Annotated in this window: 61 protein-coding genes and 1 tRNA gene (2 of these 62 only partly in view); 32 read left to right on the top strand and 30 right to left on the bottom strand. The window is 63.4% G+C overall.

Translation table 11 applies throughout. The features are described from left to right. A protein-coding gene (gene aat, locus J1C56_RS01450) for a leucyl/phenylalanyl-tRNA--protein transferase (RefSeq protein WP_214385313.1) crosses the window boundary here: on the top strand, positions 1-506 show its 3' portion. The gene continues 112 nt to the left of window position 1, outside the view; only the last 506 of its 618 coding nucleotides appear in the window; its start codon lies off the left edge, out of view; the stop codon is at positions 504-506. A gap of 9 nt (positions 507-515) precedes the next feature. On the opposite strand, the gene J1C56_RS01445 is transcribed toward aat, so the two are convergent. The 3 genes from J1C56_RS01445 to J1C56_RS01435 all read right to left on the bottom strand — a co-directional run bounded on the left by J1C56_RS01445 (position 516) and on the right by J1C56_RS01435 (position 2,084). Next, positions 516-893, bottom strand: coding sequence for a hypothetical protein (locus J1C56_RS01445; RefSeq protein ID WP_214385312.1), 378 nt, complete (start codon positions 891-893; stop codon positions 516-518). A 69-nt stretch (positions 894-962) separates the two neighbouring features. Continuing rightward, positions 963-1,388 (bottom strand): DUF2155 domain-containing protein, encoded by a 426-nt coding sequence (locus J1C56_RS32725; protein ID WP_420797363.1) that lies wholly within the window; start codon positions 1,386-1,388, stop codon positions 963-965. Between the two features lie 297 nt (positions 1,389-1,685). Further along, on the bottom strand, positions 1,686-2,084 hold the full coding sequence (locus J1C56_RS01435) for an NADH:ubiquinone oxidoreductase subunit NDUFA12 (protein WP_214385310.1): 399 nt from the start codon (positions 2,082-2,084) through the stop codon (positions 1,686-1,688). Positions 2,085-2,240: 156 nt separating this feature from the next. Here J1C56_RS01435 and J1C56_RS01430 point away from each other — a divergent pair, with 156 nt between their 5' ends. From J1C56_RS01430 to panC, 3 genes are all read left to right on the top strand, one after another. Continuing rightward, the gene (locus J1C56_RS01430; RefSeq protein ID WP_214385308.1) at positions 2,241-2,723 is read left to right on the top strand and encodes a hypothetical protein; all 483 of its coding nucleotides are present in this window, start codon (positions 2,241-2,243) and stop codon (positions 2,721-2,723) included. A 133-nt stretch (positions 2,724-2,856) separates the two neighbouring features. Further along, positions 2,857-3,693, top strand: coding sequence for a 3-methyl-2-oxobutanoate hydroxymethyltransferase (gene panB, locus J1C56_RS01425; RefSeq protein WP_214385306.1), 837 nt, complete (start codon positions 2,857-2,859; stop codon positions 3,691-3,693). Continuing rightward, complete coding sequence (panC, locus tag J1C56_RS01420) at positions 3,690-4,535, top strand: pantoate--beta-alanine ligase (RefSeq protein ID WP_214385304.1); 846 nt, start codon at positions 3,690-3,692, stop codon at positions 4,533-4,535. Before panB ends, panC begins: the two co-directional genes overlap by 4 nt. Before the next feature lie 142 nt (positions 4,536-4,677). On the opposite strand, the gene J1C56_RS01415 is transcribed toward panC, so the two are convergent. From J1C56_RS01415 to J1C56_RS01395, 5 genes are all read right to left on the bottom strand, one after another. Then, complete coding sequence (locus J1C56_RS01415) at positions 4,678-5,169, bottom strand: GNAT family N-acetyltransferase (RefSeq protein WP_214385302.1); 492 nt, start codon at positions 5,167-5,169, stop codon at positions 4,678-4,680. A gap of 4 nt (positions 5,170-5,173) precedes the next feature. Next, a complete protein-coding gene (gatB, locus tag J1C56_RS01410; protein WP_214385300.1) occupies positions 5,174-6,676 on the bottom strand; it encodes an Asp-tRNA(Asn)/Glu-tRNA(Gln) amidotransferase subunit GatB in 1,503 nt (500 codons plus the stop codon). A gap of 160 nt (positions 6,677-6,836) precedes the next feature. Beyond that, positions 6,837-8,168 carry a sensor histidine kinase gene (locus tag J1C56_RS01405; RefSeq protein WP_214385298.1) on the bottom strand — a complete coding sequence of 444 codons (1,332 nt, stop codon included), beginning with the start codon at positions 8,166-8,168 and terminating at the stop codon, positions 6,837-6,839. Further along, on the bottom strand, positions 8,165-8,896 hold the full coding sequence (locus tag J1C56_RS01400) for a response regulator (RefSeq protein WP_214385296.1): 732 nt from the start codon (positions 8,894-8,896) through the stop codon (positions 8,165-8,167). Before J1C56_RS01400 ends, J1C56_RS01405 begins: the two co-directional genes overlap by 4 nt. A gap of 76 nt (positions 8,897-8,972) precedes the next feature. Continuing rightward, complete coding sequence (locus J1C56_RS01395; protein WP_214385294.1) at positions 8,973-9,821, bottom strand: MipA/OmpV family protein; 849 nt, start codon at positions 9,819-9,821, stop codon at positions 8,973-8,975. Positions 9,822-10,215: 394 nt separating this feature from the next. On the opposite strand from J1C56_RS01395, the gene J1C56_RS01390 reads away from it, so the two are divergent. Beyond that, complete coding sequence (locus J1C56_RS01390) at positions 10,216-10,473, top strand: YjhX family toxin (RefSeq protein ID WP_214385292.1); 258 nt, start codon at positions 10,216-10,218, stop codon at positions 10,471-10,473. A gap of 51 nt (positions 10,474-10,524) precedes the next feature. On the opposite strand, the gene J1C56_RS01385 is transcribed toward J1C56_RS01390, so the two are convergent. Both J1C56_RS01385 and J1C56_RS01380 read right to left on the bottom strand, forming a co-directional pair. Beyond that, positions 10,525-10,956: a CBS domain-containing protein gene (locus J1C56_RS01385; RefSeq protein ID WP_214385290.1), complete on the bottom strand. Its 432-nt coding sequence runs from the start codon at positions 10,954-10,956 to the stop codon at positions 10,525-10,527. Positions 10,957-11,058: 102 nt separating this feature from the next. Further along, positions 11,059-11,793 (bottom strand): rhomboid family intramembrane serine protease, encoded by a 735-nt coding sequence (locus J1C56_RS01380; RefSeq protein ID WP_214385288.1) that lies wholly within the window; start codon positions 11,791-11,793, stop codon positions 11,059-11,061. A 380-nt stretch (positions 11,794-12,173) separates the two neighbouring features. On the opposite strand from J1C56_RS01380, the gene J1C56_RS01375 reads away from it, so the two are divergent. Together J1C56_RS01375 and J1C56_RS01370 are read left to right on the top strand one after the other, a co-directional pair. Continuing rightward, entirely contained in the window at positions 12,174-12,812 is a 639-nt protein-coding gene (locus J1C56_RS01375) for a PAS domain-containing protein (protein WP_214385286.1), read from the top strand. Between the two features lie 116 nt (positions 12,813-12,928). After that, positions 12,929-13,546, top strand: coding sequence for a PilZ domain-containing protein (locus J1C56_RS01370; RefSeq protein ID WP_214385284.1), 618 nt, complete (start codon positions 12,929-12,931; stop codon positions 13,544-13,546). 264 nt (positions 13,547-13,810) lie between these two features. Here the strand turns inward: J1C56_RS01370 and J1C56_RS01365 are convergent, their stop codons facing one another. Next, positions 13,811-13,978: a hypothetical protein gene (locus tag J1C56_RS01365; RefSeq protein WP_214385282.1), complete on the bottom strand. Its 168-nt coding sequence runs from the start codon at positions 13,976-13,978 to the stop codon at positions 13,811-13,813. Positions 13,979-14,210: 232 nt separating this feature from the next. Here J1C56_RS01365 and J1C56_RS01360 point away from each other — a divergent pair, with 232 nt between their 5' ends. Then, entirely contained in the window at positions 14,211-14,816 is a 606-nt protein-coding gene (locus tag J1C56_RS01360) for a transglutaminase-like cysteine peptidase (RefSeq protein ID WP_214385280.1), read from the top strand. Positions 14,817-15,064: 248 nt separating this feature from the next. Here the strand turns inward: J1C56_RS01360 and J1C56_RS01355 are convergent, their stop codons facing one another. Then, positions 15,065-15,598, bottom strand: a complete 534-nt coding sequence (locus J1C56_RS01355) for a gamma carbonic anhydrase family protein (protein ID WP_214385278.1) — start codon at positions 15,596-15,598, stop codon at positions 15,065-15,067. 208 nt (positions 15,599-15,806) lie between these two features. Between J1C56_RS01355 and J1C56_RS01350 the strand changes: the two genes are divergently transcribed. Beyond that, positions 15,807-16,532, top strand: a complete 726-nt coding sequence (locus J1C56_RS01350) for a hypothetical protein (RefSeq protein WP_214385276.1) — start codon at positions 15,807-15,809, stop codon at positions 16,530-16,532. A 45-nt stretch (positions 16,533-16,577) separates the two neighbouring features. Here the strand turns inward: J1C56_RS01350 and J1C56_RS01345 are convergent, their stop codons facing one another. Both J1C56_RS01345 and cysE read right to left on the bottom strand, forming a co-directional pair. Next, positions 16,578-16,781 (bottom strand): DUF3126 family protein, encoded by a 204-nt coding sequence (locus tag J1C56_RS01345; protein ID WP_055970710.1) that lies wholly within the window; start codon positions 16,779-16,781, stop codon positions 16,578-16,580. Positions 16,782-16,910: 129 nt separating this feature from the next. Continuing rightward, positions 16,911-17,759: a serine O-acetyltransferase gene (gene cysE, locus J1C56_RS01340; RefSeq protein ID WP_214385274.1), complete on the bottom strand. Its 849-nt coding sequence runs from the start codon at positions 17,757-17,759 to the stop codon at positions 16,911-16,913. 130 nt (positions 17,760-17,889) lie between these two features. Between cysE and J1C56_RS01335 the strand changes: the two genes are divergently transcribed. Both J1C56_RS01335 and J1C56_RS01330 read left to right on the top strand, forming a co-directional pair. Then, positions 17,890-18,672, top strand: a complete 783-nt coding sequence (locus J1C56_RS01335) for an enoyl-CoA hydratase-related protein (protein ID WP_214385272.1) — start codon at positions 17,890-17,892, stop codon at positions 18,670-18,672. Between the two features lies 1 nt (position 18,673). Continuing rightward, the gene (locus J1C56_RS01330; protein WP_214385270.1) at positions 18,674-19,261 is read left to right on the top strand and encodes an HD domain-containing protein; all 588 of its coding nucleotides are present in this window, start codon (positions 18,674-18,676) and stop codon (positions 19,259-19,261) included. 6 nt (positions 19,262-19,267) lie between these two features. Here the strand turns inward: J1C56_RS01330 and J1C56_RS01325 are convergent, their stop codons facing one another. The 4 genes from J1C56_RS01325 to J1C56_RS01310 form a co-directional block, all read right to left on the bottom strand. Next, positions 19,268-19,768, bottom strand: coding sequence for a GNAT family N-acetyltransferase (locus J1C56_RS01325; RefSeq protein ID WP_214385268.1), 501 nt, complete (start codon positions 19,766-19,768; stop codon positions 19,268-19,270). A gap of 5 nt (positions 19,769-19,773) precedes the next feature. Beyond that, a complete protein-coding gene (locus J1C56_RS01320) occupies positions 19,774-20,550 on the bottom strand; it encodes an alpha/beta fold hydrolase (protein ID WP_246591057.1) in 777 nt (258 codons plus the stop codon). 33 nt (positions 20,551-20,583) lie between these two features. After that, on the bottom strand, positions 20,584-21,102 hold the full coding sequence (locus tag J1C56_RS01315) for a DUF192 domain-containing protein (protein WP_214385266.1): 519 nt from the start codon (positions 21,100-21,102) through the stop codon (positions 20,584-20,586). A gap of 146 nt (positions 21,103-21,248) precedes the next feature. Beyond that, complete coding sequence (locus J1C56_RS01310; RefSeq protein ID WP_214385264.1) at positions 21,249-21,845, bottom strand: cold-shock protein; 597 nt, start codon at positions 21,843-21,845, stop codon at positions 21,249-21,251. Between the two features lie 218 nt (positions 21,846-22,063). On the opposite strand from J1C56_RS01310, the gene gloA reads away from it, so the two are divergent. Further along, positions 22,064-22,504: a lactoylglutathione lyase gene (gene gloA / locus J1C56_RS01305; protein WP_214385261.1), complete on the top strand. Its 441-nt coding sequence runs from the start codon at positions 22,064-22,066 to the stop codon at positions 22,502-22,504. A gap of 59 nt (positions 22,505-22,563) precedes the next feature. Here gloA and J1C56_RS01300 read toward each other — a convergent pair whose 3' ends face one another. After that, positions 22,564-23,103, bottom strand: a complete 540-nt coding sequence (locus tag J1C56_RS01300) for a DUF1697 domain-containing protein (RefSeq protein ID WP_214385259.1) — start codon at positions 23,101-23,103, stop codon at positions 22,564-22,566. Further along, complete coding sequence (ilvA, locus tag J1C56_RS01295; protein WP_214385257.1) at positions 23,100-24,356, bottom strand: threonine ammonia-lyase IlvA; 1,257 nt, start codon at positions 24,354-24,356, stop codon at positions 23,100-23,102. The genes J1C56_RS01300 and ilvA overlap by 4 nt, the downstream gene beginning before the upstream one ends. A gap of 153 nt (positions 24,357-24,509) precedes the next feature. On the opposite strand from ilvA, the gene J1C56_RS01290 reads away from it, so the two are divergent. Next, positions 24,510-25,967 carry a TrkH family potassium uptake protein gene (locus J1C56_RS01290; protein WP_214385255.1) on the top strand — a complete coding sequence of 486 codons (1,458 nt, stop codon included), beginning with the start codon at positions 24,510-24,512 and terminating at the stop codon, positions 25,965-25,967. 181 nt (positions 25,968-26,148) lie between these two features. After that, positions 26,149-27,225: an alpha/beta hydrolase gene (locus J1C56_RS01285; protein ID WP_214385253.1), complete on the top strand. Its 1,077-nt coding sequence runs from the start codon at positions 26,149-26,151 to the stop codon at positions 27,223-27,225. 59 nt (positions 27,226-27,284) lie between these two features. On the opposite strand, the gene ade is transcribed toward J1C56_RS01285, so the two are convergent. After that, positions 27,285-29,096, bottom strand: a complete 1,812-nt coding sequence (ade, locus tag J1C56_RS01280; RefSeq protein WP_214385251.1) for an adenine deaminase — start codon at positions 29,094-29,096, stop codon at positions 27,285-27,287. Between the two features lie 121 nt (positions 29,097-29,217). Here ade and J1C56_RS01275 point away from each other — a divergent pair, with 121 nt between their 5' ends. From J1C56_RS01275 to J1C56_RS01245, 7 genes are all read left to right on the top strand, one after another. Beyond that, positions 29,218-31,062 carry a sensor histidine kinase gene (locus tag J1C56_RS01275; RefSeq protein ID WP_214385249.1) on the top strand — a complete coding sequence of 615 codons (1,845 nt, stop codon included), beginning with the start codon at positions 29,218-29,220 and terminating at the stop codon, positions 31,060-31,062. Beyond that, positions 31,059-32,420 carry a sigma-54-dependent transcriptional regulator gene (locus tag J1C56_RS01270; RefSeq protein ID WP_214385247.1) on the top strand — a complete coding sequence of 454 codons (1,362 nt, stop codon included), beginning with the start codon at positions 31,059-31,061 and terminating at the stop codon, positions 32,418-32,420. The genes J1C56_RS01275 and J1C56_RS01270 overlap by 4 nt, the downstream gene beginning before the upstream one ends. 212 nt (positions 32,421-32,632) lie before the next feature. Beyond that, positions 32,633-33,610, top strand: coding sequence for a tripartite tricarboxylate transporter substrate-binding protein (locus J1C56_RS01265; protein ID WP_214385245.1), 978 nt, complete (start codon positions 32,633-32,635; stop codon positions 33,608-33,610). A 245-nt stretch (positions 33,611-33,855) separates the two neighbouring features. After that, on the top strand, positions 33,856-34,317 hold the full coding sequence (locus tag J1C56_RS01260; RefSeq protein ID WP_214385243.1) for a tripartite tricarboxylate transporter TctB family protein: 462 nt from the start codon (positions 33,856-33,858) through the stop codon (positions 34,315-34,317). A gap of 10 nt (positions 34,318-34,327) precedes the next feature. Then, positions 34,328-35,839 carry a tripartite tricarboxylate transporter permease gene (locus J1C56_RS01255; RefSeq protein ID WP_214385241.1) on the top strand — a complete coding sequence of 504 codons (1,512 nt, stop codon included), beginning with the start codon at positions 34,328-34,330 and terminating at the stop codon, positions 35,837-35,839. A 107-nt stretch (positions 35,840-35,946) separates the two neighbouring features. Next, the gene (locus J1C56_RS01250) at positions 35,947-36,798 is read left to right on the top strand and encodes an alpha/beta fold hydrolase (RefSeq protein WP_214385239.1); all 852 of its coding nucleotides are present in this window, start codon (positions 35,947-35,949) and stop codon (positions 36,796-36,798) included. 187 nt (positions 36,799-36,985) lie between these two features. Further along, positions 36,986-37,195, top strand: a complete 210-nt coding sequence (locus J1C56_RS01245) for a hypothetical protein (protein ID WP_214385237.1) — start codon at positions 36,986-36,988, stop codon at positions 37,193-37,195. A 126-nt stretch (positions 37,196-37,321) separates the two neighbouring features. On the opposite strand, the gene J1C56_RS01240 is transcribed toward J1C56_RS01245, so the two are convergent. Beyond that, entirely contained in the window at positions 37,322-37,672 is a 351-nt protein-coding gene (locus tag J1C56_RS01240) for a hypothetical protein (RefSeq protein WP_214385235.1), read from the bottom strand. A gap of 181 nt (positions 37,673-37,853) precedes the next feature. Between J1C56_RS01240 and J1C56_RS01235 the strand changes: the two genes are divergently transcribed. The 4 genes from J1C56_RS01235 to J1C56_RS01220 all read left to right on the top strand — a co-directional run bounded on the left by J1C56_RS01235 (position 37,854) and on the right by J1C56_RS01220 (position 39,290). After that, positions 37,854-37,938: transfer RNA gene (locus J1C56_RS01235), tRNA-Leu, on the top strand. 372 nt (positions 37,939-38,310) lie between these two features. Continuing rightward, entirely contained in the window at positions 38,311-38,592 is a 282-nt protein-coding gene (locus tag J1C56_RS01230; protein WP_214385233.1) for a DUF982 domain-containing protein, read from the top strand. Further along, positions 38,592-38,831, top strand: a complete 240-nt coding sequence (locus tag J1C56_RS01225; protein WP_214385231.1) for a DUF2188 domain-containing protein — start codon at positions 38,592-38,594, stop codon at positions 38,829-38,831. The genes J1C56_RS01230 and J1C56_RS01225 overlap by 1 nt, the downstream gene beginning before the upstream one ends. 105 nt (positions 38,832-38,936) lie before the next feature. Then, positions 38,937-39,290, top strand: coding sequence for an SH3 domain-containing protein (locus J1C56_RS01220; RefSeq protein ID WP_214385229.1), 354 nt, complete (start codon positions 38,937-38,939; stop codon positions 39,288-39,290). On the opposite strand, the gene J1C56_RS01215 is transcribed toward J1C56_RS01220, so the two are convergent. Both J1C56_RS01215 and wrbA read right to left on the bottom strand, forming a co-directional pair. After that, positions 39,287-40,273, bottom strand: a complete 987-nt coding sequence (locus tag J1C56_RS01215; protein WP_214385227.1) for an alpha/beta fold hydrolase — start codon at positions 40,271-40,273, stop codon at positions 39,287-39,289. The genes J1C56_RS01220 and J1C56_RS01215 overlap by 4 nt on opposite strands. A gap of 120 nt (positions 40,274-40,393) precedes the next feature. Further along, positions 40,394-41,023, bottom strand: a complete 630-nt coding sequence (gene wrbA / locus J1C56_RS01210; protein ID WP_214385225.1) for an NAD(P)H:quinone oxidoreductase type IV — start codon at positions 41,021-41,023, stop codon at positions 40,394-40,396. 190 nt (positions 41,024-41,213) lie between these two features. Here wrbA and J1C56_RS01205 point away from each other — a divergent pair, with 190 nt between their 5' ends. The 5 genes from J1C56_RS01205 to J1C56_RS01185 all read left to right on the top strand — a co-directional run bounded on the left by J1C56_RS01205 (position 41,214) and on the right by J1C56_RS01185 (position 48,647). Next, complete coding sequence (locus J1C56_RS01205) at positions 41,214-41,954, top strand: competence/damage-inducible protein A (RefSeq protein ID WP_214385223.1); 741 nt, start codon at positions 41,214-41,216, stop codon at positions 41,952-41,954. 153 nt (positions 41,955-42,107) lie between these two features. Then, complete coding sequence (locus J1C56_RS01200) at positions 42,108-42,947, top strand: universal stress protein (protein ID WP_214385221.1); 840 nt, start codon at positions 42,108-42,110, stop codon at positions 42,945-42,947. A gap of 127 nt (positions 42,948-43,074) precedes the next feature. Further along, complete coding sequence (gene gpt, locus J1C56_RS01195) at positions 43,075-43,572, top strand: xanthine phosphoribosyltransferase (RefSeq protein WP_184769017.1); 498 nt, start codon at positions 43,075-43,077, stop codon at positions 43,570-43,572. A gap of 152 nt (positions 43,573-43,724) precedes the next feature. Further along, a complete protein-coding gene (locus tag J1C56_RS01190; RefSeq protein WP_192565732.1) occupies positions 43,725-44,216 on the top strand; it encodes an NUDIX hydrolase in 492 nt (163 codons plus the stop codon). A gap of 642 nt (positions 44,217-44,858) precedes the next feature. Continuing rightward, positions 44,859-48,647 (top strand): vitamin B12-dependent ribonucleotide reductase, encoded by a 3,789-nt coding sequence (locus J1C56_RS01185; RefSeq protein WP_214385219.1) that lies wholly within the window; start codon positions 44,859-44,861, stop codon positions 48,645-48,647. 196 nt (positions 48,648-48,843) lie between these two features. Here J1C56_RS01185 and J1C56_RS01180 read toward each other — a convergent pair whose 3' ends face one another. From J1C56_RS01180 to minC, 6 genes are all read right to left on the bottom strand, one after another. Next, the gene (locus tag J1C56_RS01180; RefSeq protein WP_214385217.1) at positions 48,844-49,191 is read right to left on the bottom strand and encodes a RidA family protein; all 348 of its coding nucleotides are present in this window, start codon (positions 49,189-49,191) and stop codon (positions 48,844-48,846) included. A 618-nt stretch (positions 49,192-49,809) separates the two neighbouring features. Continuing rightward, positions 49,810-50,259, bottom strand: coding sequence for a hypothetical protein (locus J1C56_RS01175; protein WP_214385213.1), 450 nt, complete (start codon positions 50,257-50,259; stop codon positions 49,810-49,812). A 250-nt stretch (positions 50,260-50,509) separates the two neighbouring features. After that, entirely contained in the window at positions 50,510-50,971 is a 462-nt protein-coding gene (locus J1C56_RS01170) for an acyl-CoA thioesterase (RefSeq protein ID WP_214386621.1), read from the bottom strand. 258 nt (positions 50,972-51,229) lie between these two features. Then, the gene (gene minE, locus J1C56_RS01165) at positions 51,230-51,499 is read right to left on the bottom strand and encodes a cell division topological specificity factor MinE (RefSeq protein ID WP_214385211.1); all 270 of its coding nucleotides are present in this window, start codon (positions 51,497-51,499) and stop codon (positions 51,230-51,232) included. Beyond that, on the bottom strand, positions 51,496-52,311 hold the full coding sequence (minD, locus tag J1C56_RS01160; protein WP_214385209.1) for a septum site-determining protein MinD: 816 nt from the start codon (positions 52,309-52,311) through the stop codon (positions 51,496-51,498). The genes minE and minD overlap by 4 nt, the downstream gene beginning before the upstream one ends. 17 nt (positions 52,312-52,328) lie before the next feature. Continuing rightward, complete coding sequence (gene minC / locus J1C56_RS01155) at positions 52,329-53,033, bottom strand: septum site-determining protein MinC (protein ID WP_214385207.1); 705 nt, start codon at positions 53,031-53,033, stop codon at positions 52,329-52,331. Between the two features lie 292 nt (positions 53,034-53,325). Between minC and J1C56_RS01150 the strand changes: the two genes are divergently transcribed. Both J1C56_RS01150 and J1C56_RS01145 read left to right on the top strand, forming a co-directional pair. After that, positions 53,326-54,024 carry a lysoplasmalogenase gene (locus J1C56_RS01150; RefSeq protein WP_214385205.1) on the top strand — a complete coding sequence of 233 codons (699 nt, stop codon included), beginning with the start codon at positions 53,326-53,328 and terminating at the stop codon, positions 54,022-54,024. Further along, on the top strand, positions 54,011-54,265 hold the start of the coding sequence (locus tag J1C56_RS01145) for a coniferyl aldehyde dehydrogenase (protein ID WP_214385203.1). 1,170 nt of this gene lie beyond the right edge of the window; the window shows 255 of its 1,425 coding nt (coding positions 1-255); the start codon lies at positions 54,011-54,013; its stop codon lies off the right edge, out of view. The genes J1C56_RS01150 and J1C56_RS01145 overlap by 14 nt, the downstream gene beginning before the upstream one ends.

Here is a 54,265-nt window from a genome sequence, read left to right as displayed (position 1 = left end):
GGGTCCGGCCAGAGACGCGCGGCATCATCCCCTTCAACGCCTTCCATGTCCCGCACAGCCTTGCCAAGAAGATACGGCAGGGCCAATTCGAAATCCGTTTCGACAGCGACTTCGAGGCGGTCATAGATGCCTGCGCGGAACGGCGCGCCGGGCGCTTGTCGACGTGGATCAACGCGCCGATCCGCGAGGCCTACACCCACCTTCACCGCATCGGCAACGCCCACTCGGTCGAGGCCTGGCGCGATGGAGAGCTGGTCGGCGGGCTCTACGGCGTCTCGCTCGGCCGTGCCTTCTTCGGCGAAAGCATGTTTTCGCGCGAAACCGACGCCTCCAAGGTCTGTCTCGTCCACCTCGTCGAGCGGCTCAGGCAGCGTGGCTTCCTGCTGCTCGACACGCAGTTCACCACCGATCACCTGAAGCGCTTCGGCGCCGTCGACGTGCCACGCGACAAATACGAGAAGATGCTGGCCAAGGCGCTTGGCGGTGAAGCCACCTTCATGCCCTGACGGGCAACGCTAGCTTTTGGCCTTCTTGGCCTCCGGCTTGGTCGGCGTATGGGCGTGGAACATCATCTTCCAGCCCTGCAGCCGATGCACGTAGCCGGTGCTGACAAGTGCTGAATAGGGTTCGCCATTTTCCCGGATTGCCTTGGCCTCGTAGGTCAGCACGACAATGTCGCTGCCCGGCTCGACCATGCCTTGCAGCTTCATCTCCAGGTTCCGCCAGCGATTCGGTTTCTTGGCTGTCGCGGCAAGGTCGGCATTACTCATCACGCCAGCCATGTCAGGAAAGGCGACAAGACATTCCCTGTCGGCGTTTTCGGCGAAGAAATCCTGGTTGCCGGTCCAGAATGCCCGCTCGAGCTCGAGAAGTTCGTCACGATTTGCAGCCACGGCAATGTCCTCCGCTGGCGTTTCTTACGACGACAAACGCCAGGAATCGGAAGCAGTTCCGAAAAAGGATCAGTTGGTCTTGGCAGCTTCCGGCGCCGGAACGTCCGACTTCTGCTTGCAGGCCTTCAGCCAGACGTCATAGACGGCGTGCTCGACGGCGTTGAGGCCGGGGCTTTCGGCAAACATCCAGCCGGTGAAGATGCGCCGGATCTTGCGGTCGAGCGTGATCTCGTCGACCTCGACGAAGGAATCCGTCTTCGGTTCTTCGTTCTCCGGCCTGGAGTAGCAGACGCGCGGCGTCACCTGCAGCGCACCGAACTGTACGGTCTCGTCGACATAGACGTCGAAAGTAATGATACGCCCGGTGATCTTGTCGATGCCGGCGAACTCGGCGACCGGGTTCTTGATCCGCTGGGGCGGTGCCGCAACCTTCGGCGCAGCCTGTGCTTCGCCGGGAGCCGGCTGTGCCTCGCCGGGCAAGGGCTGGACATCGATGGCCGGGAGATCGTCACCCTGCTCGACCTGTTGATCGGGCGGCAGCTGCTCGATGCTGTCTTGGGCCAGCGCCTGGCCAAGCCCTGCGCACAGCACAACCGTGGCAAGCAGGGCTTTCGCCTTCGATCGTCCGCTCGACGGATTCCGGCCAGGAAATGTCATTCAGTCGTTACCGCCGTTGCGCCCGGAGTGTGTCCCACTCGCTGATTCCCACGCGCCAAGGCTAATCGCCTGACGCCAATGGGCAAGGAGTTAGCCGCCAATTGTGGCGACAAATGTCCGCGCCGTTGAGCTGTTTTATGCGCCGGGCGTCCAGGCGTCGTAGTCGCCGGTGACCTGCGGGCGATGCGTGTTGCCCAGTACCGACCCCTTCGGGCGGTAAGCGCCGCCGGTGCCGGTCAGGTTCGGCTGATGTGCCTTCTGCCAGTCGCGCGGAATGTAGTTGTCGCTCGGCGGTGCCACGTCGACGCGATGATGCATCCAGCCATGCCAGCCGGGAGGAATCAGCGAGGCTTCGGAATAACCCTTGTAGATCACCCAGCGGCGGGTGCGGCCTTCCGAGTCCTTGCCACCCTCATAGTAGGTGTTGCCGAATTCGTCCTGGCCGACCTTGGTGCCTTTGCGCCAGGTGTGGAAACGCGTGCCAAGGGTCTGGCCGTTCCACCAGGTAAAAAACTGGACAAGGAAATTCTTCATCGGATCCTCGCGACGGGCGCGTAAAAGTCTCCTGCTTATGGCGTCAGGCTGGCCCGAAGGCAAGAGTTTAGACGCCCCATCTTGCCGCCTGCGACGATTGGCAGACGATCAATCAACACCTACTGTTCGCCGTCAGCGTCAAATCGGACCGCAACCATGCCCTTCATGCAATTCCTTGAAATGCTGAGCATGCTGGTGACGATCTTCGGCTTGCCGCTCGCCATCTTTTTCTTCGTCTTCGAGCAGCGCAAGGAACGGGTCAACGAGGAGGAGGAAATCTACCAGATGCTCTCCGACGGCTACACCGACTTCCTCAAGCTGTCGCTCGGCCATTCGGACCTCAGGCTCCAGTCACAGGATGCGACCGTCAATCTCACCGGCGAGCAGCGCGACCGCCTGCTGGCGATGTTTGCCATCCTGATCGCCCTGTTCGAGCGCGCCTATCTCGTTGCCTATGAGCCCGACATGCCCGAGCGCAAGCGCCGCCGCTGGGCATCGTGGGAGGATTTCATGCGCGAATGGTGCCGGCGCGCGGATTTTCGCAACGCCCTGCCCGAGCTTCTGCCCGGCGAAGACCCGGAATTCGCCGTCTATATCCGCCGCCTTGCACAGGAAGAGGCACAGCCACGCTCGTCCTGATGGACGATGCTATCTCGCACCTGCTCACGCCTTCATCTCGCACTTGCAAAATGCTTAGCCGATCCGTAATGGAATCCGGCCCGCTTGGGCTCTCGGACCGGCTTAGGCCGGAACCGTCGAGGGAGGAAAAGACATGGCTTCTGACGCGCCTGCCGCTGCCGGACGCATCACGCCCGCTGCTCTCTTGGCCCGCAAGGGCAAGGAGCCCATCGTCTGTCTCACTGCCTACACCTATCCGATCGCCCGGCTGCTCGACCCGCATGTCGACCTTCTGCTCGTCGGTGACAGCGTGGCGATGGTGCTGCACGGCCATCCGAACACCTTGGGTGCGACGATGGACATGATGGTCGCCCACGGCCAGGCGGTGATGCGCGGCTCGTCCCGTGCCTGCGTCGTCGTCGACATGCCTGCCGGCAGCTATGAGGACACCGTCGAAAACGCCGTCGCCTGCGCGCAGCGCATCATGCGCGAAACCGGCTGCGATGCGGTCAAGCTCGAGGGTGGCGTTGCCATTGCTGCCCAAATCGCGGCCATCGTTGCCGCCGGCATCCCCGTCATGGGCCATATCGGGCTGTTGCCGCAGTCGGTGGAAAAGGAAGGCGGCTACAAAATCAAGGGCCGCTCCGAAGCCAACGCCGAGGCGCTCTATGCCGACGCCAGGGCCGTCGAAGCCGCCGGCGCGTTTTCGGTCGTCATCGAGGGCACCGTCGAGCCCGTCGCTGCCGAGATCACCCGGCGCATCACGATTCCCACCGTTGGCATCGGTGCCAGCCCCGCTTGCGACGGCCAGGTTCTCGTCACCGACGACGCCATCGGATTGACCGTCGACCGCGTGCCCAAATTCGTCAAGGAATATGCGCACTTGCGCGACATCGTCGCGGATGCCGCCGCGGCCTACGCCAAAGACGTGCGCAGCCGCGCCTTCCCCGGCCCCGAGCACCTGTTTTCCCTGACCAAGGACAAGGCATGACCGTTGTCGTCGAAACCATCGCCGCTCTCCGTGCCCAGGTGCGGACATGGCGTGCCGAAGGCCTGAAGGTCGCGCTGGTGCCGACAATGGGCGCGCTGCATGACGGCCATGTCTCGCTGATGCGCGCAGCGCTCGAGCGGGCCGACCGCTGCGTCGTCTCGATCTTCGTCAATCCGCGCCAGTTCGCGCCGACGGAAGATCTCGACAAATATCCGCGCCAGCTGGCGCTTGACCTCGACAGGCTGGAAAAGGCTGGTGTCCACCTCGCCTTCACGCCCGGCGTCGATGAGGTTTACCCGCAAGGCTTTGCCACCTCGATTTCCGTCGGTGGCCCATCCGCCGGGCTTGAGACCGATTTCCGCCCGGCCTTCTTCGACGGTGTTGCCACCGTCGTCGGCAAGCTGTTCATCCAGTCAGAACCCGACCTCGCCGTCTTCGGCGAGAAGGATTACCAGCAGCTGTGCGTCGTCAAGAAGCTGTGCCGCGACCTCGACTTGCCTGTCGAGGTGCTGGGTTCGCCGACGATCCGCGATGCCGAGGGCCTCGCCATGTCGTCGCGCAACGCCTATCTCAGCGCTGAAGAGCTTGAGATCGCCCGGCAGCTGAACAAGCTGCTGCGCAAAGCAGCTTCGCAGCTGCAGTCAGGCGCTGACGAACAGGCGACCATGGCTGCGGCGCGCATGGCTATTCTCGACGCCGGCTTCGATGTCGTCGACTATGTCGAGGCGCGGGAAAGCGTGACGCTGGCGCCTTGGCAAAAGGACCGTAACGGCCGCGTGCTCGTTGCGGCCCGCCTCGGCAAGACGCGACTCATCGACAATGTCGAGATAGCGGCCAGCTAAGCGCTTTTACCCTCCCCCTTGTGGGGAGGGTCGCGGAGCGGAAGCTGCCACGCAGCTTTGCACACCGTACATCGACGAGAATTCCCCCACCCCGCTCCGCTTCGCGGATCGACCCTCCCCGCAAGGGGGAGGGTAAGGGGCCTCAGCCCAGCTTCTTTTCGAAGATCAGCGCCGGAATGCCGGACTGCTCCGCGCCGCAATTCGCGGTCTCGCCGGCGCGCACGAAGCCGCTGGCGGCATAAAAGGCCAGCGCCTGCGCATTGGCCTCTTCAACTTCGACACGCATTGTCCGTGCTTCGGGAAAACTCTGTTCGACCTCGTCGAGCAGCATCCGGCCGATCCCCGCGCGCTGGTTCCCCGGGCGAACGTAGAGCTGGTGCATCACCAGCACCTTGCCGTCGCTGGTTGCGGCGGCAAAGGCCATGCCGGCAATCTTCTTGCCGTCGTCGGCAACGAGGAACTCGGAACTCGGCCGTGCAAGCCGCGCCTTGAGCGAGGCCAGCGAGTGCCATTCGGCGGTGATCTCGTCGACCCGTTCGACGCCATAGATGGCGTCGTATGTCGCATGCCACGTCTCGGCGAGCAGCGCCTTGATCGTCTCAAGGTCGCGCTCGCTCGCCGTACGGACAAACATCGGCCTATTCCTCGATACCGAGCTTGGCCTTGACCAGGTCGTTGACCGCCTGCGGGTTGGCCTTGCCGCCCGTCATCTTCATCACCTGGCCGACGAACCAGCCAGCCATGGTCGGCTTGGCGCGGGCCTGCTCGGCCTTGTCGGGGTTGGCGGCGATGACGTCGTCGACAGCTTTTTCGATGGCGCCTGTGTCGGTCACCTGCTTCATGCCACGGCTCTCGACCAGCTCGCGCGGGTCGCCGCCCTCGTTCCAGACGATCTCGAACAGGTCCTTGGCGATCTTGCCGGAGATCGTGCCTTCCTTGATCAGGTCGATCACGGCACCCAGCTGGTCAGGGGAAACGGGAGCGTTTTCAATGTCCTTGCCGGCCTTGTTCAAGGCGCCGAGCAGGTCGTTGATGACCCAGTTGGCGGCAAGCTTGCCGTCGCGGCCCGCGGCTACCTTTTCGAAATAGTCGGCGATCGCCTTCTCCGAGACCAGGATCGAAGCGTCATAGACCGACAGGCCGAGGCTGTTGACCAGCCGCGCCTTCTTGTCGTCGGGCAGTTCCGGCAGATCCTTGGCGAGGTCGTCGACATAGGCCTGGTCGAATTCGAGCGGCAGAAGGTCCGGATCGGGGAAGTAGCGGTAGTCGTGCGCCTCTTCCTTCGAGCGCATCGCGCGCGTCTCGCCCTTGCTGGGGTCGAACAGGCGGGTTTCCTGGTCGATCTTGCCGCCATCCTCGAGAATGGCGATCTGGCGCCGCGCTTCATATTCGATGGCCTGGCCGACGAAGCGGATCGAGTTGACGTTCTTGATCTCGCAGCGCGTGCCGAACTCGCCGCCGGGACGGCGCACCGACACGTTGACGTCGGCGCGCATCGAGCCTTCGTCCATGTTGCCGTCGCAGGTGCCGAGATAACGCACGATGGTGCGCAGCTTGGTGACATAGGCCTTGGCTTCGTCCGACGAGCGCATGTCGGGCTTGGAGACGATCTCCATCAGCGCCACGCCCGAGCGGTTGAGGTCGACATAAGACATTGTCGGATGCTGGTCGTGGATCGACTTGCCGGCGTCCTGCTCGAGGTGCAGCCGCTCGATGCCGATCTCGATGTCTTCGAACTCGCCCTTGCGGTCGGGACCGACCGAGATGGTCATCGTGCCCTCGCCGACGATCGGCTGCTTGAACTGCGAAATCTGATAGCCCTGCGGCAGGTCGGGATAGAAGTAGTTCTTGCGGTCGAAGACGGATTTCAGGTTGATCTGCGCCTTGAGGCCGAGGCCGGTGCGGATCGCCTGCTTGACGCATTCCTCGTTGATGACGGGCAGCATGCCGGGCATCGCCGCGTCGACGAGGCTGACATTGGCATTGGGTTCGGCACCGAACGCTGTCGAGGCACCGGAGAACAGCTTTGCCTCCGACGTCACCTGGGCATGCACTTCCAGGCCGATGATGACTTCCCAGTCGCCGGTGGCACCGGGGATGAAGCGCTTGGCGTCGGGCGTACGGGTATCGATGAGGGTCATGGCGGCCTGCGTCATTGGATCGAGAAGATGCGGATCGAGAAGCTGCGAAACGCATAGTTTAGTGTGCGCCTTCGCTAGTGCAAACAGCCAATCGAGGCAAGCGCTGCCTGCTTGGTCGACATGTGGACCTTGTGTTTCCAACCCATCACTCAGGGATTGCCTAGGCGGCGACAAGGCCCCTCGGCAGGTCGACCTTGACCACGAGACCGGTCGGACTGTTTTCATCGAGCACGATCTTGCCGCCATGGCCATGCACGATGTCGGCGACGATCGACAGGCCGAGGCCAAAGCCGCGCTTGGCATTCGCCCCGCGCGATGCGTCGACCTTGTAGAAGGGTTCGAAGACGCGCGCGCGCACGGTTTCGGGGATGCCCGGCCCGTTGTCGCTCACCTCGATCAATGCGACCTCATCGGTCGCGGTCAGCACCACTTCGACATTGCGGGCAAACTTGACGCCATTGTCGCAGAGGTTGGTGATCGCGCGGGCCAGTGCGTTAGGCTTGCACCAGCCGGGCAGCCGGTCGGGGCCGGTGTAGGAAACCGAAAAGCCGACATCGGTGAATTCGGCGCACACCGTCTGCAACACGCTGGCGATGTCGGCGCGCTGCAGTTCCTCGGTCGAGACGTCGTTGCGCAAATAGGTCAGCGTCTCGTCGATCAGACCTTCGATATGGCTGATGTCGGACAGCATGGAGCTGCGCAGCACGCTTTCGTCCATGCGTTCGGCGCGCAGCCGCAGCCGCGTCAGCGGCGTGCGCAGATCGTGGCTGACGCTGCGCAGCATGCGCGTGCGGTTGTCGATCATGGTGCGGATGCGCGCCCGCATCTTGTTGAGCGCGCGCGCCAGGCCGACCATTTCGATCGAGCCGCGCTCGACGAAAAGCTCGTCGCCATTGTCGATCTCGGCGGACCCTACCGCCGCCGAAATCCGCTTCAACGGATCGGTCACCGCCCACACGGCGAAGAATGAAAACAAGACAAACAGCACGACCAGCGCCAGCAGGTAGTAAGTGGCCGGGCTGACAAACTGTGACGTCAACACGGTGTCAGGCGCGCCGAAGAGTGCTGCCGCCGTCTTTTCGTCCAGTTCGAAAACAAGTGCCGGCTGATCTGCGACCAGCAGCCAGCGCCCGCCCAGCGGCGGCGCCCTGTCGGGAGGAAACAGCGTGGCGATGACGCGTCCGAGTGTCGTGCGCTGCTGCGGTGAGGACGTGCCGTCGACCTGCGCCCGGCTCAACAACTGAAAATCCAGCCCGGCCTGGTGCGCCGCATCGACAATGGCTCCTCTTTCATCAGGCGGCGCCTGGCGTAGCATGGCCGCGACCACCCCTGCACGCTCGGCGACGATCTCCATGTCGGGCACATAGTCGGAATTGATGATCCTCTCGAAGGCCGAGCCGAGCACGATAACGACGAGCATCGCCACCAGGATGATCGCCATCAGCTGGCCGCTCAGCGATTGCGGAATGCAGCGGCGGACCAGAGCTTTCATGCCTCTTCCACCGTGGCGGTGAACAGGTAGCCACCGAGCCGGACCGTCTTGAGCAGCACCGGATCGCGCGCGTCCTTTTCGATCTTCTGGCGCAGCCGGCTGACATGGACGTCGATGCTGCGTTCGATCGGCCCTGCCAACCCGGCATGGGTCACGCCAAGGAGCTGTTCGCGCGAAAGCACACGCCCCGCGTTGCGGCAAAAGGCGAGCAGGAGGTCGAACTCGTGCGTCGTCGTTGCCACCCGCGCATTGCTGGGGTCGTGCAGTTGCCGACGGATCAGGTCGACCTGCCAGCCATTGAAGCGAAGTACTTTCGGCCGCGCGCGTTCCTGCGACGGATATGCCGTACGCCGCAGCAGCGCCCGGATGCGGGCGGTCAGTTCGCGGGCGCTGAAGGGTTTCGTCACATAGTCGTCGGCCCCGATCTCGAGACCGACGACGCGGTCGATCTCCTCGCCAAGCGCGGTCAGCATCAGGATCGGGATCGTCGTCTCCAGCCGGAGCCGCCTGCAGATGCTGAGACCGTCTTCGCCTGGAAGCATGACGTCAAGCACGATGAGATCGAACTTGCCGTTGCGCAGCAACACGTCCATCTCGGCGCCGCTTTCGGCGATCTGGACGGCCATGCCGTTCTCAACGAGCGTTTCGCTGAGCATCCTGGCGATCTCGAAATCATCCTCGACGATCAGGACGCGCGCGCCGTGCCTTGCCTGGCCGGGCAAATGCATGTCGCCCTCCCGGGCAGCAAAACCAGGACTGGACCCAATATCGGACATCGCGATCCCGCTGACAGGTTGCTTTGCGTTAGAATTTGTAGCCGACCAGCAGCATCGCCGAAGGCTGAAGCTTTTCCATGACCACCGGACTGTCGGCAGCATCCCCCAGCAATACGCCAAGCTGTGCTTCGCCGCGCACGATCCAGTTCTGATTGATACTATAGGTTGCGGAAAGCGAGAAATCAGCGCGCTTCAACCCGGCGCTGGCATCGTGGCGCTTAAGCCCCGAGCGCGTCGCCTGTTCGGCGCTGACGCCGAAATAGGCTTGCATGTGGTTTTCGTCGGCAACGACGGCGGAAGCCGATGCGCCCAAAATGAGACTTTCCGAAACCGGCTGCGTCACCTCGAGCCCAACCCTGCCAACGAGACCTTCGCTGCCGCCGATTGTCTTGTCGAGCAGCGCGAAAAACTCGACCGGACCGAGTTCGACGGCCGCTTTTGCGCCAACCGTTGCGCCAAAGTCGATATCGCCCATGCCCCGGAGATGATCGGAGTCGTCTTCCTGCCGGCCGAGTTCGTAGCCAAGCCGCGCGCTGAGCTCGAAGGCGTCACGCTCGAAGACCTCCAGCGTCGCACCGGTGGGGTCGACGGTCAGCGTGTCGAACAACGTCGCCGAAACGAACGGCACCGGCGTCACCTTGAACTCGTCGGAGCCCTCATATTCGGGCTGGATCATCGCACCGCCCCCGGCAACGACATGCCATTCCGCCAGTTTCTCGCCGATGCGGCCGAAGCGGCTGGGATCGGGTACTTCGGTCAGTTGTTCCTCGGTTGCCGCATCCGCGGCAAGCGCGCCAGAGTATCCCCAAAAGCTGAAAGCCATGGCGGCCAACGATGTCTTGAAGGCAACCGTTGCAGTTTCCATTTTCGCGAGCATGCGCACTCCAAAGCCGTATGATGTGGGCGCCACCCCGCCCGCCAGGCAGCGAACCCAGCGACACCACTCATCCCAGTTCAAGACAGCGGCCTGTATGAAGTAATGTTAAGTTTTGTTGCTGGCCTTGGTGGCGTGGCGGTGTGGCCGCGATGCAACGCGCCCGCGCCACTGTCTCGGTGGGCTGGAATTTCGCCGAGTTGCTCGCTATGTCAGAACCATCCCGATGGAGTGTGGATGTTTAACTTGTCTGAGTCCCGCTAAAGCCCCGACCTTCTCCTGAAGGCGGGGCGTGAAAACCTGAAACCCCGTGCCGCGAGCAATCGTGGCGGCGGCTTTTTGTTTTGGCTGCTCAACACCTGCTGTTGCAGCCAGGTTTTCCAGGACTCATCCACAAATGAACATATCGCGCATAGAGCAGCGCATCCTGCACCTGCTCGCCCAGGGCGGGCGAATCGACATCGAAAAAGACGACAACAACAAGATCGAGGCGGTGACCTGCATCACCCGCGACGGCTGGCAGTATCCGGATTTCGATCTGGAACTTTTCAGGAAGCTGAGGCGGAGGAAGGCAGTCGCCTCGTCGCAAGGCGGGCCCTACCGCATCACCAGGGTAGGACTGAAACTCGTTCGCCCTGAACTCGACAACAGGTAGCCAACAACGCCGGATCCGTTTCCGCGGGTCCGGCGTCTCGGCTTTACGGCATCAGGCAGTGGCGATGTAGGCCTTGATCTCGTCGGCCTCGCGCTCGGCGTCCTCGATGCGGCGCTTGACCACGTCGCCGATGGACACGATGCCATAGAGATAGCCGTCGCGCTCGACCGGCAGATGGCGGAAGCGGCCGACGGTCATGATCTCCATCACCTGGTTGACCGTGTGGTTTTCGTTGCAGATCTTGACCTTGGGGGTCATCACGTCGCGCACCGCCTTTTCAAGGGCGGCTCCGCCTTCCCTGCCGATGATGCGAACGACATCGCGCTCGGACAGAATGCCCACGATCTTGCGGTCGCCATTGGTCACGACAAGCGCGCCGATACGGTGTTCGGCTAGGATACGAACTGCTTCCGACAGCTGTACATTGGGCCCAATGGTAAAAACGTCATGGCCCTTCTTCTCGAGAATTGCCTTCACAGTCATCGTGGCCTCCTGCTGCTGTCGGTCAGTCAAATCACTCCATGCCGGCCCGTCGGGCCAACTGCATCGTGCGCTGCATTGGGCTGCATTTCAAGTAAAACGCGCTCAGGCGAATTCGCGTCTGCGGTCGAAAAACCTGATGCCCAGGAAGCCCGCCAGAAAGCCGCCGATATGGGCATCCCAGGCGATCTGATTGTCGACGCCGGGGGTGAAGCCGACGAGCCCGGTAACCAGGTTGATCACCATCCACACGCCCAGGAAGGTCATTGCCGTCCGGGAACGCAAGACATCCCGGATCGGCAGCGGCGCACCTGAGAAGGCCGGCTTGCCCTGCGATCGGTCGATCTGGAAGCTGAAGCGCGCCGCAGCCCCCATCATGCCTGAAATGGCACCCGACGCCCCGACCAGCGGCGCCACGTCAGTCGAATGCAGCACGTAGTGCAACGCCACCGCCGCAAGCGACGTGACGGCGAAGAATGCCGAGAAGCGTGCTACGCCGAGGCGATTGGCAAGTGGCGAACCGAAGGCAGCAAGCCACACCATGTTGAGGATCAGATGGGGGAATCCGCCATGCAGGAAGGCATAAGTCAGCGGGCTGGTGAACGCCCACATTTCGACAGCGTATTGCCCCGAATAGCGAGCCGGAATGAAAGCTGCCCGTACCAGCAAGGCAAAATCCTGGTCGGGGTTAAGAATGTAGACGCGGATGAGATGGATCGCCACGCAAGCAGCAATGACCGCGATGACGATGCCAGGCAGATTGAATATCGGCTCGCGGCGTTGCGGCTCGGCTTCGATGATCTCGTCCGGGTTGTCGCGGGGTGTTGCTGGTTCGCTCATGCGCATCTGATCCGGTTCTGGTCCGGCGTGCGCCAGCCTCGCCCCATCTAGAACAGCCACGACGAAAGCGCAAAAAAAGAAAGCCGCCCAGGGTTGCCCCTGGACGGCTGGTCGAGCCCCCCTGCCCGTCCCCAAATAACTCTTGACTGAAGTGCTGCCGACCGCGCCTGCGCGGCCACTTCATGGAGTGAATTGAACGTGCCACGTCAGACCCGGCACGGCAACGTAAACCCTTTGTTAACCTTAACGATCCCGATCCGTTAACAACTGTTACTGAGACTGGCACGCGTCCTGCTCCGCACCTCATGTAGTCCTCAAGATTGAAGCGATTCTGTCCAGAGATGGCACATCAGGCACAGAAGCGCTCGGAGCGGAGCAATATGAAACAGAAAGGATCGCTGGCACTGTTCCAATATTGGAACCGCCTTCGCGACGGCCGACCCGCGCCCAAACGTACGGAAGTCGAGCCGGCCGAAATAAAGGCCCTGCTTGCAGACACTTTCATCCTCGAACGCGACACCCGTGGCGAAGCGGTCTTCCGCCTCGCCGGCACCCGCCTGTGCGCCACCTTTGGCCGCGAGCTCAAGGGCTTCTCGTTTCCTTCGCTGTGGCGCCAAAAGGACCAGCGGCTGATGGCCCGCCTTGCCTATGGCGTGTTCCAGCAGAAATCGGTTGTCGTCATCAATTTCGAAGGCTTCACCTCGAGCCTGCGCGCGACAACATTCGAGATGCTGCTCTTGCCGCTCGACGGCGGCATTGAGAACCCGCGCAGCCTGGGCGTTCTGTCGAGCGTCGACCGGCCGTTCTGGCTCGGCTCCGACCCGCTCACCGACGCATCGATCGAAAGCGTTCGCGTCGTCGATCCCGATCTTGAGCCGATGTTCCTCAAGAACCGCCCGGCCGTCACGGTACCGTCGCTCGCACCAAGCGACACCGCAGTTTCGGGCGAAGCCAACCCGCTCGATGGCGCGCGTCGCATACGTCATCTGTTCGTTCTTGAGGGTGGGCGCGAAGAATAGCGCAATCGGACCGCTCTCAAGGCCTGCAGCTAGGCGTTTTGTTAACCTCTTTGGCGGTAGTTTTCCGCAATAGCTCCCCGATGCGGTTCGGCGGAGTTTGCAGATATGAGGGTAACATGAGGCCAGCGGCGATTGACTACGCGCCGTCACGGGCGGAGCGGCGCAACTTCCAGCGCGTCCGCGTGAAGATCTATGGCCGCTTCATGCTCGAGGATCGCACCGAGCATGCCGGCCAGGTCGTCGACATGTCGCCCGGCAACGTCGCCTTCCGCACCGACCGTTCGGGCGCTCCCGGCGAAAAAGTCATCGCCTACATCGATCATATCGGCCGCGTTGAGGGCGTCATCACCCGCACCTTGCCGGACGGCTTCGCCATGACCGTGATTGCGTCCGACCGCAAGAAGGACAAGCTCGCCGCGCAGCTGACCTGGCTTGCCAACAAGCACGAACTCGACCTGCCGGAAGATCGCCGCCACGAGCGCGTCGCGCCACGCAACCCGATCAGCGCGCTGCAGCTCATGGATGGCAGGCAATATCCCTGCCGCATCATCGACCTGTCGCTTTCAGGTGCCGCCGTCGAGATCGAGGTCAAGCCGGCGATCGGCGTCCAGGTCACCCTCGGCACCATGCGCGGACAGGTCGTGCGCCATTTCGAAGACGGCGTCGCCATCGAATTCGCCGTCATCCAGCGCCCGGAATCGCTCGACACCGAGTTCAACCGCCCGCGCACCTGACGGCGCCCAACCTTTTCATCAACAAGCACAGCCTGACCTTCACCGAAGGTCAGGCTGCTTGCTTTTGACCCTGCTTCAGCTGGGGCCGGGGCCACATTTCGATGCCGCTGGCGGCACTCCGAAGCGTTGACGGCGCAGCCTGTGGCTTCCGCCGAGCACATCAGAACAAGACGGCACAACTGCCAACAGGTGTTCCATTCCAGCACAGTTGAAAGCTGGACCGCGAGGCCTATGGCATATCCGCGGCACGGATCCTTGATGTCCTCACAGCGCGCCAAGCTCCTTTTCCGGCTGTGGATAAAGTATTTTCAGCCAAACCCAAGCAGCCGGCGCAAAGAAGTGTCTCGCCTTCATTGCCCCGCCGACCTCCTCCGCGATGATCAAACGCGACGACGGCTCAGAACCACCGGCCGCGACTTCTGAAAGCGCCACGTCATTCCGCCTTTGCCAAGCTTTTGCCCGGCAGCCCTGCCGCGAGCAGACAGCCACAACGGCAAGCACACTCGGTCCGATAAAATTGTAATCAAATTTTCCGCAAATTTTATTCTTATTCTATTCTTCGTTTACGCAAGTTCTCTCTTGTTTTTACTCAACATCTACTTCGCAGTTTTGCGTCAAATAAATTCGACCCTGTCATTGTCACCTCAAACGGGGAGACAAGAAAATGAACATGCGTCGGGGATGGCTGCTGCTTCTGGCCACGACAATTCAGGCAGGCGCCATCGGTGCCGCCCTTGCGGCACCTGCCGTCATGCAGACCAACGGCCGCACCACGCAGCCGGTCGGCCACTACGAACTGTGCAAGCGCTCGCCGATCGAGTGCAGCGAAAAGACCGCGAGCAACAAGCCGGTCGAACTGACCCGCAGCCTGTGGAAGGCGATGATCGCCATCAACGACAAGGTCAACACCGCCGTTGCACCACGCACCGACATGGAAATGTGGGGCCAGGAAGAAGTCTGGTCCTACCCTGACAATGGCGCGGGCGATTGCGAGGACTATGCGCTGGAAAAGCGCCGCCAGTTGATGCAGCTCGGCGTGCCTGCCGGCAACCTGCTGATCACGGTTGTGCGTCAGCCCAATGGCGAAGGCCATGCCGTACTGACGGTTCGCACCAGCCTCGGCGAGTACATCCTCGACAATCTCGATACGCGGGTCCTGGCCTGGGACGAGACCGAATACACCTATCTCAAGCGCCAGTCGGAGCGGAATTCGGGCGTCTGGATTGCGATCAACGACGGCCGCGCCGACGCAGTCGCATCGGTTCGCTAGGTGCCGCAGTGTCGCGCGCCCACCAGGGCGCGCGGACAACGCTGCAGCACTTTGAATCGGCGCATGATGCTTTCCGAAAATCGGTTTCGGTTTTCGGGGGTCATGCGCTGGTGAGAAAACCCGGTCGCGTCCCCACCCTCCCCGTCCCCAACGACCGGGTCTAGGAGCCGGCCCAATCCCCGGGCCGGCTCCGCCTTTTTCAGGCAAGCCAAATCGCGTTGCTGATCGCCGCGGCCTCGGCGAAAGGCCTAATCGGCCACCTTCTTCAACCCGCCGGCAAATCGACGCTGGTTGGCGACATAATCGTCGGCCGATTTGCGCAGCCGCTCGGCAGCCGCATCGTCGAGCGTGCGGATCACCTTGGCGGGCGAGCCGACGATCAGTGAATTGTCGGGAAATTCCTTGCCTTCCGTCACCAGCGCACCGGCGCCCACCAGGCAGTTCCTGCCGATCTTCGCCCCATTGAGCACGATCGCGCCCATGCCGATCAGCGAGTTGTCGCCGACCGTGCAGCCATGCAGGATGGCGCGGTGACCGATGGTGCAGCCCTCGCCGATAACAAGCGGAAAGCCCGGGTCGGTGTGCATCACCGTGTGTTCCTGGACATTGCTGCGGGCGCCGATGGTGATCGGCTCGCGGTCGCCGCGGATGGCGGAGCCAAACCAGATGCCGACGTCACGCCCGATCCTGACATCGCCCACCACCGCAGCGTCTGGCGCGATCCAGCTGGTAGAGCGATCCTCGAACTGCGGCTCGACTCCGTCGAGAGCGTAAAGCGGCATCGTCACATCCTTGTCGTTGGCGCGCGCAAACTATGCAGCGCACAGCGACAAGGCAAGCGCGCGCAGTCGCCTTAACGCACCATTAACCATGCGCACGCAATGTCAGTCAGATATCCGGCTCCTGAAGGCATGGAGCAAACGTTACCGGCCCGGCAAAGCTCGATGCGCGAACGCAGTTGCGAGCCGCCGACGCACCTGGAGACATCAGATGAAGCAAGAGGCGACCGAAAGTTCCGGTTTCGACGTCGTCGATTCGGCGCTGGTGATGAAGGTGTTCTATGGCTTTGCGGTGCTTGCGGTGCTCTCGGTGGCGATCAGCCTGGGAGGCCGCTGGTTCGGCCATACCATCGCCATGGCCGGTTACACCGACGAGGTAGCACCACGCGAAATCGTCATCGGCAACGACGTGATTTCCGCCCCGGCGAACATGATCCGCTTCGACAAGGCCCGGCGCGACGGTATTGCCGGGCGCCTCGACCTCTATCTGCGCTGGCCCGAAATGGACGGCTACAGCGAAGCCGCGCGTCCGGCCTTCAACAATCTCGATGGTCAAAAGCGTATCGTTTTCCTCAGTCTCGAACCTCGCATGATGACGCGCGACATGAGCGGACGCCTTGCGCCGATCTACAACGCGCTCACCGTCAAGCCTGGCGTGCCCGGCCCCGAGGGCATGACGCTGTTCGGCTTCACGGAAAATTCCGGCTATCTCAACGAGGTGCTGGCGGTTGCGTCGCGCAGCGGCGAGCCGGCATTCGTTGCCCGCTGCCTCAATGGCGAAGAGGCCGAAGAATCGCTTGCGCCTTGCGAGCGCGACGTCTTCGTTGGCAAGGATCTGAGCCTGACCTACAGGTTTCCGCGCGAGCTTCTGGGAGAGTGGCGTGCGCTGGACCGGGCGGTGATCGCCAAGACGAATGCCATGCTGCACGTGAAGTGACGGCCGCGCGATCCTTGCCGCGCGGCGTCGGGATTGGCCGACAGATCAGGCCAGGTCGATGTCGAGGATCGCCATCGAGAAATTGTAGTCGCCATCGTCTTCATCCTTGAAAACGATGCCGAGGAATTCGTCACCAATATAGACTTCGGCCGAGTCGTCCTTGCGAGGACGCGCCTTGACCTGAAGCGTTGGGTTCTGGAACTGGCGCTTGAAATAGGCGTCGAGTTTTCTGATTTCTTCCGGCTTCAACGGGCTTCTCCGGCTTGTCGTTAAGAGACGCGCTTCTGACACGCCAAGCATGGCCATGTAAAGGCGACGCGCGGTTTACCCCGCGCAAATCGCGCCCGACGCCCATCCAGGCGCCGGCGGCTCCCCGCTTCAGATATCGAAGCTGACGACGTGATCCATCGTCTGCGACGGCAGCAACTGGTCCATCTGGCTCGACGGGCGGTCGCAGCCGGTTTCGCCGACGACGCGCGCCGGAACACCCGCCACCGTCTTGTTGTGCGGCACCGGCGACAGTACCACCGAGCCGGCGGCGATCTTCGAGCAATGGCCGACCTCGATGTTGCCGAGGATCTTGGCGCCGGCGCCGATCAGCACGCCGTAGCGGATCTTGGGATGGCGGTCGCCGCCGGCCTTGCCGGTACCGCCGAGCGTCACGCCATGCAGGATCGAGACGTCGTCCTCGACGACGGCGGTTTCACCGATGACGAGGCCCGTGGCGTGGTCGATGAAGATGCCCTTGCCCATGCGCGCCGCCGGGTTGATGTCGGTCTGGAACACCGAGGACGAGCGGCTCTGCAGATAGAGCGCGAAATCCTTGCGGCCGCGGTTCCACAGCCAGTGCGCCAGGCGGTGCGTCTGGACGGCGTGGAAGCCCTTGAAATACAGCACCGGCATCAGATAGCGGTCGCAGGCCGGATCGCGGTCGTAATAGGCTTGGATGTCGGTGCGAACGGTGTCGCTCCAGTCCGGCCTATCTTCGAGCATGGCGTAGAATGTCTGGCGGATGAGATCAGCGCCAAGATCCTGGTGCGCCAGCCGCTCGGCCAGGCGATGAATCACCGCCTCCTCCAGCGTGTCCTGGTTGAGGATCGTGGCATAGAGAAACGCCGCCAGCAGCGGATCGCCCGCGACCGCGTCCGCCGCTTCGTCGCGCACCGACTTCCAGATCGGATCGACCGGCTTCAGCGAGCCATGGCGCGCAGCGGATATGGTGTTCATCGACGGTCTCCGTTCACTGCCGGCTTGTGCAATCCCGCGCGGGACATATAAGCCAGATGTTAGCACGATTGAACTCAATTTTCCTTAGTGCTCGATCAAGTGGATTTGGTTCGCGGATATTCAAGGCGTCATGGAAACTGAACCCTTGCCGGTCACGACGGCCAATGGCGTCGCGACAGTCGTCATCAACCGGCCGGCGCGCAAGAACGCCATCACCAAGGCGATGTGGGTCGAGCTGGCCAGTCACGTCAACCGGCTATCGTCCGAACCCGGCGTCCGCGTCATCGTCCTGCGCGGTGCCGGCCAGGACTTTTCCGCCGGCGCCGACATCTCCGAGTTCGACACGCTGCGCGGCGATGCCGACAGCGCGCGCGCCTACGAGGCCACCAATTCGGCGGCCTTCGCTGCCCTGCGCAACTGCACCATTCCGGTGATCGCCGCGATCCGCGGCATCTGCTTTGGCGGCGGTCTTGGCCTGGCAGCCGCCTGCGACCTGCGCATCGCCACCCCGGACGCCCTGTTTGCCGTGCCAGCCGCGCGCCTCGGCCTCGCCTATCCTCAGGACGCGATGGGCGACATCGTCTGGGCTGCCGGCCCCCAGATGGCCAGATACCTCACCTACACCGCCGGCCGCATCAATGCGCAGGCAGCGCTTTCGGCCGGCTTCCTGCTCGAAATCGTCGAGGCTTTGCATTTCGACACCCGCGTCGGCGAGATCGCCCGGACAATCGCCGAAAACGCGCCGCTGTCGGTGCGCGCTTCCAAGGCCGCCATCCGCTCCGCTTTGAGCCACGACGCCGGTGAAATCGCTTTCGCCCAGGCCGCCGGCGACGCCACCTTCCTCAGCGACGACTATGCCGAGGGCCGCGCCGCCTTTGCCGGCCGGCGCACACCCGTTTTCAAGGGCAAGTGACATGTTGATCGACGACGCCACCAGGGCGGAACTGACTGCCCTCTATCTCGCCGACGACCGCCACTACCACGGCATCCGCCACATCGAGGCGCTGCTGGCGCTGCTGACGGAGTACCGCGCCGAGTTCGCCGACCCCGACGCGGTCGAGGCCGCGATCTGGTTCCATGACGCCATCTACGACAGCCAGCGCAAGGACAACGAGTCGCTGAGCGCCAGCCTCGCCGCCGACAGGCTCCAGGGCCGCATCGAGGCCGCTCGCCTCGCGCGCATCGTCAAGATGATCGAGGCCACCGCCACCCACGAGGTGCCCGCTTTCGAAGATGTATCAGCGAAGGACGACGCAGCCCTGCTGCTCGACATGGACCTGTCGATTCTCGGCGCATCAGCGAAAACCTTCGACGCCTACGAAGACGCCGTCAGGCGCGAGTATGGCTGGGTCAGCGATGCTGACTGGCGCGCCGGACGGGGCTCGGTGCTACGCAATTTCCTTGCGCGGCCACGCATCTTCCACACCGACATTTTTGCGACGCGCTTCGAGGCCCAGGCCCGGGCGAACATGCAGCGCTCGCTGGCAAAACTGACCGGCTGACGAACATCAGTCCGGAAAGCTCTCCACACGCTGCATATAAGGCTTGAAGCCAGCGCGCCGATAGGTCGATTGTGCACTGGTGTGATCGTTGGTGTCGGTATGCAGCCACACGCGACTTGGCGCTAGCGACCAAATCAAGCGCAGCGAACAGTCGAGCAGGTACGGCCCAAGCCTCCTGCCCTGGAACTGCGGGATGAGCCCGAAATTGGTGAGTTCCACGTCTGCCCCGCCAATTCCAATGAATTCGCAAAGACCTGCTACTTGCCCGTCGACGCGCAGGACATAGACATGGGTCGCACGGTCGCCGAGCAAGGCCTGCAACTCATCCGATGGCATGCGCAGCCGATGGTCCCATTGCAGCGGTTCGCCGATTGCTCGATAGAGCGTGAGATAGTCGGGTCGGTCGGGATGCTCCCTTGAAACCCGCGCATCAGGTGCCGGAGCCGGAAACGGCTCTCCAACGGGCGCTTCCGTCATCTCCATGTAGGTGACAAGAAGATCGACCATCTCGCTCAGATCGGATGCTCGGCCAGAAACTCGAGCACGCGTTTCTTGAATGTCCTGTCGCCGACGGCGAGCATGTGGTCGCGGCCTTCGATGTCGAAGCTCTCGCCATGCGGCATCAAGCGCGCGAGTTCGTGGGGCGAACCGGCGATATCGTCTTTTGTGCCGACGCCAACCAGGGCCGGCTGCATGATCCGCCTGATATCGCTGTCGGTCACCAGTTCGCGCGAGGTGGAAATGCAGGCGGCAAGCGCCCGCCTGTCGCTGCGGGTCTGGTCGGCGAAGGCACGGAACATCTTTGCTCGCGGCTGCGTAATCGTCGCGGGATCTTCGGCCAGCAGCGCCGCAGCGATCGGATCCCAGTCGCCGACACCGTCGACCATGCCAATGCCGAGCCCGCCGAACACCAGCGTCGCCACCCTCTCGGGAGCTTCAAGCGCCATGAATGCCGAGACGCGCGCGCCCATCGAGTAACCCATGACATGGGCCCGTTCGATGCCGAGATGGTCGAGCAAGGCAACCGCATCACCAGCCATCTTGCGCGGCGTGTAGTCGGCCTCGTCATAACTCTTGGTCGAGCCGCCATGGCCGCGGTGGTCGAAGGCGATGGCGCGATATCCCGCTTCGGTCAGCGTCTTGAACCAGCCCGGCGACACCCAGTTGACGAAATGGCTGGAGGCAAAGCCATGGATCATCAGGACCGGCTCGCCGCTGCCCGCGCCCGCCGGCGGCAGGTCGAGGTAGGCCAGGTCGAAACCTTGATGGGAAAAATGCTCGATAGCCATCGTCGCTCCGAAGTCTTTGGCCGAGGTCTCGCCTCAGCCTGGATTGCCGGAAGCCGCCGCGATCGCGCGGTGCCTGAGCATGACGCCGTCGGCGATGCCGGTTCTGGCCGCCGTCCCCGCCTTGAGTTCGAGCACGAAGCGCGCCGGCTCGTCAGGCGCGATGACGGCCTCGGAAAACGGCGTTCCCGGCAACACATCGAGCACCTTGCCCTCGGGACCGATAAAGACCAGGTCGAGCGGCAGCGGGGTGTTCTTCATCCAGAATCCGACCGGCTGGGTCTGCTCGAACACGAACAGCATGCCCTGGTCGTCGGCAAGGTCCTTGCGGAACATCAGCCCCATCGAGCGTTCGCCCGGCTCGTCGGCGATCTCGATGCGGAAGGACACATCGCCCTTGGCGGTCGCCGCGATCAGCGGCTCGGCATCGACCGGCAGGGCCATCGCCTGCTGGGCGATAACCGGCCCGGTCAAGGCAAGCGAAACGACAAAAGCCGGCGCCGCAAGCATTGCGGCACCGAGCGCTCCGGCCATCAACGATTTACGTGTAATCATCAAATCCATCTTCGGGGCGCGTTCGCGTTTCTGGTCAGGCCGAGCCGAAAATGGTGGATTTCGAGAACCGGAGCGGAGCGGACATTGAGTCCGAAAGCACCGGAAGCGCAGAAAGCCGCCATTTGCAGGCCGGCCTCACCTGAAACCTAGTGCGAAACCGGCAAGGTCCCTAGATCGGGGTGAATTTCGGCAGCCATAAGGCCCTTGTCGCCCTTGCCGAAACGAACCAGCACCACTTGCCCCGGCCGAAGCTCGGTGACGCCGAAGCGGCGCAGCGTTTCCATATGGACAAAAATGTCCTCGGTGCCTTCGCCACGCGTCAGGAAGCCAAAGCCCTTGGTGCGGTTGAACCACTTGACCAGCGCGCGCTCAAGCCCGCTTTCGGGCGTGACCGAGACATGGGTGCGCTGCTCCTGCATTTCGGCGGGATGCACGGCGGTCGAATTGTCGATGGAGAGCACCCGGAAGGCCTGCAGGCCACGGTCGCCCTGCTTGACCAGGCAAACGACGCGGGCACCTTCGAGTGCCGTCTGGAAGCCGTCGCGGCGCAGGCAGGTCACATGCAGCAGCACGTCGCTGCCAATGCCGTTGTCGGGAAGAATGAAGCCGTAGCCCTTGGCCACGTCGAACCACTTGATGGCGCCTGAAAGCTCGACCAGACCGACGCCGTCGGTGCTGTCGTCAAGCTCGAAAGCGTCACGGCCAGTGCCGTTCTGCACCACGAGAGAGGCCTTTTCCCCCATCAGAACGCCCCCTTTCCTTGCAAACGCCATTACTGATTCTTGAGATAAGATTAACACTTCCGTTTTGGTCTTACGCAAGGGCCGACCGGCCATTTTTCGACTTGCCCCCCGGATAGACACAAGCTTCGCGCCAGTTCCGCAGAAAACGTGACGCCACGGTTGCCGAGTGTGCCGGCCCCGCCCTATGTATCGCCCGAACCTCAACCCAAGGAACAGCGATGCGCTATCTGCACACCATGGTCCGCGTCAAAGACATCGACGCCTCACTGGACTTCTACTGCAACAAGTTCGGCATGAAGGAGGTCCGTCGTTCCACCAACGAAAAGGGCCGCTACACGCTGATCTTCCTCGCCGCCTCGGAGGATGAAGGCACGGGTGCCGCGTCGCAGGCGCCGTTGCTCGAACTGACCTTCAACTGGGACACGGAAGACTATCAGGGCGGCCGCAATTTCGGCCACCTCGCCTATGAGGTCGACGACATCTACGCCACCTGCCAGGACCTGATGAACAAGGGCGTCACCATCAACCGCCCGCCGCGCGACGGCAACATGGCCTTCATCAAGTCGCCCGACGGCATCTCGATCGAGCTGCTCCAGAAGGGCGAGCGCAAGGCGCCGGCGGAACCCTGGCTGTCGATGCCGAACACCGGCAGCTGGTAGTCTCATCGGCCCGAAACCGGGATCGGTTTCGGAAAGCATGATACGCGGGCAAAAAGCCCTCAGGCCTTTCGGGCCATCTCAAGCAAAGTCAGCACGGTGCGCCAGTTGCGCATCGTGCCCGGCACCTTGAGGGTGCGCGGCATCACTTCGGCGAACTTCGATTTACCCAGGCCGTCGGGCGCGTGAAGATAAAGCACGTCGCCCTTGACCTCGAAGCTTTCAGGGCCGGAGCAACGCTCCGCCAGCCGCGCGATCTCTTCCGCGGTCGGCGCTCGCTCCAGCGCACTCGCATGCAGCTTGGTCGGATTGTCGGCCACTTCGGGATAGGGATTGTTCGCCACCAGCGCCTCAAGCCAGCCGAGGTCGCGCACCATGATGCGCGAACGAAAGCCCCAGCGCTTCTCGAATGCCGACTCGATCGTTGCGGTCAGTGCTGCGGCATCGCCAGCCTCGGCCTTGAACACCACATTGCCGCTCTGGATGTATGTCGCGACATCGGCAAAGCCGAGTTCGTCGAAGGACTCCTTCAGCTCAGCCATCTTGACGATGCGATTGCCACCAACATTGATGCCGGAAAACAGCGCAACGAACACGCTCATATGATGAAGCCGCCCAGCGTCTCGTTGTCGGTGATGTCCTGGTACTGAACGCCCTCGACATCGAAGCGCGCCTTGAGCAGGTCGAAGTTGCGCCGGTCCTTGGTCTCGATGCCGATCAGCACCGAGCCGAAGTTGCGCGCCGACTTCTTGAGATACTCAAAGCGCGTGATGTCGTCGTCCGGGCCCATGAGCTCGAGGAAGTCGCGCAGCGCGCCCGGCCGCTGCGGAAAGCGAATGATGAAGTACTTCTTCAGCCCCTCGAAGCGCAGCGCCCGCTCCTTGACATCAGGCAGGCGCTCGAAGTCGAAATTGCCACCCGACACCACCGCCACCACGGTCTTGCCCTTGAGCTCCTTCTTCGAGAAATCCTTGAGCGCGTCGATCGCCAGCGCGCCGGCGGGTTCCAGCACCACGCCCTCGACATTGAGCATCTCGATCATTGTCGCGCACAGCCGGTTCTCCGGCACCAGCTTGACGGTCTCGGGCGCGAATTCCTTGAGCAGGCGCAGCGGCTCGCGCCCGATCTCGGCGACGGCCGCGCCATCGACGAAATTGTCGACCTTGGCGAGCTTCACGCGCTTGCCGGTGGCCAGGCTGTCGCGCAGGCTCGGCGCACCTGCAGGTTCGCAGAACACGAAGCGCGGTGCCGCGCCCGTCTCGGCAAAGTAGCGCGTCACACCGGCCGACAGTCCGCCGCCGCCAACCGGCAAAAGCACGATGTCGGGCATCCGCCCGTTCGGCATCTGGGCGGCGATCTCGAGGGCGACCGTCGCCTGGCCCTCGATGATGTCCTTGTGGTCGAAGGGCGGCACCATGTGGCCACCGGAGCTTTCGGCGAATTCGATTGCGGCGCGATAACAATCGTCGAAGAAGTCTCCGACCAGCTTGATCTCGACGAACTCGCCGCCGAACAGCCTGGTCTTGTCGATCTTCTGCTGCGGCGTGGTGACAGGCATGAACACCACGCCCTTCTTGCCGAAATGGCGGCAGACGAAGGCAAAACCCTGGGCGTGGTTGCCGGCCGAGGCACAGACGAACAGCTCGGCCTCGTTGCCGGCGGCAAGGGTCTTGCGGAAGAAGTTCAACGCGCCGCGAATCTTGTAGGAGCGTACCGGCGTCAGGTCTTCGCGCTTCAGGAGCACGCGCGCGCCAGTCTTGCGGGAGAGATAGTCGTTCTCCTGCAGCGGTGTCTCAGGAAACAGTTGCCTCACCGCCTCGGCTGCCAGCGAAACCCTTTCGGCAAAACTGGTCATGGCTTGGGCACTCCTGAAATCGACCGGGCAAATGCTGTGGCCCGCGTCCCCGCGCTATTGCATATTCGGCGCGGCGAAGCCACTGTCCGGCTCCTGCCGTCAGGTTCAAACCGGCTCATTGGCTCGCCGCGATAGATTTGGGGATACGTCTCGGTGAACAGAATTGCCGTCCGCGCCGCGATCCATGTCGCGGCCGTCTTTGCCATCTACCTGTCCGTAGCGATGCTCATTCCGGCGGCGGTCGACCTCTATTACGGCAACGACGACTGGCGTTCGTTCGCCTTCACTGCACTGTTCATGGGTGGGCTTTCGCTGGCGATCGCGCTCGCCACCCAAGGGCGCGTGCCTCCGGCCAACACCCGCTTCGGCTTTCTTCTGGTCAATTTCCTCTGGATCACGCTGGCGATCGCCGGTGCGGTGCCATTCATGACCTCGTCACTCGGTTTAAGCGTGACCGATTCCATCTTCGAATCGGTGTCGGGCGTCACCACGACAGGCTCCACCGTCATCAACGGCCTCGACAGCGCGCCGCCCGGCATCCTCCTCTGGCGCTCGCTGCTCAGCTTCATGGGCGGCCTCGGCGTCATCGCGCTCGGCCTGTTTTTGCTGCCGTTCCTCAACATCGGCGGCGTGTCCTACTTCAAGATCGAATCCTCCGATATCGAGGACCGTCCGTTCGAACGCTTCCAGACCTTCACGGTCTCGCTGATCGGCATCTACACGGTGCTTGTCGTCGCCTGCACCATCTCCTATGTCGCCGCCGGCATGGACGGCTTCCACGCGATCAACCATGCGATGTCGACTGTGGCGACCGGCGGCTTCTCCACACACGACACCTCGTTCCTGCGCTATGCCGACAATCCCGCCATCCTTTGGACCGGTATCGTCTTCATGTTCATCGGCGGACTGCCGTTTTCGATCATGATCCTGTTTGCCGTGCGCGGGCGACTCGATGCGCTGCGCGACCCGCAGATCCGCGTCTATGCCGGCTACTGCATCGTCTTCGCCGTCGCGGTCGCCATCTATCTGCGCGTCAACATGGGCATGCCGTTCTTCAACGCCCTGACCCATTCGACCTTCAACCTGATGTCGATCATCACCACAGCCGGCTTTGCCAGCGACGACTACAATCAGTGGGGGCCATTCGCCATTGGCTGCATCTTCGTCGCCACTTTCCTCGGCGGCTGCTCCGGCTCGACCACCGGCGGCATCAAGGCCTACCGCTTCCTCATCCTGTTCGAACTCCTGTCGAACGGTCTGCGCCGGCTGATCTACCCCAACACCGTCATACCGGTGCGTTATGGCGACCGCACCGTCGCCCCCGAGATGCAGAGTGCGGTCGTGCTGTTCATCGCCTCCTTCATGGTGCTGTGGGCGATCACCATCGTGCTGCTGAGTGCCACCGGCCTCGACTTCATCACCGCGGTCACCGGTTCGCTGACGTCGCTGACCAATGTCGGGCCTGGCCTCGGGCCGATCATCGGCCCGGTTGGCAACTTCTCGTCGCTGCCCGATGCCGCCAAGTGGATCTGCTCGGCGGCGATGCTGCTCGGACGCCTCGAAATCCTCGCCGTGCTGGTGATCTTCACGCCAACTTTCTGGGGTCGCTAAATCAGTGAGCTGGAATGCGGAAGCCCTTGTTTCCGCCACAATTTCGGCAATCCGGCAACACCCGGCAAGGGATGTCTTGCCAAGCTGTTCTTTTCGGCTGGACGGGACTTACTTCCGCCACTATCAGGCCGTCCCGAGGGTGGCACGCTGAACGCCTTGCCCGTCAGAGAGATCATCAAAAGTGTCGCCGTCCAAGTATTGCATCGCCATCGCCGCCCTCCTGTTGTCCGGTTGCATCGGGCAGCCGTCCGGCGCGCTTTTGACCGGCGCGGTCGTCAACGTCCCCGTCTCGGAGATCGCCGGCAACCATGCGATCTTCGTCGCCTCAACGCGCCAGCATGCGGCCGACGACAAGCAGGTGTTCGATCGCGACCGCTCGGCGACGCTCAACTTTGCGCGTGTCGACGTGACCGTGCCGAAGGTCCACAAGACCGGCCAGATCGAGCTGCGCGACCGCAAGGACCCCGATCCGACCAAGTACTTCACCGCCACCAACGCGGTCGGCTACCAGACCCAGCCCGAGTTCTCCAAGGCGCTGAGCGCCGATATCGCCGCGCGCGGCGGCCGCGCCATGCTGTTCGTGCACGGCTACAACACATCCTTCGACGCCGGCGTCTATCGCGCCACCCAGATCGCGCATGACTCGGGCTACACCGGCACGCCGGTGCTGTTTTCCTGGGCCTCCGGCGGCAACACCACCGACTATGTCTATGACAGGGAAAGTGCCGCAGCCGCCCGCGACCAGCTTGAGGTGAGTTTGCGCATGCTCGCCCAGTCGGGCGCGCGCCGCATCGACATCGTCGCGCATTCCATGGGCACGTGGGTGACCATGGAAGCGCTGCGGCAGCTGGCGCTGACCGGCGACCGCGACCTCGGCGGCAAGCTCGGCGACGTGGTGCTCGCCTCGCCCGACATTGATGTCGACGTGTTCAAGAGCCAGATGCGCCGCTACGGCAAGCCGACCAAGCCGTTCTTCCTGATGACCTCGGGCGACGACCGCGCGCTCAAGCTTTCGGGCCTGCTCGCTGGCTCCAAGCCGCGCCTCGGCGACTACAAGAACGCCGGCGACCTCGCCGAATACGGCGTGATCGTCGTCGACCTGTCCGACGCCAAGAGCGGCGACTCGTTCAACCACACCAAGTTCGCCGACAACCCGCAAATGGTGAAGCTGCTCGGCCAGCGCCTGCGCGCCGATGACGGCTTTGCCAGCGACCGCGAGGTCACCGACCGCATCAACATGCTCGGCGGGCTGCAGTAGGATTTGGCGCTACGCCGACGACCCCTCCCCCTTGTGGGGAGGGAAACCGCGCTGCCTCGTCAGAGAAACAGGTCGACCTTCTCGAAAGTCGTCACGTCGACCAGCCCGACATCGGAAATCCTGAGTTCCGGAATGACCACCAGCGCCAGCAGCGAATGCTGCATGTAGGCGTTGTTGAGGCTGCAGCCCATGTCGCGCATCGCCTGGACCAGTCTGTCGGCCTTGGCGGCAACGATTTCGGCGCGCTCGTCCGACATCAGGCCGGCGATCGGCATCTCGACAAGCGCCAGTTCCTTGCCTTCGGAGAACAGCACCACGCCGCCCCCCACCTGCCCGAGCCGGTTGGCAGCCAGCGCCATGTCGGCCTTGTTGGTGCCGACCACGATCATGTGGTGGCTGTCATGCGCAACCGTCGAGGCGAGCGCACAGTCCTTCATGTAGCCGAAGCCTGACACAAAGGCGTTGGTCACCGCGCCGGTGGCGCGATGACGCTCGACGAGTGCGATCTGGCAGACGTCGTTGCGGCGATCCATCGCCACCAACCCGTCCTCGACGGCAAGATCGGCCTCCAGCGCGCGTGTCGGCGCCTGGTTCTCGATGACACCGATCACCCGCACCCGGACCTCGTTGGCGCCTTCCGGTGCCTTGATGTCGAAATCGACGGCCTTGAGCTTCTTGCCCAGCTTCACCGTCTTCTTGGCGTCGGCCGGATAGGGATACGCGGGAATATCGATGTCGAGCTTGCCGGCCCTGGCGACACGCACGCCGCGCGCGTAGACCTCGTCGATCTTGAGTTCGGCCAGATCCGAGACGATCAGCACGTCTGCAAGCCGGCCCGGCGTGATCGAGCCCAGCTCGCGCTCGAGGCGGAAATGCTGGGCGGTGTTGATCGTTGCCATCTGGATCGCCGTCACCGGCTTCAGGCCCTGCTGGATGGCGTGGCGCACGACCCGATCCATATGCCCCTCATGCACCAGCGTGCCCGAATGGCTGTCGTCGGTGCACAGGATGAAGCTGCGCGGGTCGATGCCCTGCTCGGTCACCGCCTTGATCTGGCTTGCGACATCGTACCAGGCCGAGCCAAGCCGCAGCATCGCCTTCATGCCCTGCCGCACCCGCGCGATGGCGTCCTCGGCGCGCGTACCCTCGTGGTCATCCTCCGGACCGCCTGCGACATAACCGTGGAACGGCAGGCCAAGATCGCGTGAGGCATAATGGCCGCCCACGGTCTTGCCGGCTTTCACGGTCTCGGCAATCTCGCCCGACATGACAGGATTGTTGGCGGCGACGCCGGGAAAGTTCATCACCTCGCCCAGGCCGATGATGTTCTCCCAGGTCATCGCCTCGGCAACGTCCTCGACGGTCAGCGCCGCACCCGCATTCTCGAGCCCCGGAGCCGAAGGCACGCAGGACGGCATCTGCACATGCACGTTGATCGGCATGGCAAGAGCTTCGTCATGCATCAGACGCACGCCCGGCAGTCCGAGCACATTCGCGATTTCGTGCGGGTCGATGAACATCGAGGTCGTGCCGTGCGGGATCACGGCGCGGCAGAACTCGGTCACCGTCACCATGCCGCTTTCGACATGCATATGCGCGTCGCACAGGCCGGGCACGAGGTAGCGCCCGCCGGCATCGACAACCTTGGTGCCCTGGCCGATCGCGTGGCTGGCGTTCGGCCCGCAATAGGCGAAGCGTCCGGCGACGATGGCAACGTCCGTGCCCGGGATGATCTCGCCCGAATGCACATTCACCCAGCGGCCGTTGCGGATGACGAGATCGGCCGGCTTGCGGCCCATGGCAACGTCGACGAGAAGCGGCGCGCTCTCGGTCCAGGGGCGAGGCTTGGCGAAGGGCGACGTATTGGGCATGCTGGGAATCCTGTCTGCTTTGCCCGACTGTAACGAAAGCCGGGCCGGAAAACAGGGCCTTGGTTGTTTGAGCACAGCCGACCGCTATACTCGGCGGCATCAAACAGGTTCGGGCGCATCGATGCCGCAGTTTTTCGAAGGACGACGTTGGCTATGGCCCGGCATCGCGGTCGCGGTGCTGGCCGCGGCGATCGCCTTTTTCGGTGGCGCCTTCGCCAATCGCGTCTATCTCGACGAGGCGGCGGCGCGCGGCCAGACCACGCTCAGGCTCGCCGTGGCAGCGCTTGCCGGCCAGATGAACCGCTTCGAGCCCTTGCCCGAACTTATCGCCGACCACGACGACATCAAGGAACTGGTCAGCGATCCGGACAATCCGGTGCTGCGCGCGCGCGCCAACGATTACCTCAAGGAAATCAATGCGCTGCTGAAGTCTTCCGACATTTACGTTTTGATTCCCGGCGGCGACACGATCGCAGCCTCCAACCATGACCTGCCGATCAGCTTTGTCGGCGAGAACTTCTCCTACCGGCCCTACTACCAGGATGCCATCCGCGGCAATCTCGGGCGCTTCTTCGCACTCGGCACGACCTCGCTCAAGCGTGGCTACTATTTCTCCTCGCCGATCCGCGTCGGCATGGAGATTCGCGGCGTGGTCGTCTTCAAGGTCGACATCGACGCCATCGAAGCATCGTGGAAGGGCGGCGACCTCGAAATCATCGTCACCGACCCCGAAGGCATCATCTTCATGAGCGGCCGTCCCGACTGGCTCTACGCCAGCCTCACGCCGCTGACCGATGAGCGGCGCGCCCGCACCGAGACCTCGCGCCGCTATGCCGATGCCATGCTGCGCGAACTGCCGGTGACACGAAGCGCCGCTGAGGACGGCCAGCCGTTGCTGCGCATCACCGAGGACGGCAAGTCGCGCGAGTTCCTCGAACTGGCCGAAGAGATGCCCGAGGCGCGCTGGACAGTACGCGTCCTGGCGGACACCGCATCGGCCCATGCGCAGGCGCTGACCGCGGTCATCTCGGCGCTGCTGGCGCTCGGCCTCGCCGCGCTCGGCGGCGCCATCGTCCTGCAGCGCCGCGCCCGCCTTGCCGAACGCATGCAGATGCAGCAGAGCGCGCAAGTCGAACTCGAACGCCGGGTCGATGAGCGCACCGCCGACCTCGCTCTGGTCAACAGCCGGCTGGAAACCGAGGTCGCCGAGCGCCGCACCGCCGAGCAGCAGTTGCGCCAGACCCAGGCCGACCTGATCCAGGCCGGCAAGCTCGCCGCCCTTGGCCAGATGTCGGCAGCACTGTCGCACGAGTTCAACCAGCCGCTCGCCGCGGTGAAGACCTATGCCGAAAACGCGGCGACGCTGATCGACCGCGACCGCGTCGCCGAGGCCCGCGACAATGTCTCGCGCATCTCCAGCCTCGCCGACCGCATGGCCTCGATCAGCCGGCACCTCAGGAACTTCGCGCGCAAGCCAAACGAGAAGCTCGGAGCGATCGACCTTGCCGAGGTGGTGCACGATACCCAGGAAATCGTCGCCTGGCGGCTCAAGGCGGCGGACGCCGCGCTGGTCGTCGACCTCGGCCCGGCCCCGCTTGCGGTCAAGGCCGGCTCGGTGCGGCTGCAGCAGGTGCTGGTCAACATCATCACCAACGCCGCCGACGCCGTTGAAGGCCTGCCCGACCGGCGCATCGAGCTTGCCGCGCGGCGCAAGGGCTCCAAGGTCACCATATCAGTCCGCGACCATGGCCCCGGCGTACCGGCGGCGATCGCCGAGCGTATCTTCGATCCATTCTTCTCGACCAAGGGCGTCGGCAAGGGGCTAGGCCTCGGGCTTTCCATTTCCTATAATATCGTCAAGGACTTCGGCGGAAGTCTTGGTATCTTGAATCACCCGGAAGGCGGCGCCTTGTTCACCATCGAGCTCGATGCGGCACGTGCTACGGTGCGCGAGGCGGCGGAATGAAGCCGCCAATCGTTCTTCTTGTCGATGACGAGGACGAACTCAGGCGCTCGACCGCCCAGTCGCTCGACCTTGCCGGCTTCACGGTCGAGGACGCCTCCTCGGCCGAGCGCGCGCTCGACTTCATCACCCAGGGCTTCAACGGGGTCGTCATCACCGACGTGCGCATGCCCGGCATGGACGGCATGACGCTGATGGGCCGCATACGCGAGATCGACGCCGACATACCCGTGATTCTGGTGACAGGGCATGGCGACGTCCAGCTCGCTGTCCGCGCCATGCGCGAAGGCGCATACGACTTCCTGGAAAAGCCCTTCGTCACCCAGCATCTCACCGAAATGGCGGCGCGTGCCATCGATCGGCGCAACCTGGTTTTGGAAAACCGCGAGTTGCGCGCAGTCGCCGGCAAGCGCGACGACATCGAGGCGCGACTGCCCGGCCGCAGCCAGACGATGGTCGACCTGCGCTACAAGCTGCGGGCGGTTGCCGCCACCGATGCCGACGTGCTGATCATCGGCGACACCGGCACCGGCAAGGAAGTCATCGCGCGCGCCCTGCACGACATCAGCGGACGCGCGACGAAACCCTTCGTCGCCATCAACTGCGCCGCCCTGCCCGAAACCTTGATCGAGAGCGAGCTGTTCGGCCATGAGGCCGGCGCCTTTGCCGGCGCGCTGAGGCCCCGCTTCGGCAAGTTCGAGCATGCGCGCGGCGGCACGGTGCTGCTCGACGAAATCGGCTCGATGCCGGCCGACCTGCAGGCCAAGCTGCTGCGCGTCATCCAGGAGCGTGTGATCACCCGCCTCGGCTCCAACGAGCCGATCGCGCTCGACGTTCGCTTCATCGCCACCAGCAAGGTCGACCTCGACGCCGAGGCAGCCGCCGGCCGCTTTCGCGCCGATCTGCTCTACAGGCTCAATGTGGTGACGCTGCGCATGCCGGCATTGTCGGCGCGGCGCGAGGACGTGCCTCTGCTTTTCCTGCAGCTTGCACGCGAGGCCGCGGCCCGCTATCGGCGCGACGACGTCGAGGTGCCGCCCCAGGCCATAGCCGAGGTTGCCCGCCGCGACTGGCCGGGCAATGTGCGCGAACTGCGCAACGCCGCGGACCGCTTCGTGCTCGGCCTCGGACTGCAGTTGCCCGACGCTTCGACGGAGATCAACGGCAGCGCCGACCGCCTCGCCGACCGTGTCGCGGACTTCGAGAAGAACGCGATCTCGGCAGCATTGCTCGCCCATGGCGGCAGCCTCAAGCCGGTCTACGAGCAGCTCGGAATCTCGCGCAAGACGCTCTACGAAAAGATGCAACGCTACGGCCTCGACAAGAATCGCCTGGGTGCTTCCGAGACCGCCGACGACTGACAAGCCAGCGTGATGTGTGGAAATGCACACACCACAGTGCCGCAATGTTACCTTTTCCACCCATCGCCAAACCGTTAGGCGAAATTAACCGCCGGCACGGCTTTGCGTGCATTGCGCAACCTGCGCCACGCCGATCCTATTCGTCCATCCACCGCCGGCGCAGGGAGGCACCAGGCGCGGGTGGAAAGACAAAACACATCTGGGAGGATTTCATGAAGAGACTGCTCGCCTCGCTGACGGCTGCCGCAACGCTTGCCGTGTTCCCGCTCGCCGCCAACGCGCAGACCTATCCCGAGCGGACCATTACGGTCGTCGTGCCGTTCGCCGCCGGCGGCCCGACCGACACCGTCACCCGTCTCGTCGCTGAATCGATGTCCAAGGACCTCGGCCAGCAGGTCATCGTCGAAAACGTCGGCGGTGCCGGCGGCACGCTCGGTGCAGGCCGCGTCGCTGCCGCCGATCCGGATGGCTACACGCTGCTTCTCCACCACATCGGCATGGCCACCAGCGCCACGCTGTACCGCAAGCTCGCCTATGACACGCTGAACGCCTTTGAATATGTCGGCCTGGTCACCGAAGTGCCGATGACCATCGTCGCCAAGAAGGACCTTGCGCCGACCGACCTCAAGGGCCTGGTCGAATACGCCAAGGCCAACAAGGACACCGTCACCGTCGCCAATGCCGGCATTGGCGCCGCCTCGCATCTGTGCGGCATGCTGTTCATGAGCGCCATCGGCACGCCTTTGGTCACCGTTCCCTACAAGGGCACAGGCCCTGCCATGACCGACCTGCTCGGCGGCCAGGTCGACATCATGTGCGACCAGACCACCAACACCACCAAGCAGATCCAGGGCGGCACCATCAAGGCCTACGCGGTCACCTCGCCGGCCCGCCTGCCCGTGCTGCCCGACGTTCCGACCACCAAGGAAGGCGGTCTTGACGGCATGGAAGTCGGCATCTGGCACGGCGTCTACGCGCCCAAGGGCACCCCTGCCGAGGTGACCGAGCGCCTGTCCAAGTCGCTGCAGATCGCCCTCAAGGACCCCAACGTCGTTGCCCGCTTCGCTGAACTCGGCACCATCCCGTCGCCGGAAGCCGACGCCACGCCGGCAGCGCTCAAGGCCAAGCTCGAAGGCGAGATCGCGCGCTGGAAGCCGATCATCGAGGCCGCCGGCCAGTTCGCCGACTAAGCCGCCTCGCCTGCAGCGGAAGTCGGTCGTGCAAAGTGCCGCCCCTCATCCGCCTGCCGGCACCTTCTCCCCGCAAACGGGGAGAAGGCAGACTGCCGCAGCCTCTTGCCCATAGCCACCGTCGCGGAAGCGGCGGTTGGTGCAGTTCCCTTGTCCCCGTCACCATACGGGGACAAGGTGCAGGCAGAGGATGAGGGGCAGCGCAACGCAGCCATCGACATCAGGCACCAGCAGAGGGCCTTCCCATGAAAAACCTCGCCATCGATCCCACCAACGGTGCCTGTGGAGCGATCTTCGCCGCCACTGGCGCTTTCTTCGCCATCCAGTCGCTCAGCCTTGACCTCGGCACCACCTTCCGCATGGGACCGGGCTATTTTCCACTCGCCCTCGCTTTGGTGCTGATCCTGCTCGGGCTCATCGTCATCGTCCAGGCGACAAAGGTGGCGGGTGAGCCGCTCGGCCCGATCGCCTGGCGCGGCATGGCGTTCATCCTGCCGGCGCCGGTCTTTTTCGGCCTCACCGTGCGCGGCCTCGGCTTTGTGCCGTCGATCTTCCTGACCTGCCTGATCGCCGCCTTCGCCTCGACCCGGATGAAGCCCCTGGCCGCAATCATCCTCGCCGCCGGCGTGACGCTGTTTTCGGTGATCGTGTTCAGCTATGCGCTGGGCCTGCCGTTCCAGCGCTTCGGCCCCTGGCTGCCGTTCTGAGGGGGATGAGATGGAACTCTTCGACAATCTCGCACTCGGCTTTTCCACCGCAACGACGTTCGCCAATCTGGGCTTTTGCCTGATCGGCGTGCTGCTCGGCACGCTGATCGGCGTGCTGCCCGGCATCGGTGCCACCGCCACCATCGCCATGCTGTTGCCGATCACCTTCCAGATCGGCGATCCGGTGTCCTCGCTGATCATGCTCGCCGGCATCTATTACGGCGCCCAGTATGGCGGCTCGACCACCGCCATCCTGATCAACATGCCGGGCGAATCCTCGTCCGCCGTGACCGCCATCGACGGCTACCAGATGGCCCGCAAGGGCCGTGCCGGAGCGGCACTCGCCATCGCTGCCATCGGCTCGTTCTTCGCCGGCACGGTTTCGACCTTCCTGGTCGCGATCTTCGCCCCGCCGCTGACGGCAATCGCCTTGCAGTTCGGTGCCGCCGAATACTTCTCGCTGATGGTCGTCGGCCTTGTCTCGTCCATCGCACTCGCCCACGGCTCGATCGTCAAGGCGCTGGCGATGGTCGTTCTCGGCCTGCTGCTCGGCCTCGTCGGCACCGACATCTACACCGGCACGCCGCGCTTCACCCTTGGCATCCGCGAATATGCCGACGGGCTCAACTTCGTCGCGGTCGCCGTCGGCGTCTTCGGCATCGCCGAGATCCTGCGCAACCTCGAAAGCGAAAAGACCCGCGAGGTGCTGATGGCCAAGGTTTCGGGCCTGTTGCCGACACGCCAGGACTTCCGCGAGATGGCAGCGCCGATCCTGCGCGGCACGGCGATCGGCTCGGCGCTCGGCATCCTGCCCGGCGGCGGCGCGATCCTCGCGGCGTTTGCCTCCTATACGGTGGAGAAGCGCGTCTCCAAGCACCCGGAAGAATTCGGCAAGGGTGCCGTCGCCGGTGTCGCCGGCCCTGAATCGGCCAACAATGCCGGTGCCCAGACCTCGTTCATCCCGATGCTGACGCTCGGCATCCCAGCCAACCCTGTGATGGCGCTGATGATCGGCGCGATGATCATCCAGGGCATCGTGCCTGGCCCCAACGTCGCGACCGAACAGCCGGCGCTGTTCTGGGGCATCATCGCCTCGATGTGGATCGGCAATTTGATGCTGATCATCCTCAACCTGCCGCTCATCGGCCTGTGGGTGAAGCTGCTGACGGTGCCCTACTACGTGCTGTTTCCGATCATCATGGCGTTTTGCGCCATCGGCGTTTACAGCGTCAACACCAACGTCTTCGACCTCTATGCCGTCGCCTTCTTCGGCTTCATCGGCTACGTGCTGGTCAAGCTGCGTTGCGAGCCGGCGCCGCTGCTGCTCGGCTTCGTGCTCGGGCCGCTGCTCGAGGAAAACCTGCGCCGCGCCATGATCCTGTCGCGCGGCGACCCGACCACCTTCGTCACCCGCCCGATCAGCGCCATCCTCCTGGCACTGGCCGCGGGCGTGCTGATCGTCGTCCTGCTGCCCGCAGTGCGCAAGAAGCGCGACGAGGTCTTCGTCGAAGAAGAAGGTTGACCTTGAGCCAACAACTCCTGGCAAAACCAGCGGGCGGATTTTCCGCCCGTTGACTTTTCCAGCGCCAAGGCAGTCACTTGGTCCGCTCAAAACAAGCGGAGGCGGGCATGCGTGCTTTCTGGACTGCTGTAGTTCTTGCGTTCGTGTCACTGCTTTCGGTCGGCGCGGCTACTGCCGAAGAACGCTGGCAGACCTTACCCGAACCTGCGGCAATGCCCGCGCCGGCCGAGACCGGCTACGCCAAGGTCAACGGCATCGACATGTATTATGCCGTCTACGGCTCCGGCGACCCGGTACTGCTGATCCATGGTGGCCTCGGCCATGCCGACATCTGGGCCTCCCAGGTCGCCGAATTCGCCAAGACCCACAAGGTGATCGTCGCCGACAGCCGCGGCCATGGCCGTTCGAGCCGCACCACCGATCCCTTCGGCTATGAATTAATGGCATCCGACTATCTGGCGCTGCTCGATCATCTCAAGGTCGACAAGACCGCGATCGTCGGCTGGAGCGACGGCGGCATTATCGGCCTAGACATCGCCATGAAGCACCCGGAACGCCTCACCAGGCTCTACGCGCAAGCCGCCAACGTCACCACCGACGGGGTCGACCCCGGCGTCGAGACCAACAAGACGTTCGGCGCCTATATCGAGCGCTCCGGCCAGGACTATGCAAAGATGTCCAAGACGCCGGACCAGTACGAAGCCTTCGTCGGCCAGATCAGCGAGATGTGGAAGACGCAGCCGAACTGGACCAAGGAACAGCTGGCCACCATCACCGTGCCGACGGCGATCGTGCTCGGCGACCATGACGAGGCCGTGACGCGCAAGCACACCGAATACATGGCCTCCGTCATACCAGGCGCCGAACTGATCATCCTGCCCAACGCCAGCCATTTCGCCATGCTGCAGGCACCGGACGAGTACAACAAATCGGTGCTGGAGTTCATCGACCGGAAGTAGGATTTCCGGCCACCTTGCCTGTTCCGTAGTCGTCAGCGACTGGAACAGGCGATCTCCCTGCGGCCAGACCTCAATAGTGCGGCCTTCCCTCATTACTCGTGCCCTTCATTGCCCCTCGGCGGAACAAATCGTGTATGGAGGGCCAAGGCCGCTGACTCGCGGCGCGAAGAAATGGCGGACATCAAGCATGGCAATCAAGTTCACTGAGAAGGCGGCACCCGTCGCAGCGAAACCGGCACCCGCCAAGGCAGTCCCTCCGACCGCAATCCCGCAGGAAGTGGCGACAGCCGCCACGAAGGACGCTGCGAAAAAGCCCGCCAAGAAAACGGCCCGCAAGGCGCCGAAATCGGATGTGGCAACAGAATCCCCGTTGCTTGATTTCAACGAAACGAAGTAGCCGCAAGCGCTCGCCGGGCTAATCGACCAGAAGCAACGCTGCCCTGCCCCAGGACGTGACCTGGCAGCGAGCGCACAAGCTGGTTGGCCCAGGCTGCTCGCCGGACGCCGCGCTGGCCGGCGATCTTCAGCTTGCCTGTTCGGTCTTTCCCCAGGTCGACGCTATCCCTGTGCAACTGCGGATGATCGCTTCGGCCACGTCAGGGTTCCCGCCCGACAATGTCTGGTGATCCGCCTCACACAGTTGGCAGAAGATGTACTGGTGCGCGACGGCCAGGAAAAACTCTGCAGGCGGCGCATCCTGGTCCGTGCCCAACGCTTCCTTCATCTGCAACGCCACGGACCTGCTCGCCTGGACGGCAGCCTCCTGGACCTTGGCGAACATCGTCTCCCTGGCTTCGTCGAGGATCGCATGCAGTGTCGCCTCTTCCGGTGTCGGCACCGGACAAGCCATATCCTCGGTCGTTTCTTTCGACATCTCTGCTCCAGTCACTTGCGCTGTCGTGCCAATCCGGCGGCCGCACGGTGCGCGGGCCGAACCTGCGCTGCCTGGGCACGTGCTGCTATACGCAATAGTCCCATTCAAGACACCAATTGCATTCCTGTGGCAGCACAAGGCCAGTTGACGGAATCGCCTGCGCAGTTGAAATGCGAGCCAAGCGGACGTGGCGAAACTGGTAGACGCAAGAGACTTAAAATCTCTCAGCCTCGGCTATGCGGGTTCGAGCCCCGCCGTCCGCACCAGGCAAAGAATTTTCCGTAACTTTGCGCCAACGAATCGAGCCCCGCTCACAAGCATATCTGACTGCATATTGGCGTGACATAATTGCCACGCTCGCGCTCTTTCGTCATTGCACAACCACACCGGAAAATTGCGGATTGTTTCAGGGTGAAATACAACTTCACCGCGTGGGGAGTGAGTGGGGAGTTGAGTACATGCACTACAATTGGGAACGTGCGCCATATTTCTGGGAAAAACACCGTAGCGCCTGCCTCGGACTTGCTGCTGCCGTTTGCGGCGCCTGGGTCGTCTTTTCCATCGTCCCTCTCTGAACCGACCAGGTAGCGCCGCCACGCGGCATGCAACCATTTGCGCCCGGCAACGTTTGAGCGGGCATGGTCGCCTCAAAGCCTTTTGCGCGCCCGGTCGTTGTCGAACTTGGCCGCCCTGGAAACTACCGTCGCATCATCAGTGTCGGCGACGCAGCCGCGTGCCTGGCAACCTCTTGGCCGCTTAACCGCGGTCCGCGTCATCGCCACGCCGTGCAAACATGCCTGAGGGTCCTTGAGGGTCATCATTCCAGCGAGGACGCACGCCGGGCATTCGTTGCGGCAGCGATGGAATCCGAGGTGTTGGTGGCCAACGACATCGCAGCATCATCCAGCGAGGGAAAATAATGGCCAAGCTCGTCTATGAAGTCGTCCAGCACGATGGTGGCTGGGCCTACAAGGTCGGCGGCACGTTCTCCGAGACATTTCCCAACCACGAGGACGCCCTTCGCGCCGCCGAAACCGCGGCGGCCGAACAGCGCGTCGCCGGTTCGACCGACGGCATCCAGTATGAAGACGCGGATGGCCGCTGGCACGACGAACTCGCCAAGGGCGACGACAGGCCCGACACCGAGGTTTCCGACTAGCCGTTCGTAGCGAGAAAACAGGCCGCACGCGTGAACCCTTTGCCGTGCCGGCGACACTCATCGGCAACCCGGCCAAACGCCGGACAGCTCAGCGGAGGCCGAACGATGTCGCTCAAATCACTATTTGCGGGCAAATCAGCATTTCCAGGCAAGGCCGCGCTTTCGGCTGCGGCGATCGCCACCATCGCTGCAACGCTGGCGATCGGCGCCGCGACCCCGGTGCAGGCGCAATATTGCGAAGGCACGGTGCACGGGCTGTCGCGAACCTACGATCTGGCCCGGGGCACGGGCTTCCTCGCGGTCAAGGCCCGTCCGAGCGCCTCATCGCCCATGGTCCGCCAGTTGTTCAATGGCGACACCGTCGAGATCACCGATCGGCGCGGCAGCTGGTACTTCGTCGGTGGCGACGGCTTCGAAGGCTGGGCCCACCGCAACTGGATGAGCAATTCCTGCGGCTAACCGGCCAGCCTGGCAGCCGCGAAGGCCCTGGCCGCGATGCGCCTGATCAAGGCCGCAACCCGCTTCGGCTCGACGAACTGCGGCATATGGCCAAGACCTTCGACCAGGTCGAGTTCCAAATCCTTGATCCGGCCCGCCAGCGGCGCCCCATGCAGTCTGTAGTCGAGCACGCGGTCCGCTGTGCCAAACATCACGGCGACCGGCAGGTCCAGCTCGCCATAGCGCGCCTCGATCGCCCCAAGGTCCCGCTCGATCGCCACCATGTCAGCCGAACTCGCGTAGAAATGGCTCGGCCGCAGCCCGGCAAAACCGCCGCCTGACGTACCATAGTCCGTCGGCGCTGCCTGCGGCGAAAACAGGAAAGCCAATGTCTGCGGTGCGTATTTCAGGCTCGTCGGTATGGCCACCGTCTCGGCAACCAGCCGCCGCTTCAGCGGCGACTTGATGTAAAGCGAGCGGAATTCGGGCCGCAGCTCATCCTCCAGATGCGTCAGCGGCGACAGCAGCACCAGCCCGGAAACCGCCTCCGGATGGTTTTCCGCCAGTGCCAGCGCCACGGCACCGCCGAGCGAATGGCCGACGACAAGCGGCCGCTCCAGCCCGAGTTCGGCAATGAAGCGCGCGATCAGCTCGGCCTGCTCGACGAGGCTACCCGAAAAGCCAAATGGTCGCCCGGAATAGCCCGAACCCGGGCGGTCGAGCGCGACGAGGCGAAAATCCGTGAGCTCCGGAAACAGCGGATGGCGGAAATGATGCAGTTGGGCGCCAAGGCCATGGATGAACAGGATCGGACGGCCCTCGCCCTGGTCGACATAGTGGATGCGGTGAGAGCCAAGCGTCACGAACTTGCCGCTTGCCGGCACCGCGCGCTCGGCCTGGGCCGAAATCCTGCGCGTCGCCAGCACGAAGTAACCGCCGACCAGCGCCACGGCCAGGAAAGCTATGCTGGCTATCCAGCCGAGAATCGTCACCGCCGTTGCCATCGAACCTCCGCCTAGCCTTGCCGCAGCTTAGCCGTCCCGGGCGTCGGCTCAAACCCGTCTCACGCAAAACGGGCGGCCTTGCGGCCACCCGTTCACAACAATCATAACAATTCGAAGCTGTTACGCAACTTCCTTGACGGCGTTCGTGCCCTTGCCATGCAGGCGGATGGCGATCTCGGCGACGCGCTTGCCCTGGAAGTGGGCGCCTTCGAGTTCCTGAGCCGAAGGCTGGCGCGAACCGTCGCCATCCGAAGTCGTGGTCATGCCGTAAGGCGCGCCGCCCCGGACCACGTCGTTGCCCATCTGGCCTTGGTAGGCGTAGGACAGCGGCACGATGACCATGCCGTGGTGCTGCAAGTGGATCTGGGCGTTGATCAGCGCCAGTTCCGCGCCGCCATGCTGGGTCGCGGTCGAAACCATCACCGAGCCGACCTTGTCGAGCAAAGCGCCCTTGGCCCAGAGCGGGCCGGTCTGGTCGAGGAAGTTCTTCATCTGCGAGGCCATGGTGCCATAACGGGTAGCGGTGCCGATGATTATGCCGTCATAGTCGGCCAGTTCGAGCGGATCGGCGATCGGCGCTTCCTGGTCGAGCTTGTAATAGGCAGCCTTGGCGACACCCTCGGGCACCAGTTCGGGGACGCGCTTGAGGGTCACCTCGGCGCCACCGGCGCGTGCGCCTTCGGCAGCGGCCTTGGCCATCTGCTCCATGTGGCCCCAGCTCGAATAGTAGAGAACAAGAATCTTAGCCATTTCATCGCTCCAACGGAAAAACTCGGGAAATCTCGCGACACCATCTTGGGTTGGCGTCTGGGGAGAGATGTAAGGCAAAGCCTGTTCAATGAAAGCGCCCCAATGCGTGACGCATCGTTCACCAAATGGCGACCATTGCCCGGTTGCCCATGCGGCTGTATCTCACTGAACCGACAACGGAGCTTTTGATATGGCCGACATCGTCACCGCAGCAATGGTCGTCATCGGCGACGAAATCCTGTCCGGCCGTACCAAGGACAAGAACATCGGCCACCTCGCCGACATGATGACGGCCGTGGGCATCGACCTCAGGGAGGTGCGTATCGTGGCCGACGACGAGGACGAGATCGTCGCCGCGGTCAATGCCGTGCGCGCCCGTTACGACTACGTCTTCACCACAGGCGGCATCGGTCCGACCCATGACGACATCACCGCCGACTCGATCTCCAAGGCATTCGGCGTGCCGTGCGAATACGAGCCGCGCGCCTATGCCATGCTCGAGGCCAACTACGCCTCGCGCGGCATCGAGTTCTCCGAGGCACGCAAGCGCATGGCGCGCATGCCACGTGGTGCCGACCTGATCGTGAACCCGGTGTCGGTGGCGCCCGGCTTCCGCATCGGCAACGTCCATGTCATGGCCGGCGTGCCGTCGATCTTCCAGGCGATGCTCGACAATGTCATGCCGACGCTCAGGACAGGCGCCAAGCTGTTGTCGACAACCGTGCAGTGCCCTTATGGCGAAGGCACCATTGGCGGTCCGCTCGGCGAGATCCAGAAGGCGCACCCCGACACCATCATCGGCTCCTACCCGAAATATCTCGACGGCACGTTCTGGACCGAGCTCGTCGTGCGCTCGCGCTCGCAGGAAGCCATGGATGCCGCACGCATCGCCATCGAGACGATGCTTGCCGACATAGCAAAGGCCGCCTGAGCGGCCGCAAACAGTTGATCCCAAACAGTTGATCCCAAACACTTGATCCCGAACACTTGATCCCGAACACTTGATCCAGGTCACATTGGAACAAGTACGGGCATGTTAGTGTTTCTTTGCAGGCAGGTTTCAGCTCGCGCAAAGGAGGGTGTCATGCCGTTCAAGACAATCGTTGCCATCATTCAGAGCGAACGCGACGCGGCCCGCGTTCTCGACGTGGCGATCCCGTTTGCCGACCGGCACGAAAGCCACCTGATCGGCGTTCATGCCGAGGCGCTGGCCATGCCATACACGACCGCCGTCGGTTTTCCCGACACCGAGTTCATCCAGGCCAATGCCGATCTTTGCAAGGAGCGCGCCGAGAAGGTGCAGAAAGCGTTCCTGGCCCGCATCGAGACGTCAGGCCTGTCATTCGAATGGCGCAGCTTCGAGAGCTTTTCCGGTGACAGCGCGCTGTCGGGCGTCGAAAGCGCGCGCTGCGCCGACATCGTCATCGTCGCCCAGGCGGCCCCCGAGGCCCGGGATTCCGTTGCCGCCGACATTGACTCGCTGATCTACGAGGCCGGCCGCCCGGTGCTGGTGGTGCCGCATTCGGCGCCGCTGATCTCGACCTTCCGCCGTGTCCTGGTTGCCTGGAACGGCAGCCGCGAAGCCACCCGCGCGGCCTTTGACGCCCTGCCCTTCATCATCGAAGCAGACGCCACCGAAATCCTGGTCATCGACCCCGTCGAGACAGCAGCCCAGAGCATGGACGCGGCGGGCGCCGAGATCGCCTCCGCCTTTGCCCGCCATGGCGCCAAGGTAACTGTCAGCGTCGAGGCCTCGCGCGGCCACACCGTCGATGCCGTCATCCATAACAAGATGGTGGAGACCGGCGCCGACCTTCTGGTGATGGGCGCCTACAGCCATTCGTGGATCCGCGAGTTCCTGTTTGGCGGCGTCACCCGCAACGTCCTGCAGGCTGGCGACACCGCGATCCTGCTGTCGCGGTAAGATTACCGCCCGATTTACTGACTGCTCCTGCCGCCCCGCCCTTGCCAAGGACGGGGCTTTCCGGCTAATTCCGCCTGCATTCCCTTATTCCGCGCCAGGTGGCGCGCCGAGCCGGAGTGCGCGTCACATGTCCCTTCCCGAAAAAGCCTTTCCCGTATCCTGGGATCAGTTCCACCGCGATGCGCGCGCGCTCGCCTGGCGTCTCGCCGGCGTCAACCCGCAGTGGAAGGCGATCGTTTGCATCACCCGTGGCGGCCTCGTGCCGGCGGCGATCATCTCGCGTGAACTTGGCATCCGGCTGATCGAGACTATCTGCATCGCCTCCTACCACGACTACACCTCGCAGGGGCAGTTGCAGGTGCTCAAGGAGATCACGCCCACGCTCCTCGAAGGCGAAGGCGAAAACGTCCTGATCGTCGACGACCTGACCGACACCGGCAAGACCGCCGCGATCGTCAGGGCGATGATGCCCAAGGCGCATTTCGCTACCGTCTACGCCAAGCCCAAGGGCCGGCCGCTTGTCGACACCTTCGTCACCGAGGTATCGCAGGATACCTGGATCTACTTCCCCTGGGATCTCGGATTCACCTACCAGAAGCCGATCGCCGAAGACCACATGGGCTGAGCCACAGCCTCAAAAGGCTTTTGCGAACCATATCCGCGCCCGGCTTCTTCGCCGGGCGTTTTCGTTATCAATCTATTTACTTTTGTTACGGAGGATTAACCCTACAATTCGTGACGCGGCGCATGATTCTACAGGTCGAGTAGGGGCTGCCGATGCTGATGAAGCCTGTCTATCACAACCATCTGGTCGAGCGGATACGCCGCCTGTTCGGCGCCCCCGCCTGCAGGCTCCAGGTCGCCGCCTTGCCCTGGCACCGCACCGCCACCGGCATCGAGATCATGCTTATCACCAGCCGCGACACCGGGCGCTGGGTCCTGCCCAAGGGCTGGCCGGAAACAGCCGAACGGCTGTGCGAGACCGCGGCGCGCGAGGCGAGCGAAGAAGCCGGCCTCAGCGGCTCGGTCGACACCCATGAAGCCGGCCGCTATTTCTACCTCAAGGAACTTTCGAGCGGCGAACAGGTCGCCTGCGAGGTGCTCGTCTATCCGCTCGAAGTGCGCAAGGTCGCCGAAAAGTGGAAGGAGCGGCGCCAGCGCACGCGCAAGTGGGTCTCTCCCAGCGAGGCCGCGCGCATGGTCAACGAGCCCGACCTTTGCCGGCTGATCTCATCCTTTGGTGCCGCGCACGCAAAATTCGCCGCCTGAGGCAACGCCAATGCTCACTATCGGGCGGCTCGCAGCAGGCATTTTTTAGGCCTTCGCCGTTGTTGCGCCGGCTTCGTCCGCGTCGCAGGTTCTCCCCGTTATCCACATTAGTGACACACAAGATGTTGGGGTCACAAAATCTACAAGAACGACTCCTTGACGTTGGCTGCCGAGTCGCCTTTTATGACTCAAGCGCGCTTGTTGAGTGTGCGGCCGGATTGTTAAGAGCCCGGTCTTTTTCCCAGATTTTGTGCGTAGCTGCTCGCATTTGACCCCCGCCCTGCGGGGCGCCGAAGCGTGCGGTTTCTGGATGTCCAAGGGGTTGGATGATAAAAATGTGGGACTGGCGGAAATCTTCTGTTAACACTATATTTAGTGTTTGCAGCCAACCTGACCGCTAGATAGTGTGAGTAGCCCTCCATGAGGGAATCGCAACAAAAGTTTCAGTTCCAAGGACCCGCGACGGTCCGCCAGTTGATGGGAACAGGCTCCGAACGGAGTTTTCCAGGTCAGGCGGCGGGATACGCGGGATAGGGCAACCGGCCGTTTGCGCGGCTGGGTCAAGTGGGTTTGCGCCTTTCGCACCAGCAACGGGAAATTTCCCGCGAAAGACGCTATATATAGACAAAAGGAAATCGACCGATGCGCATCGAGCGGCGTTTCACCAAGGATGGACAATCGGCCTACGCGGAGATCGAGTTCCGCAAGGCTCTTTCCGAGATCAAGAATCCGGATGGCTCGGTGGTCTTCCGCCTCGACAACATCGATGTGCCGGCGCAGTTCTCCCAGGTCGCGGCCGACATCTTGGCGCAGAAGTATTTCCGCAAGGCCGGCGTGCCCGCGAAGCTGAAGAAGGTTGAAGAGAACGACGTCCCGTCCTTCCTGTGGCGCTCTGTCGCCGACGAAGTCGAACTCGCCAAGCTGCCCGAAAAAGAGCGCTACGGCTCCGAGATCGACGCCCGCCAGGTCTTTGACCGTCTCGCCGGCACCTGGACCTACTGGGGCTGGAAGGGCGGCTACTTCAAGTCCGAGGACGACGCGCGTGCCTTCAAGGACGAGCTGTCCTACATGCTGGCCACCCAGCGCGTCGCGCCGAACTCGCCGCAGTGGTTCAACACCGGCCTGCATTGGGCCTATGGCATCGACGGCCCCGGCCAGGGCCATTTCTACGTCGACCCGTTCACCGGCAAGCTGACCAAGTCGAAGTCGTCCTACGAACACCCGCAGCCGCACGCCTGCTTCATCCAGTCGGTCGCCGACGACCTCGTCAACGAGGGCGGCATCATGGATTTGTGGGTGCGCGAAGCGCGCCTGTTCAAGTATGGTTCGGGCACCGGCTCCAATTTCTCGCATCTGCGCGGCGAAGGCGAAAAGCTTTCGGGCGGCGGCCGTTCGTCGGGCCTGATGAGCTTCCTCAAGATCGGCGATCGCGCGGCCGGCGCCATCAAGTCGGGCGGCACCACCCGTCGTGCTGCCAAGATGGTCGTTGTCGACGCCGACCATCCCGATATCGAGGCCTATATCGACTGGAAGGTGAAGGAAGAGCAGAAGGTCGCGGCGCTGGTCACCGGCTCCAAGATCGTCAAGCAGCACCTCGCCAAGATCATGGCCGCTTGCGTCAACTGCGAAGGCCAGGACGACGATTGCTTCGATCCGCTGATCAACACCGCGCTCAAGCGCGAGATCAAGGCCGCCAAGAAGAACTCGGTGCCGGAGAACTACATCTACCGCGTCATCCAGTTCGCCAAGCAGGGCTACACCTCGATCGATTTCAAGACCTACGACACCGACTGGGATTCGGAGGCCTACCTCACCGTTTCGGGCCAGAACTCCAACAATTCGGTCTCGCTCAAGGACGATTTCCTGCGCGCCGTCGAGCAGGACAGCGACTGGCACCTGACCGCCCGCAAGGACGGCAAGGTCATGAAGACGCTCAAGGCCCGCGACCTGTGGGAAAAGATCGGCTACGCCGCCTGGGCCTCGGCTGATCCGGGCCTGCACTTCAACACCACGATGAACGACTGGCACACCTGCGCCTCGGCGGGCGCCATCCGTGCCTCGAACCCGTGCTCGGAATACATGTTCCTCGACGACACGGCCTGCAATCTGGCGTCGATCAACCTCCTGCCTTACCGCAACACCGACGGCACCATCGACATCGCGGCCTACGAGCACACAGTGCGCCTGTGGACCGTCGTGCTCGAGATCTCGGTCATGATGGCGCAGTTCCCGTCCAAGGAGATCGCCAAGCTCTCCTACGAGTACCGCACGCTCGGCCTCGGCTACGCCAATATCGGCGGCCTGCTGATGACATCGGGCATTCCTTATGACTCCGACGAAGGCCGCGCCATCGGCGGCGCGCTGACGGCGATCATGACGGGCGTGGCTTATGCCACCTCGGCCGAGATGGCTTCGGAGCTCGGCGCCTTCGCCGATTACGACCGCAATGCCGACAACATGCTGCGCGTCATGCGCAACCACCGCCGTGCCGCCTATGGCGACAAGGGCGGCTACGAAAAGCTCTCGGTCCACCCGGTGCCGCTGGTCGCTTCCGACCTCAAGCAGCCCGAACTGGTGACGCACGCCCGCGCCGCCTGGGATCTTGCCATCGAGCTCGGCGAGAAGCACGGCTACCGCAACGCCCAGGCAACGGTCATCGCGCCGACCGGCACGATCGGCCTGGTCATGGATTGCGACACCACCGGCATCGAGCCCGACTTCGCGCTGGTCAAGTTCAAGAAGCTCGCCGGCGGCGGCTACTTCAAGATCATCAACCGTGCGGTGCCAGAAGCGCTGCGCACGCTCGGCTACACCGAGGCCCAGATCGCCGAGATCGAGGCCTACGCCGTCGGCCATGGCAATCTCAACCAGGCACCGGGCATCAACCCCGGTTCGCTGAAGGCCAAGGGCTTCACCGACGACAAGATCGAAGCGCTGAACGCAGCGCTCAAGAGCGCCTTCGACATCAAGTTCGTGTTCAACCAGTGGACGCTGGGCGCCGACTGGGTGAAGGAGACGTTTGGCTTCACCGACGCGCAACTCAACGACTTCTCGTTCGAAATCCTGCCGGCCCTCGGTTTTTCGAAAAAGGACATCGAAGCCGCCAACATCCATGTCTGCGGTGCGATGACGCTGGAAGGCGCGCCCTTCCTCAAGGACGAGCACCTGCCCGTCTTCGATTGCGCCAACCCTTGCGGCAAGATCGGCAAGCGCTACCTCAGCGTCGAGAGCCACATCCGCATGATGGCGGCAGCCCAACCCTTCATCTCGGGCGCCATCTCCAAGACCATCAACATGCCCAACGAGGCGACGGTCGAGGATTGCAAGAGCGCCTACATGCTGTCGTGGAAGCTGGCGCTCAAGGCCAACGCGCTCTACCGCGACGGCTCCAAGCTGTCGCAGCCGCTCAACGCCTCGCTGATCGCTGACGAGGACGAGGACGAAGACGATGCCGTCGAGGCCCTGATCGCAGCCCCCGCCGCCGCCAAGGCGGTGCAGGTCACCGAAAAGATCGTCGAGCGCGTCATCGAGCGGCTCTACCGCGAGCGCGAAAAGCTGCCGAACCGCCGCAAGGGCTACACCCAGAAGGCCGTCGTCGGCGGCCACAAGGTCTATCTGCGCACCGGCGAGTTCGACGACGGCCGCCTCGGCGAGATCTTCATCGACATGCACAAGGAAGGTGCCGCCTTCCGCGCGATGATGAACAATTTCGCCATCTCGATCTCGCTCGGCCTGCAGTACGGCGTGCCGCTCGACGAATATGTCGAGGCCTTCACCTTCACCAAGTTCGAGCCGGCAGGCATGGTCATCGGCAACGATGCCATCAAGAACGCCACCTCGATCCTCGACTATGTCTTCCGCGAGCTCGCCGTCAGCTATCTCAGCCGCCACGACCTGGCCCATGTCGACCAGTCGGATTTCGACAAGACGGCACTCGGCAAGGGCATCAACGAAGGCAAGGCCCTGCCCTTTTCCAAGGGCCTGACCCGCGGTGCCTCTCCGCTCAAGGTCGTCTCCGGCGTCGCCGGCAACGACCCCAAGGGTTCGGCGGCAGCGCCAATTCAGGCGCGTATCACGCCGGTCACCGCCTTCTCCGGTTCCAACGTGCTGGCGCTGGCCCCCAAGGCCGCGATCTCGGTGGAAGAATCGACCGCCTACAAGCGCGACTATGAGGAGCGGGCCAAGGAACTGGTCGAGGACGTCGCCTTCGAGGAAGCCGCAGACGAGGCTTCAGGCGCATCGGCCCTGTTCACCGACGCCGCCGCCCACGAAGCGGCCGAGGCCAAGAAACTCGCCGCCGACCGCCGCGCCAAGTCGATGCTGCAGGGCTACACCGGCAATTCCTGCTCGGAGTGCCAGAACTTCACCATGGTCCGCAACGGCACCTGCGAAAAGTGCGACACCTGCGGCTCGACGAGCGGGTGCAGCTGAGCGGTTAAGGTTGTTGGTTAGTTAGACGACAACTTCGGCCCGGTCTTAGGATCGGGCCGAAATGGCAATCCCCGTTCATCCGCTGCGCAGAATTCACCATCAAAAGCGCTCGTACACGACCCGCCAGCTTTCCTGCGAACTCGTCGGTCGGTGGCTTCACGCCTTCACAGCCACAGCGTTCCTGGCACGTCCTCCTCTATCGGGAGGCGACCGCAGTGATTTCAACGCCGAGATCAGGATAAGCGAGCCTGGATTCGACCGTCGCCCTCGCTGGTGCCTCCCCGGGAATCACCCAGCGGTCCCAGGCTTCGTTCATCTGGTCGAAGTTCGACATGTCAGCCAGATAGATCTGCACCATGGCGAGATTCCTCTTCGTCACCCCGGCCTGCGCCAGCGTCTCGTCGAGCAACTGGAGGACCTCCTCCGTCTGTTCGCGCACCGACTGGCCTCGCGTCTTCTCGGCGGTGTGGCCCGCGACGAATATCAAATTGCCAACGACAACCGCGTCACTCCACCGGGCATCGGGATTTATTCTTTCAAGCATCGGATCATCCTCTGTCGCGACTCCGCCGCACTGCTTTGAGCAGTCCAGCTGACGACAGCCTATGTTTGATAGGTCGCCCGAGAGCAAGAGACGTTGCTCGGTGGTGAGTGGCTGCCCCACGCAGCGCTGGCGCCGCTACTCTTCGCCCGCGTTCGCTGCGGCCCGAAAGCGCCTCTCGCCCCCCCGCCCCAGCACGCGGCGCAGTGGCGTCTGCGGCTGGCGCCTACCCCAGATCGAGCTCGCTCCCCCGCTCCATCAGACGAACAAGCTACCGCCACCCATCCAATGAGCTAATTGTCTCTGTACCTCCGACGGGCGTAGATTCGAGCTTGGGAAGGTGGGGTAGTGCGCCGGCGCGATTCCTTAAATCCTAGGTGTGAGTATTGCGTCGGCTGCCCCACCCCAAAGCCCACCGCGCAATGCAGACGGCCCGACTTGGCTAAGTCCAAGCGGGCCGCTCTTGCGAGCGCTCGCCGTCACCATAAGGCTGATTAGATAGTTGAGCGCAGTTCCTCCCTTCGCCATCCTGGGGCCAGGCAGGAGCAAAGCTCCGTCGTGAAGACATGGGCTCCATGCCATGACATTGCGGCAGAGCTCCACGGTCCAAGAGCCCCCTCCTCAACAACGCCTTGTCATTCCCCGCCGCGCGCAGCGCTGCGGGCCACCCGCGCTCTGGTCCGCCACCGCAGGCCCCGCGTCCGCATCTGATATGCCGTAGCGCTTGAAGAATTCCGCATTGTCGCGCTCGACCTGCTCGCGCATCAGCTTGTCGTGGCGGATGATCATCGCGTCGCGCGCGGCCCTGCCCGCGGTTGTGGTGACAAGGCTGCCCGCGCCGAGCGGAACCATCGAGGCCGCGGCACCCGCCACCCCTTGCGCGGTGCCCAGGGCCGCCGCCTCCGCCATCATCTGCTTTTCCAGCTTGCGGGTGTCGTCGGAATAATCGGGGCCTTCGAAACTCGACTCCGTGGCCGTTGTGCAGGCCATCAATGTGAGCGACAGCGCGACAGCCTGCGCCACCATGCAGATCGACCGAGCCTGCATTGGATGCCTTGCGTTGCCTGCCATTCGCCAACCTCCCCGCGAGAGCCGACAGATGTCGGCGGTCTGGCAGGCCGATCAGCCGCCAGCCCTCACCTCTATGTCGGATGGAAGGCCTCGTCTTGGACGCAACGGCACGACCTATGCGCGAAAGGAACAAAGGAGCGACTGGTCGACAGGAAAGCGCCAAAGCGAGCGACGGCCCATATCGGTTGTCCGCAGCGATCAGTCCGTTGCCGCCAAGGTGACAGCTCCCCAGTGGATAGGGTCTGTCTCGCTACGTCTCGACCGCATTGGCAGCGGCCCGGAAGCGCGCCTCGAACTCCCGCCTCAGTTCGCGGCGTAGCTCGGCTGCGCGATGGCGCCTGCGGTCGATGTCGGTCGACGGTACGAAGGCCGGAATCTCGGTCGGGCGGCCATCTTCGTCCACTGCCACCATCGTGAAATAGCAGGAATTGGTGTGGCGCCGCTGGCCGGAGCGAATGTTTTCGGCCTCGACGTGGATGCCGATTTCCATCGAGGTGCGGCCGGCGAAATTGACCGACGCCCGGAAAGTGACCAGGTCGCCGACATCGATCGGCTCCCGAAACACCACCTGGTCCACCGAGAGCGTGACCGCATATTTGTTGGAATAGCGCGACGCGCAAGAAAACGCGACGCGATCGAGCAGGTTGAGCAAGGCTCCGCCATGTACCTTGCCGCTGAAATTCGCCATTTCAGGCGTCATCAGCACGACCATTTCGAGCCGGCGCGTGTCCCTGTCTTCCACTCGTGCCCTTCCCCTGACGATGTCGCCGCATTTCCACGTCGTGTGACGCTATCCAATATGCGGCCGAAACACCAACCGCATCATCGATGCATCAACGACACATGGCTTGAGAACGCACTTGGCCAACGCAGGGCAGCCGCAATAGCTGCCCTCCATGCTGGCACCATCTCCGCGGCTTGCGTGGAATGCACGGCGGGAAGGATGCAGCGCAGCCGCACCCATGTCCTGTCAGATCGCCGCCGACGCCTTGATGCCGGCGTTGGGGATGTGGATGTCGATTTCCAGCGTCGAGGTGGTGGCACCGCGATCCATGGTGATCTTGACGTCGTCCTGGTTGATCTGGACGTGCTTGGCGATCACCGCGATGATCTCCTCGCGCAGCACGGCCACGAGGTCGGGCTGGTTGCGGTTGTTGCGCTCATAGGCGAGCAGCACCTGCAGGCGCTCACGCGCCACCGGTGCGCTGCCGCCGCGCTTGAAAAAATCGAGTAGCTTCATGCGACCCTCCTTCCCAGAAGACGGTTAAGGAGACCTTTCTTCTCGACTGGCGTCACCATCGGCACGTCGTCGCCCTGCAGGCGCCTGGCGGCGTCGGCATAGGCGCGGGCAGCAGCGTTTGTCGGCTCGTCGAGCGTCACGGGCGAGCCGACATTGGAAGCGCGCAACACGCCCTGGTTCTCGGGGATGATGCCGAGCAGCGGCACCGACAGGATTTCCAGCACGTCGGCGATGCTGAGCATCTCGCCACGCGCGGCGCGGCCAGCGTCATAGCGGGTGACAAGGACGTGCTTGGTGACGGTTTCGCCCTGCTCGGCCTTCAAGGTCTTGGAATCGAGCAGGCCGATGATGCGGTCGGAATCGCGGACCGAGCTCACCTCCGGATTGGTGACGATGACCGCCTCGTCGGCGAAACGCATCGCCAGCTGGGCGCCGCGCTCGATGCCGGCCGGGCTGTCGCACAGCACGTAGTCGAACTTTTCGCGCAGCGTGTTGATGACGCTGGCGACGCCCTCTTCGGTCAGCGCATCCTTGTCGCGGGTCTGCGAGGCCGGCAGCAAAAACAGCGATTCGACGCGCTTGTCGCGGATCAGCGCCTGGGACAGCTTGGCCTGGCCTTGGGTGACGTTGACGAGGTCGAAGACCACGCGGCGCTCGGCGCCCATCACCAGGTCGAGGTTGCGCAGGCCGACGTCGAAATCGATCAGCACCACCTTCTTGCCGGACTGGGCCAGCACGGCGCCGAGCGCGGCCGTCGAGGTCGTCTTGCCGACGCCGCCCTTGCCAGATGTGACGACCACTACCTTGCCCATGATGCTGTCTCCGTTTGTCAATTGAGGGGCGCGACCTGGATGGCGTTGTCTTCCAGGTGGACCTGGATCGCCTTGCCATGCATCGACGGCTCCATGTCCTCGGCGGTGCGGTACCAGCCGTCCACCGCCAGAAGCTCGGCCTCGTTGCGGCGGCAGAAGATACGCGCGCTGCGGTCACCCCAGGCGCCGGCAAAGGCGCGGCCGCGCAGCGTGCCGTAGACGTGGATGGAGCCGCCGGCGAGGATTTCGGAGCCGAAACTGGCCGAGCCCATGACGATCACGTCGCCATGGGGATGGACGATCGACTGTCCCGAGCGCACCGGCTGATCGACGATCAGCGTGTTCGACGGCGACTGAGCGGCCTTGGCTTGCTGCTCGGCCTGTGCCTGCGCTTCGGCGTCGACCTGTTCTTCCTCGATCATCGTCTTCCTGGCGCCGGCAAGCTTCGGCGGCAGATCATTGCCGAGCGAATCGATATGGTCGGCCTCGATCGCGTAGGTCCTGATGCCGCGCTCGGCGATCAGCGCCACCAGGGCGCCGATTTCGGCGGCCTGCGGCTTCAGCACATTGAGGTCGAGCACCACCGGCCGCCCCTTGAAAAATCCGGGAGAATTCTCGATCCAGCGGTCGAGATCCTGCAGCCACTGCTCCAGCGGCGCCTCCGGCACGAGCGCGAAGGCGACGAACGAACGGGCGCGAAAACGGATGGATTTGTTCTGCATCTGGGGCGCAAATCACCGGCGGGGCTTCAGGGAGGTCGCGGTGTAGGCGATGGTGAACGAAACGTAAACTGCAATTCGCCTTACAGCCTGCAATACGCCTGATGTGTTTCTTTTGCGCGACGGCATTGCGCCTTCGGCCTCGGCGATACTGTCAGTTCCGCCGCCGACCGGCACCTCATCCGGCGCCTGATCCGCAACCGCCCCTTCCCGCACCTTACGTTCCGGTAACTGGACAAACCGCCGAAAACATTGGCTTATCCTGAAATCGGCAGCACGAGGGGGAGCGCGCGGCATGGGCACGATGCATTCGACATCACGGAACACGGCGCTCTATTGGCTGTTCGCCATGTGCGCGGTGCTGGCCATCCTGGGCAGCCTGATTGCGCCCGACAACACATCGCCCTGGCGCTGGCTGCATTACCTGACCAAACCGACGGCGACACTTCTGCTGCTCGTCGCGGTGCTGCGCGGCATGGGATCGCGCGCCTATGGCGTGCCGATCGCGTTGGGCCTTGCCTTTGCCGCGGCGGGCGATTTCTTCCTGATGCTGCCGGGCGACTATTTCCTTGCCGGGCTCGTCTGCTTCCTGCTCACCCACTGCGCCTATATCTGGGCGCTGACCCGCGATTCCAGGTTCGGCGGCCACGTCGGCATCTTCGCCCTCTTCGCAGTCATCGCGGCGGCTGTCTTCGCCGGTCTCTGGGCGCACCTGCCCGACCCGATGCGCATCCCCGTGGCGATCTACGCGCTGGTGCTTGCGGCGATGGCCGCCCAGGCGCTGTCGCGCGACCGCCAGCTTGCCGGCACGCCGGGGCAGAAAGCGGCGCGTCTTGCCGCGCTCGGCGGCCTGTTCTTCATGGTCAGCGACACGGTGCTTGCTTATGGCCGCTTCCGCTGGAACATTCCCTACAATGCCATCTGGGTGCTCGGCACCTATTATGCCGCGCAGTATCTCTTCGCTCGCTCGACGGAAAACGATGCTGAAGCCTAACGACAGCCAGCCCGATATCGGGACCACCTTCGAGACGCTGCGCGCAGCCTGGCTCGAAACACGGCCGGCCTATGCCCAGCGCGTCGACGACCTCAAGCGGCTGCAGCGCGCCTTCACCGGACGCCTGGACGAGATGGTCGAGGCCATCAGCGCCGATTTCGGCCACCGCTCCCGCCACGAGAGCCTGCTCGGCGAAGGCAGCGTTGTGCTGTCCGAGATCAAGCATACGCTGCGCAAGCTG

This window comes from Aminobacter anthyllidis (genome assembly GCF_018555685.1).
In the GTDB taxonomy this organism is placed as follows: domain Bacteria; phylum Pseudomonadota; class Alphaproteobacteria; order Rhizobiales; family Rhizobiaceae; genus Aminobacter; species Aminobacter anthyllidis.
Note: the sequence above shows the minus strand (reverse complement) of the source record. Positions and strands in the feature narration are given on the sequence as shown.

Bases quoted from the DNA above. Each gene is read 5' to 3' on its own strand.
- J1C56_RS01435 (WP_214385310.1), bottom strand. From the start codon at position 2,084: ATGAAGAATTTCCTTGTCCAGTTTTTTACCTGGTGGAACGGCCAGACC.
- J1C56_RS01430 (WP_214385308.1), top strand. From the start codon at position 2,241: ATGCCCTTCATGCAATTCCTTGAAATGCTGAGCATGCTGGTGACGATC.
- panB (WP_214385306.1), top strand. From the start codon at position 2,857: ATGGCTTCTGACGCGCCTGCCGCTGCCGGACGCATCACGCCCGCTGCT.
- panC (WP_214385304.1), top strand. From the start codon at position 3,690: ATGACCGTTGTCGTCGAAACCATCGCCGCTCTCCGTGCCCAGGTGCGG.
- J1C56_RS01415 (WP_214385302.1), bottom strand. From the start codon at position 5,169: ATGTTTGTCCGTACGGCGAGCGAGCGCGACCTTGAGACGATCAAGGCG.
- gatB (WP_214385300.1), bottom strand. From the start codon at position 6,676: ATGACCCTCATCGATACCCGTACGCCCGACGCCAAGCGCTTCATCCCC.
- J1C56_RS01405 (WP_214385298.1), bottom strand. From the start codon at position 8,168: ATGAAAGCTCTGGTCCGCCGCTGCATTCCGCAATCGCTGAGCGGCCAG.
- J1C56_RS01400 (WP_214385296.1), bottom strand. From the start codon at position 8,896: ATGCATTTGCCCGGCCAGGCAAGGCACGGCGCGCGCGTCCTGATCGTC.
- J1C56_RS01395 (WP_214385294.1), bottom strand. From the start codon at position 9,821: ATGCTCGCGAAAATGGAAACTGCAACGGTTGCCTTCAAGACATCGTTG.
- J1C56_RS01390 (WP_214385292.1), top strand. From the start codon at position 10,216: ATGAACATATCGCGCATAGAGCAGCGCATCCTGCACCTGCTCGCCCAG.
- J1C56_RS01385 (WP_214385290.1), bottom strand. From the start codon at position 10,956: ATGACTGTGAAGGCAATTCTCGAGAAGAAGGGCCATGACGTTTTTACC.
- J1C56_RS01380 (WP_214385288.1), bottom strand. From the start codon at position 11,793: ATGAGCGAACCAGCAACACCCCGCGACAACCCGGACGAGATCATCGAA.
- J1C56_RS01375 (WP_214385286.1), top strand. From the start codon at position 12,174: ATGAAACAGAAAGGATCGCTGGCACTGTTCCAATATTGGAACCGCCTT.
- J1C56_RS01370 (WP_214385284.1), top strand. From the start codon at position 12,929: ATGAGGCCAGCGGCGATTGACTACGCGCCGTCACGGGCGGAGCGGCGC.
- J1C56_RS01360 (WP_214385280.1), top strand. From the start codon at position 14,211: ATGAACATGCGTCGGGGATGGCTGCTGCTTCTGGCCACGACAATTCAG.
- J1C56_RS01355 (WP_214385278.1), bottom strand. From the start codon at position 15,598: ATGCCGCTTTACGCTCTCGACGGAGTCGAGCCGCAGTTCGAGGATCGC.
- J1C56_RS01350 (WP_214385276.1), top strand. From the start codon at position 15,807: ATGAAGCAAGAGGCGACCGAAAGTTCCGGTTTCGACGTCGTCGATTCG.
- cysE (WP_214385274.1), bottom strand. From the start codon at position 17,759: ATGAACACCATATCCGCTGCGCGCCATGGCTCGCTGAAGCCGGTCGAT.
- J1C56_RS01335 (WP_214385272.1), top strand. From the start codon at position 17,890: ATGGAAACTGAACCCTTGCCGGTCACGACGGCCAATGGCGTCGCGACA.
- J1C56_RS01330 (WP_214385270.1), top strand. From the start codon at position 18,674: ATGTTGATCGACGACGCCACCAGGGCGGAACTGACTGCCCTCTATCTC.
- J1C56_RS01325 (WP_214385268.1), bottom strand. From the start codon at position 19,768: ATGGTCGATCTTCTTGTCACCTACATGGAGATGACGGAAGCGCCCGTT.
- J1C56_RS01320 (WP_246591057.1), bottom strand. From the start codon at position 20,550: ATGGCTATCGAGCATTTTTCCCATCAAGGTTTCGACCTGGCCTACCTC.
- J1C56_RS01315 (WP_214385266.1), bottom strand. From the start codon at position 21,102: ATGATTACACGTAAATCGTTGATGGCCGGAGCGCTCGGTGCCGCAATG.
- J1C56_RS01310 (WP_214385264.1), bottom strand. From the start codon at position 21,845: ATGGGGGAAAAGGCCTCTCTCGTGGTGCAGAACGGCACTGGCCGTGAC.
- gloA (WP_214385261.1), top strand. From the start codon at position 22,064: ATGCGCTATCTGCACACCATGGTCCGCGTCAAAGACATCGACGCCTCA.
- J1C56_RS01300 (WP_214385259.1), bottom strand. From the start codon at position 23,103: ATGAGCGTGTTCGTTGCGCTGTTTTCCGGCATCAATGTTGGTGGCAAT.
- ilvA (WP_214385257.1), bottom strand. From the start codon at position 24,356: ATGACCAGTTTTGCCGAAAGGGTTTCGCTGGCAGCCGAGGCGGTGAGG.
- ade (WP_214385251.1), bottom strand. From the start codon at position 29,096: ATGCCCAATACGTCGCCCTTCGCCAAGCCTCGCCCCTGGACCGAGAGC.
- J1C56_RS01275 (WP_214385249.1), top strand. From the start codon at position 29,218: ATGCCGCAGTTTTTCGAAGGACGACGTTGGCTATGGCCCGGCATCGCG.
- J1C56_RS01270 (WP_214385247.1), top strand. From the start codon at position 31,059: ATGAAGCCGCCAATCGTTCTTCTTGTCGATGACGAGGACGAACTCAGG.
- J1C56_RS01265 (WP_214385245.1), top strand. From the start codon at position 32,633: ATGAAGAGACTGCTCGCCTCGCTGACGGCTGCCGCAACGCTTGCCGTG.
- J1C56_RS01260 (WP_214385243.1), top strand. From the start codon at position 33,856: ATGAAAAACCTCGCCATCGATCCCACCAACGGTGCCTGTGGAGCGATC.
- J1C56_RS01255 (WP_214385241.1), top strand. From the start codon at position 34,328: ATGGAACTCTTCGACAATCTCGCACTCGGCTTTTCCACCGCAACGACG.
- J1C56_RS01250 (WP_214385239.1), top strand. From the start codon at position 35,947: ATGCGTGCTTTCTGGACTGCTGTAGTTCTTGCGTTCGTGTCACTGCTT.
- J1C56_RS01245 (WP_214385237.1), top strand. From the start codon at position 36,986: ATGGCAATCAAGTTCACTGAGAAGGCGGCACCCGTCGCAGCGAAACCG.
- J1C56_RS01240 (WP_214385235.1), bottom strand. From the start codon at position 37,672: ATGTCGAAAGAAACGACCGAGGATATGGCTTGTCCGGTGCCGACACCG.
- J1C56_RS01230 (WP_214385233.1), top strand. From the start codon at position 38,311: ATGGTCGCCTCAAAGCCTTTTGCGCGCCCGGTCGTTGTCGAACTTGGC.
- J1C56_RS01225 (WP_214385231.1), top strand. From the start codon at position 38,592: ATGGCCAAGCTCGTCTATGAAGTCGTCCAGCACGATGGTGGCTGGGCC.
- J1C56_RS01220 (WP_214385229.1), top strand. From the start codon at position 38,937: ATGTCGCTCAAATCACTATTTGCGGGCAAATCAGCATTTCCAGGCAAG.
- J1C56_RS01215 (WP_214385227.1), bottom strand. From the start codon at position 40,273: ATGGCAACGGCGGTGACGATTCTCGGCTGGATAGCCAGCATAGCTTTC.
- wrbA (WP_214385225.1), bottom strand. From the start codon at position 41,023: ATGGCTAAGATTCTTGTTCTCTACTATTCGAGCTGGGGCCACATGGAG.
- J1C56_RS01205 (WP_214385223.1), top strand. From the start codon at position 41,214: ATGGCCGACATCGTCACCGCAGCAATGGTCGTCATCGGCGACGAAATC.
- J1C56_RS01200 (WP_214385221.1), top strand. From the start codon at position 42,108: ATGCCGTTCAAGACAATCGTTGCCATCATTCAGAGCGAACGCGACGCG.
- gpt (WP_184769017.1), top strand. From the start codon at position 43,075: ATGTCCCTTCCCGAAAAAGCCTTTCCCGTATCCTGGGATCAGTTCCAC.
- J1C56_RS01190 (WP_192565732.1), top strand. From the start codon at position 43,725: ATGCTGATGAAGCCTGTCTATCACAACCATCTGGTCGAGCGGATACGC.
- J1C56_RS01185 (WP_214385219.1), top strand. From the start codon at position 44,859: ATGCGCATCGAGCGGCGTTTCACCAAGGATGGACAATCGGCCTACGCG.
- J1C56_RS01180 (WP_214385217.1), bottom strand. From the start codon at position 49,191: ATGCTTGAAAGAATAAATCCCGATGCCCGGTGGAGTGACGCGGTTGTC.
- J1C56_RS01175 (WP_214385213.1), bottom strand. From the start codon at position 50,259: ATGGCAGGCAACGCAAGGCATCCAATGCAGGCTCGGTCGATCTGCATG.
- J1C56_RS01170 (WP_214386621.1), bottom strand. From the start codon at position 50,971: ATGGTCGTGCTGATGACGCCTGAAATGGCGAATTTCAGCGGCAAGGTA.
- minE (WP_214385211.1), bottom strand. From the start codon at position 51,499: ATGAAGCTACTCGATTTTTTCAAGCGCGGCGGCAGCGCACCGGTGGCG.
- minD (WP_214385209.1), bottom strand. From the start codon at position 52,311: ATGGGCAAGGTAGTGGTCGTCACATCTGGCAAGGGCGGCGTCGGCAAG.
- minC (WP_214385207.1), bottom strand. From the start codon at position 53,033: ATGCAGAACAAATCCATCCGTTTTCGCGCCCGTTCGTTCGTCGCCTTC.
- J1C56_RS01150 (WP_214385205.1), top strand. From the start codon at position 53,326: ATGGGCACGATGCATTCGACATCACGGAACACGGCGCTCTATTGGCTG.